Origin of the sequence: Candidatus Weimeria sp. HCP3S3_B5, from assembly GCF_052064335.1 — a bacterium.
Classification (GTDB): domain Bacteria; phylum Bacillota; class Clostridia; order Lachnospirales; family Lachnospiraceae; genus Weimeria.
In genome coordinates this window covers 1-57,671 of record NZ_JBQHVU010000009.1, presented here as the reverse complement: position 1 = coordinate 57,671, position 57,671 = coordinate 1, and the positions used below count along the sequence as shown (strand labels likewise).

The 57,671-nt window shown below is 46.3% G+C and carries 45 protein-coding genes (1 of these 45 running past the window's edge); 40 read left to right on the top strand and 5 right to left on the bottom strand.

Annotation, left to right across the window (positions count from 1 at the left end; all coding sequences use genetic code 11):
* A protein-coding gene (locus tag ACTNCK_RS05975) for a phospho-sugar mutase (protein ID WP_441081612.1) crosses the window boundary here: on the top strand, positions 1-971 show its 3' portion. It extends 715 nt beyond the left edge of the window; only the last 971 of its 1,686 coding nucleotides appear in the window; its start codon lies off the left edge, out of view; the stop codon is at positions 969-971.
* Here ACTNCK_RS05975 and ACTNCK_RS05970 read toward each other — a convergent pair.
* Together ACTNCK_RS05970 and ACTNCK_RS05965 are read right to left on the bottom strand one after the other, a co-directional pair.
* Positions 961-2,103, bottom strand: coding sequence for an alanyl-tRNA editing protein (locus ACTNCK_RS05970; protein WP_441081611.1), 1,143 nt, complete (start codon positions 2,101-2,103; stop codon positions 961-963). The two genes, ACTNCK_RS05975 and ACTNCK_RS05970, sit on opposite strands and share 11 nt — an antisense overlap.
* Entirely contained in the window at positions 2,096-3,298 is a 1,203-nt protein-coding gene (locus ACTNCK_RS05965; RefSeq protein WP_441081610.1) for a DUF3880 domain-containing protein, read from the bottom strand. Before ACTNCK_RS05965 ends, ACTNCK_RS05970 begins: the two co-directional genes overlap by 8 nt.
* Before the next feature lie 119 nt (positions 3,299-3,417).
* On the opposite strand from ACTNCK_RS05965, the gene ACTNCK_RS05960 reads away from it, so the two are divergent.
* The 26 genes from ACTNCK_RS05960 to ACTNCK_RS05835 all read left to right on the top strand — a co-directional run bounded on the left by ACTNCK_RS05960 (position 3,418) and on the right by ACTNCK_RS05835 (position 35,466).
* Positions 3,418-4,545, top strand: a complete 1,128-nt coding sequence (locus tag ACTNCK_RS05960; protein WP_441081609.1) for an SPFH domain-containing protein — start codon at positions 3,418-3,420, stop codon at positions 4,543-4,545.
* A gap of 21 nt (positions 4,546-4,566) precedes the next feature.
* Positions 4,567-6,117, top strand: coding sequence for a hypothetical protein (locus ACTNCK_RS05955; protein ID WP_441081608.1), 1,551 nt, complete (start codon positions 4,567-4,569; stop codon positions 6,115-6,117).
* Positions 6,104-6,895 carry a TPM domain-containing protein gene (locus tag ACTNCK_RS05950; RefSeq protein ID WP_441081607.1) on the top strand — a complete coding sequence of 264 codons (792 nt, stop codon included), beginning with the start codon at positions 6,104-6,106 and terminating at the stop codon, positions 6,893-6,895. The genes ACTNCK_RS05955 and ACTNCK_RS05950 overlap by 14 nt, the downstream gene beginning before the upstream one ends.
* Positions 6,896-6,911: 16 nt before the next feature.
* A complete protein-coding gene (locus tag ACTNCK_RS05945; protein WP_441081606.1) occupies positions 6,912-9,350 on the top strand; it encodes an adenosine deaminase in 2,439 nt (812 codons plus the stop codon).
* Positions 9,351-9,415: 65 nt separating this feature from the next.
* Positions 9,416-10,246, top strand: coding sequence for an ECF transporter S component (locus ACTNCK_RS05940; protein WP_441081605.1), 831 nt, complete (start codon positions 9,416-9,418; stop codon positions 10,244-10,246).
* A gap of 30 nt (positions 10,247-10,276) precedes the next feature.
* Complete coding sequence (locus tag ACTNCK_RS05935; protein ID WP_441081603.1) at positions 10,277-11,182, top strand: HD domain-containing protein; 906 nt, start codon at positions 10,277-10,279, stop codon at positions 11,180-11,182.
* A gap of 82 nt (positions 11,183-11,264) precedes the next feature.
* Entirely contained in the window at positions 11,265-11,600 is a 336-nt protein-coding gene (locus tag ACTNCK_RS05930; RefSeq protein WP_441081602.1) for a hypothetical protein, read from the top strand.
* 78 nt (positions 11,601-11,678) lie between these two features.
* Complete coding sequence (locus tag ACTNCK_RS05925; protein ID WP_441081600.1) at positions 11,679-12,833, top strand: THUMP domain-containing class I SAM-dependent RNA methyltransferase; 1,155 nt, start codon at positions 11,679-11,681, stop codon at positions 12,831-12,833.
* Positions 12,817-13,914: an N-acetylmuramoyl-L-alanine amidase family protein gene (locus ACTNCK_RS05920; RefSeq protein WP_441081598.1), complete on the top strand. Its 1,098-nt coding sequence runs from the start codon at positions 12,817-12,819 to the stop codon at positions 13,912-13,914. Before ACTNCK_RS05925 ends, ACTNCK_RS05920 begins: the two co-directional genes overlap by 17 nt.
* Positions 13,915-14,232: 318 nt before the next feature.
* The gene (locus ACTNCK_RS05915; RefSeq protein ID WP_441081596.1) at positions 14,233-14,847 is read left to right on the top strand and encodes an XTP/dITP diphosphatase; all 615 of its coding nucleotides are present in this window, start codon (positions 14,233-14,235) and stop codon (positions 14,845-14,847) included.
* The gene (locus ACTNCK_RS05910) at positions 14,844-15,335 is read left to right on the top strand and encodes a YfcE family phosphodiesterase (protein WP_441081595.1); all 492 of its coding nucleotides are present in this window, start codon (positions 14,844-14,846) and stop codon (positions 15,333-15,335) included. Before ACTNCK_RS05915 ends, ACTNCK_RS05910 begins: the two co-directional genes overlap by 4 nt.
* 91 nt (positions 15,336-15,426) lie before the next feature.
* Positions 15,427-18,597 carry an isoleucine--tRNA ligase gene (gene ileS, locus ACTNCK_RS05905; RefSeq protein WP_441081594.1) on the top strand — a complete coding sequence of 1,057 codons (3,171 nt, stop codon included), beginning with the start codon at positions 15,427-15,429 and terminating at the stop codon, positions 18,595-18,597.
* A gap of 40 nt (positions 18,598-18,637) precedes the next feature.
* A complete protein-coding gene (locus ACTNCK_RS05900; protein ID WP_441081593.1) occupies positions 18,638-21,130 on the top strand; it encodes a glycogen/starch/alpha-glucan phosphorylase in 2,493 nt (830 codons plus the stop codon).
* A complete protein-coding gene (gene clpX / locus ACTNCK_RS05895) occupies positions 21,127-22,665 on the top strand; it encodes an ATP-dependent Clp protease ATP-binding subunit ClpX (protein WP_441081592.1) in 1,539 nt (512 codons plus the stop codon). The genes ACTNCK_RS05900 and clpX overlap by 4 nt, the downstream gene beginning before the upstream one ends.
* 14 nt (positions 22,666-22,679) lie before the next feature.
* On the top strand, positions 22,680-23,174 hold the full coding sequence (locus ACTNCK_RS05890; protein ID WP_441081591.1) for a DUF5721 family protein: 495 nt from the start codon (positions 22,680-22,682) through the stop codon (positions 23,172-23,174).
* Positions 23,175-23,278: 104 nt separating this feature from the next.
* Positions 23,279-23,479 carry a cold-shock protein gene (locus ACTNCK_RS05885; protein ID WP_441081590.1) on the top strand — a complete coding sequence of 67 codons (201 nt, stop codon included), beginning with the start codon at positions 23,279-23,281 and terminating at the stop codon, positions 23,477-23,479.
* Between the two features lie 132 nt (positions 23,480-23,611).
* A complete protein-coding gene (locus tag ACTNCK_RS05880; protein WP_441081589.1) occupies positions 23,612-24,469 on the top strand; it encodes a DegV family protein in 858 nt (285 codons plus the stop codon).
* Positions 24,466-25,734 (top strand): bifunctional folylpolyglutamate synthase/dihydrofolate synthase, encoded by a 1,269-nt coding sequence (locus tag ACTNCK_RS05875; protein WP_441081588.1) that lies wholly within the window; start codon positions 24,466-24,468, stop codon positions 25,732-25,734. The genes ACTNCK_RS05880 and ACTNCK_RS05875 overlap by 4 nt, the downstream gene beginning before the upstream one ends.
* Before the next feature lie 5 nt (positions 25,735-25,739).
* Positions 25,740-26,630 (top strand): mechanosensitive ion channel family protein, encoded by an 891-nt coding sequence (locus tag ACTNCK_RS05870; protein ID WP_441081587.1) that lies wholly within the window; start codon positions 25,740-25,742, stop codon positions 26,628-26,630.
* Entirely contained in the window at positions 26,605-29,550 is a 2,946-nt protein-coding gene (locus ACTNCK_RS05865; RefSeq protein WP_441081584.1) for an insulinase family protein, read from the top strand. Before ACTNCK_RS05870 ends, ACTNCK_RS05865 begins: the two co-directional genes overlap by 26 nt.
* On the top strand, positions 29,543-30,448 hold the full coding sequence (gene era, locus ACTNCK_RS05860) for a GTPase Era (protein ID WP_441081583.1): 906 nt from the start codon (positions 29,543-29,545) through the stop codon (positions 30,446-30,448). Before ACTNCK_RS05865 ends, era begins: the two co-directional genes overlap by 8 nt.
* A gap of 3 nt (positions 30,449-30,451) precedes the next feature.
* Positions 30,452-31,207 carry a DNA repair protein RecO gene (gene recO, locus ACTNCK_RS05855; RefSeq protein WP_441081582.1) on the top strand — a complete coding sequence of 252 codons (756 nt, stop codon included), beginning with the start codon at positions 30,452-30,454 and terminating at the stop codon, positions 31,205-31,207.
* 52 nt (positions 31,208-31,259) lie between these two features.
* A complete protein-coding gene (locus tag ACTNCK_RS05850; RefSeq protein WP_441081580.1) occupies positions 31,260-31,958 on the top strand; it encodes a hypothetical protein in 699 nt (232 codons plus the stop codon).
* A gap of 18 nt (positions 31,959-31,976) precedes the next feature.
* The gene (locus ACTNCK_RS05845; RefSeq protein ID WP_441081579.1) at positions 31,977-33,374 is read left to right on the top strand and encodes a glycine--tRNA ligase; all 1,398 of its coding nucleotides are present in this window, start codon (positions 31,977-31,979) and stop codon (positions 33,372-33,374) included.
* Positions 33,375-33,406: 32 nt separating this feature from the next.
* Positions 33,407-34,432 carry a YdcF family protein gene (locus tag ACTNCK_RS05840; protein WP_441081578.1) on the top strand — a complete coding sequence of 342 codons (1,026 nt, stop codon included), beginning with the start codon at positions 33,407-33,409 and terminating at the stop codon, positions 34,430-34,432.
* A 245-nt stretch (positions 34,433-34,677) separates the two neighbouring features.
* Positions 34,678-35,466 (top strand): bacteriohemerythrin, encoded by a 789-nt coding sequence (locus ACTNCK_RS05835; RefSeq protein ID WP_441081577.1) that lies wholly within the window; start codon positions 34,678-34,680, stop codon positions 35,464-35,466.
* Between the two features lie 3 nt (positions 35,467-35,469).
* On the opposite strand, the gene ACTNCK_RS05830 is transcribed toward ACTNCK_RS05835, so the two are convergent.
* The 3 genes from ACTNCK_RS05830 to ACTNCK_RS05820 are packed head-to-tail and all read right to left on the bottom strand — an operon-like array spanning position 35,470 to position 38,620.
* Positions 35,470-36,516, bottom strand: coding sequence for a glycosyltransferase family 2 protein (locus ACTNCK_RS05830; protein ID WP_441081576.1), 1,047 nt, complete (start codon positions 36,514-36,516; stop codon positions 35,470-35,472).
* 14 nt (positions 36,517-36,530) lie between these two features.
* A complete protein-coding gene (locus ACTNCK_RS05825; RefSeq protein ID WP_441081575.1) occupies positions 36,531-37,412 on the bottom strand; it encodes an undecaprenyl-diphosphate phosphatase in 882 nt (293 codons plus the stop codon).
* On the bottom strand, positions 37,412-38,620 hold the full coding sequence (locus tag ACTNCK_RS05820) for a vWA domain-containing protein (protein ID WP_441081574.1): 1,209 nt from the start codon (positions 38,618-38,620) through the stop codon (positions 37,412-37,414). The genes ACTNCK_RS05825 and ACTNCK_RS05820 overlap by 1 nt, the downstream gene beginning before the upstream one ends.
* Positions 38,621-38,926: 306 nt before the next feature.
* Between ACTNCK_RS05820 and ACTNCK_RS05815 the strand changes: the two genes are divergently transcribed.
* The 13 genes from ACTNCK_RS05815 to ACTNCK_RS05755 all read left to right on the top strand — a co-directional run bounded on the left by ACTNCK_RS05815 (position 38,927) and on the right by ACTNCK_RS05755 (position 57,225).
* The gene (locus ACTNCK_RS05815) at positions 38,927-39,778 is read left to right on the top strand and encodes a PD-(D/E)XK nuclease family transposase (RefSeq protein WP_441081572.1); all 852 of its coding nucleotides are present in this window, start codon (positions 38,927-38,929) and stop codon (positions 39,776-39,778) included.
* Positions 39,779-40,067: 289 nt separating this feature from the next.
* Positions 40,068-41,003 (top strand): restriction endonuclease subunit M, encoded by a 936-nt coding sequence (locus tag ACTNCK_RS05810; protein WP_441081571.1) that lies wholly within the window; start codon positions 40,068-40,070, stop codon positions 41,001-41,003.
* 143 nt (positions 41,004-41,146) lie between these two features.
* A complete protein-coding gene (locus ACTNCK_RS05805; protein WP_441081570.1) occupies positions 41,147-42,178 on the top strand; it encodes a PDDEXK nuclease domain-containing protein in 1,032 nt (343 codons plus the stop codon).
* Between the two features lie 2 nt (positions 42,179-42,180).
* Positions 42,181-42,405: a helix-turn-helix domain-containing protein gene (locus ACTNCK_RS05800; protein WP_441081569.1), complete on the top strand. Its 225-nt coding sequence runs from the start codon at positions 42,181-42,183 to the stop codon at positions 42,403-42,405.
* 35 nt (positions 42,406-42,440) lie between these two features.
* Entirely contained in the window at positions 42,441-45,671 is a 3,231-nt protein-coding gene (locus ACTNCK_RS05795) for a helicase-related protein (protein WP_441081568.1), read from the top strand.
* Positions 45,672-46,304, top strand: coding sequence for a DUF4391 domain-containing protein (locus tag ACTNCK_RS05790; protein WP_441081567.1), 633 nt, complete (start codon positions 45,672-45,674; stop codon positions 46,302-46,304).
* Positions 46,291-48,279 (top strand): site-specific DNA-methyltransferase, encoded by a 1,989-nt coding sequence (locus ACTNCK_RS05785; RefSeq protein WP_441081566.1) that lies wholly within the window; start codon positions 46,291-46,293, stop codon positions 48,277-48,279. The genes ACTNCK_RS05790 and ACTNCK_RS05785 overlap by 14 nt, the downstream gene beginning before the upstream one ends.
* Before the next feature lie 16 nt (positions 48,280-48,295).
* Positions 48,296-49,354, top strand: a complete 1,059-nt coding sequence (locus ACTNCK_RS05780; protein WP_441081565.1) for a PDDEXK nuclease domain-containing protein — start codon at positions 48,296-48,298, stop codon at positions 49,352-49,354.
* Positions 49,355-49,478: 124 nt separating this feature from the next.
* A complete protein-coding gene (locus ACTNCK_RS05775) occupies positions 49,479-52,556 on the top strand; it encodes a type III restriction-modification system endonuclease (protein ID WP_441081564.1) in 3,078 nt (1,025 codons plus the stop codon).
* Positions 52,557-52,624: 68 nt separating this feature from the next.
* Positions 52,625-53,341 (top strand): hypothetical protein, encoded by a 717-nt coding sequence (locus ACTNCK_RS05770; protein ID WP_441081563.1) that lies wholly within the window; start codon positions 52,625-52,627, stop codon positions 53,339-53,341.
* Positions 53,338-54,882, top strand: a complete 1,545-nt coding sequence (locus ACTNCK_RS05765; RefSeq protein WP_441081562.1) for a hypothetical protein — start codon at positions 53,338-53,340, stop codon at positions 54,880-54,882. The genes ACTNCK_RS05770 and ACTNCK_RS05765 overlap by 4 nt, the downstream gene beginning before the upstream one ends.
* A gap of 826 nt (positions 54,883-55,708) precedes the next feature.
* Positions 55,709-56,227 carry a pyridoxamine 5'-phosphate oxidase family protein gene (locus ACTNCK_RS05760; protein ID WP_441081561.1) on the top strand — a complete coding sequence of 173 codons (519 nt, stop codon included), beginning with the start codon at positions 55,709-55,711 and terminating at the stop codon, positions 56,225-56,227.
* Entirely contained in the window at positions 56,224-57,225 is a 1,002-nt protein-coding gene (locus ACTNCK_RS05755) for a Fic family protein (protein WP_441081560.1), read from the top strand. The genes ACTNCK_RS05760 and ACTNCK_RS05755 overlap by 4 nt, the downstream gene beginning before the upstream one ends.
* Positions 57,226-57,671 lie beyond the last annotated feature (446 nt).

Below are 57,671 nucleotides of genomic sequence, written 5' to 3'. Positions count from 1 at the left end.
TTCCCTTCTGCAGGATGCTTATGGAACGTGGCTTCAGTAACTGGCAGGTGGTAGAGGAGCAAAGGAATCCGGACCCGGATTTTACTACAGTCGGATATCCTAATCCTGAAGAAAGCAGGGCCTTCGCATTGAGCGAGAGATATGGAAAGGAAATGGGAGCAGATCTTCTGATGGCAACGGATCCCGATTCTGACCGTTTTGCAGCTGAGATAAGAAAGGCTGATGGAGAATATCTGCCACTAAACGGAAACCAGACTGGATATCTGCTTGTAAACTATATACTTGAGGGCAGGAAGACAGCAGGCTTGCTGCCAGAGAAGGGGGCTATAGTAAAGTCCATAGTGACCTCGACTCTTTCTGAGCGGATAGCAGAAGCATATGGTGTCAGGACCTTTGAGACGCTTACGGGTTTCAAGAATATATGCGGAAAGATCCCATATCTTAAGGAGCATGGATATACATATCTGTTCGGCTATGAGGAATCAGTCGGCTATGCAGCCTGTGAGGATATAAGGGACAAGGACGGTATTTCTGCTGGTATGCTTCTAGCTGAGGCAGCTGCCTATTACAGGAAAAGAGGAAAAAGTCTCTGGGATGTACTGATGGAAATCTATTCAAGATATGGATATTTCGCAGAGGACCAGGTCAGTATAATAGAAAAGGGCCTGGAGGGAAAAGAAAAGATAGACCGTATGATGAGATATACAAGAGAGCATCTGCCAGAGCAGCTGGCAGGTCTTAGGGTAAGTAAGATTATCGACTATATGGACGGCTATCAGGATATCCCTCCGCAGAACTGTCTTCGGATCTTTCTTTCTAATGGCTCCTGGCTTGCCATAAGGCCAAGCGGCACGGAGCCTAAGATAAAGTTTTATTTCTATGCCTGCGGAGGATCGATGGAGGAGGCAGAGGAGCTTGATAAGAGGATGAAGGATCAGATAATAGCTGATATATCAGCTTCTAGCGACTGACTGCGGCCCTGATCGCCTCAGCGTCTTTGCATACGGATCCCTGGATCATAAGAGCCTTTCCACCTCCTCTTGCGCCTATAGCCTTAAGAGGAGGAAGGAGTGTCCTTGCGTCTATGTCAGTCCCGCCGGCAAGGAATGAATATTCATTGTCTGACTTTCTGGAGAAGATATAGCAGGCTCCGCTGCGTGACTCCTTCAGCAGATTGAATGCGTCGGTCAGTATGTTTCTGTCGGTGACAGAGGTAAATATCACATTATCAGAGGAGGAGCTTATCTGTCTTTTTAGTTCGGCCGAAAGAGCCTCGTTAAGCTGGCTGCTAAGCTGCCTGTTCTTAGAACAGAGTCTTTCTACAGCACCGGCCGCCTCACTTCGACCGGTCGAAAACATGTGGCCGATCCTTGTCAGAGAATCAAATGATCTGGTATAGTCCAGGTAGGCTCTTTTGCCGCAGGCTATATAGAGGCGGCTTCCGCCCTTATAGTTCATATGTGATATCACTTTGAGGATCCCGACCTCTGAGGTGAAGCCTACATGAGGGGCGCAGCAGGCGCAGACGTCAACGCCAGGGATCGTTACTATACGGATAGGACCGGAAAGCTCCTTTTTGCTCCTGTAGTCCATATCCTTAAGCTCACAAGCAGAAGGATAGCGGCATTCGACAGGAAGGTTCTGCCAGATAATCTGGTTGGCATAAAGCTCAGCCTCACTTATCTCCTGATCTGTAAGAGGGCCGTTGTAGTCCATCTGACAGGTGGTCTCGGTAAGAGAGAAGCCTACGTTGTCATAGCCCTTTCTGGAATGGATGATACCGGAGAAGATATGCTCCCCGGTATGGTTCTGCATATTGTCAAACCTGTGAGCCCAGTCAATGTGCCCCTTTATCATATCTCCTGTCGAGAATATACGAGAGGCCCCCTTTATATGGTGAAGGATATCATCACCCGAAACAGAGACGGAATCAAGGGCTATATCACGGCCGTCAAAGGAAATGGTTCCCCTGTCACAGGTCTGACCGCCCTCCTCAGGGAAGAAAAGAGTCCTGTCAAGTATTATATAGTCATCCGCTACCTCTGTGACCCTTGCAATAAAATCGGTATTATATGGATCTGTGTCAAATAGTTTCTCAGTCATCAAGCTTTTCCTCGATCTGCTTTAGTCTGTGTTCCATTGAAAATTCACTCTTTGCCTTCCTGTAGGCTCTCTCTTTCATAGGAATGGTATCTGCCTGCTTTCTCAGATAGAACTTCATCAGGTCAAAAGCCTCCTCATAGGAAGAATAGATAATGCTGTCGGCTCCGTTTTCGAAATACTCATATGCCTCCTCTGTGGCTGGAAGCATGACAAGGCCATGGGAGGCCATTATGTCAAGAGCCCTGAGCGGGATCCCTGTGCTTATGCAGCGAAGGGATGGACATAGGGATATCACGCTGTCACGGAAGATGACAGGCATCTGGGTGTAATAGTCCACTCTTCCATGGATCTCGGCATGAGGGATGAGCTTCTTCAGGGAGTCTGTGTCGTCGGTGCAGACGAGTGTAGGAGTCACCCTTGAGGCGGATGCGACAAGAGTCAGCCGGTCTATGCAGGTGATCCTTGTCGCGATCGTATATATCAGATTCTGCCTGCTTATCCTGCCGGCGAACTCGGCTCCGGTTTCGGAGCAGTCTATAGGGAAATCATCTGGATGCTCCTTTATATATATGAGCCTTTCATTTACCTTATCGGCTATCTCATCTGTTATAAGCTCAGGAAGAATGTAGTATCCGATAAGATTCTTCTGGGCATCGCATATCCCCTGAAGAAGCCCCTTAAGATAATCATCCATGGCAGAAAGGATGGGCATATAGGGGGAGGCATAAAACTGGCCTATAAAGCTGACTCCGTATGTGGCCTTTCTTTTCTGCCGGAGAGCCTTCTCAAATACAGGCGGATCCACTCCAAGCGGCAGATGAAAGACTCTTGTGATCCCCTGCATTCTGTAATCTCTTACCTGGCCTCTGTCGAAAAGAAAGATGAGATTATTGTCATTTTCCATCTCGTCGGTACCGGTAAGTCTAAGCGGCGCATCATAGCTCCAGGATACATATCTAAGCCCCAGATCCTTAAATACCGGGGAGAGGAGAGGCCAGAAATTCACCGTGAAGACGAAGTCTGCCTCAGAGCCCTCCAGTCTGTCATGGACAAGCTGCTGCAGCGCAGAGTCGTGGACAAAGTCCTTTGGGGTATAGAAGGTCTCCTCTGTGACCTCCCAGCCGAGTCGCCTCATGGCAGAGGGCACTGAAACATCGAAATATGATTCAAACAGCTTTACGAATATGACTTTCATAGTTTCTACTATAGCAAAAAGTGACTTCCATCGCAAGGATGGCATGATCCATTTGACAGGAGACTTTTTACAGGATAAAATCAGATTCAGTTGTTGTTTTTGAAAAAAGGAGGAAATGAATGGGATTTTTAAGAGCATTTGCAGGAGCAGTAGGAGGAGAGCTGGCTAACCAGTGGAAGGAGTTCTACACCTGTGACTCCCTTCCGTCACAGGTTCTCATCAGAAGAGCATCACATATGGTATCAGGCAGATCGTCAAACAGAAGGGCTGATGTCGATGATATCTCAAAGGGCTCTGCGATCATAGTAAATGAGGGATTATGCGCTATCCTGGTAAGTCAGGGGAAGATAGTCGATCTTGCGGCAGAGCCGGGAGCATATACCTGGGATGATGATACCTCACCGTCTATGTTTTCAGGACCAATCTCTGATGTGATAAGCAGGGGCTGGGAAAGATTTACATTCGGAGGATTAAACCCTGTCCAGCAGAGGATATACTATGTGAATATGAAGGAGCTTACCGGATGCAGGTTCGGGACGCCTCAGCCTGTTCCGTTCAGGATAGTGGATCCTAACATAGGCCTCGATCTGGATACGGCGATAAGGTGCAACGGTACATATACTATGAGGGTGGCAGATCCTGTGGTCTTATACAGCACGATTGCCGGAAATATCTCAGATGAGTTTACTATCGACCAGATAAATGACCAGCTGAGAGCAGAGTTTATCCAGGCGCTTCAGCCGGCCTTTGCCCAGCTAAGCGGTATGGGGATAAGGCCGTCGGCGCTTCCGGGACAGACAAGGGCTATAAGCGATGCGATGAAGGCAGAGCTGGATCAGTCATGGGAGTCCCATTACGGACTTACCATCACCTCGGTCCAGATAATCTCTGCGACTATCCCTGAGGAGGATCAGAAGATGCTCTCTGATATCCAGAGACAGGCAGTATATAAAAACCGCGGAATGGCCGGAGCAGCACTTGTACAGGCACAGGCCGAGGCGATGCGTACCGCAGCAGGCAATTCACAGGGAGCAATGATGGGATTTGCCGGACTTAATATGGCAAATGCCGCCGGTGGAATCAATGCAAATCAGTTTTTTGATAAGGATGCTTCGTCTGATTCGGCAGCAGAGGATGGCCAGGACCAGACGGCAGGAGGAGAGGATATGTGGTTCTGTCCAAAGTGCGGCACCAGGTCAAATGGCAACTTCTGCCCTAAGTGTGGCACAAAGAAGCCAGTATTCTGATCTATAAGGAAAGGAGAGAAAATGGCAGAGCTTTTTCCATGTCCGTCATGTGGCGGGCAGCTGGTATATGATCCGACCAGAGGGCAGATGAAATGCAGATCATGCGGATCCTTTTTTGATGTAGAAGGCTATAAGCCAAAGAGCTTTGATTATACCCGTCAGATACTGACCTGCCCCAGCTGCGGGGGAGAGGTAGCAGCTCCATCACTTGAGGGTATGGAATTCTGTCCCTACTGCGGAACAGAGATCGCTAATGCACAAGCTTTTTCAGAAAAGGGATACCCGGAGCTCATAATCCCCTTTTCCCTGTCCAAGGAGGACTGTATAGACAGATACAGGAGGATGGTGAAGGGAGTTCCATTTCTTCCTGATGAGCTTTCCGGCACGGATGGCCTTTCATCTTTTGTAGGACTTTATACACCTTACTGGATCTATCATTACAAGGCAAGCGGGACTGTCGTGGCTTCGGTAGAGAAATATACATCGGATGCTGTCTATGATTATCATTATCTGGCAGATATGAAGACAGATCTGGATTGCAGCATCAGCATGGGAGTGGATGCCTCTGCGACTCTTGATGATACAGTAAGCGAGAAGCTGGACCCTTTTTTCATTGATAAGCTCGAAGAATTCAATCCTGACTATATGGCAGGCTTCTATGCTGAAAATTCCACTGTCGACCCATCAGTCTACGTTGATTCGGCAAGGGCTAAATGCAGTGAGACAATAGTAAAAAAGATGGATCAGATGGCTGAAGAGAATAACGATTATTCTATCGGGGATTTTAAAGGGACCTGTCAGAGGGTAGCAGATCATCTGACAGTGGAGAAGGAGTGCACAGGAGCCTATCTGCCTCTATGGTTTCTCACCACAAGGAAGAATAACAGGGTGGCCTATACCGTGGTGAATGGTCAGACAGGAGTGACCTATGCAGACCTTCCTGTCGATATCGGCAAATATGTAAGGGCCTCGCTTATCACCTCTTTTGTCTGTGCTATCCTCCTGCTCCTACTCTTTGCAGTATTCGGGACCATAGATATGCGTATAGTTCCCTACGTGACGCTAATCTTTTCATCGGTCCTTATGATAATATCAGCCATCCAGTCAGAGCGGATATATAGAAAGGAAAACCATACTGATGATGCCGGATATACAGGAGTAAAGAAGCGGGCTGAGTATAAAGGCTCCTTTAAGGTCTTTTCCGGTAAGGACGCAGCCGGACTTGTGGTAGGGGGATTATGCCTGATCGGATTCTTTGGGAATCTTTTCTCGGGAAACTTTTTCAAGCTGATCGGCATAGCAAGCATAGTAGTCGCTCTTGTGGTGATAGCCACAAGGACATCAGGAAGCTTTTCTAAAACGACCCTCTTTGCCGGTGCAGGAGCTGCTATATCACTTGCGGATATTTTTCTTGCACCTCATCAGGATATATTCCTCTATGGCCTTATAATAGCAAACCTGCTGGTGCTTATAATAGTAGCATACAGACTTACAGCTGATTATAACAGGCTTGCGACCAGTCCGCTGCCGCAGTTTCAGAAGACAGGAGGAGGACTAAATGAGAGGTATTAAGAGATATTCCCTTATCATCATGGCTGCCCTGGTCGTTTTATCAGGGATTTCTTTTCTTTCCCTAATAACTGAGACAGCTATGGCAGCAGGTTCAAATGTCACTATAAATGACAGGGCAGATCTTCTAAGTGATGAAGAGGAGCAGAAGCTCTACAGGCAGCTGGGTGCATATTCGTCCAGTCGCAATTATTTGATAGTGACTGAGGACAGCTATCTCTATTCGAGCGGCCGCATGCATGATGAGATGGATTTATGCTATCACGATGTATATGGGGACAGCGACGGAGTTGCCTTTCTGATAAATATGTCTGACAGACAGCTCTATACAGGAGGCTTTGGAAAATGCCGGAGGGAGTTTACGAGCGGAGACGCAAGGGATGTCACAGACAATGTATACAGATATGCATCAGCCGGTGATTATTACAGATGCCTTTCGATGGCCTTCACACAGACAGATAAGGTCATTGAAAATGGTTTTATCCTGCGCCCGATGCGTTATGCAGTCGCAGTCCTTTTAGGACTTTTTCTTGGCTTTTTTATAATGTTTGTAGTATGCCTGCTTTCAAGAAAAAACCGCAGGGTCTCTCCTGTCATTCCTGCTGATATAGGAAGAAGCGAATTCGGTCCGGTTTCATATAATGGAATGATAAATCCGGTGTTTCTTAATGCCATAGTTCATAAAAGCAGAAGGAGAAGCTCATCATCCGGTGGCGGAGGCTTCTCAGGAGGCGGTTCGTCAGGAGGCGGCGGTTCATCGGGAGGGGGACATGGCTTTTAACAGTAAGGGAGCATAAATGACCTTTTTTACTAAATTTTATCTGGATAATAAAAAGGATATAGTGGTAGATCTCTACTGGGATCTCGGAGAGCTCTATTACTGTCTGTCCACTCCGAATCATCATACCGGCAATCTTATCAGAAATCTGTCGAGACTTACAGGAACGCCCCTGTCTGAGGATAAGGACTCGCTTCTCGTGATAAGGGGACGGATTCCCTGCTATATAGACGGAAACAACAGGGAGGTCTGGGTCTTTCGGCTGGGAGGGATAAAGGCTGCAAATATCTACTCTGACGGAAGGGTAGAGATAAAGGCCGGAATACCCGCGATCTCAAAGACTCTTATGAGCCAGACCAAGGATTATACTACGGATCTTGATAAAACTATATTCAAGGACTATATCCCAAGGGATATAAAGTTCCGTTCAGATCTGCATACCCATATGAACGCGAATCTGTCAGGAGATGTGCTGATAGCCTTAGGCATAGTACATCAGCTCAGATATCCGCTCTATTATGTGAGAAAGCTCGGACTTACTCTTACGCCGCATCAGGAGGAGATCCTTGCGGCAAGGAGAGCAAGAGTAGAAAAGCAGTTTGTGGACAGCGGTCTTTCGGGCAAATATCTTGATCGGAAGATAAATGACAATACCTTCATCAATTTTGCCGACCTGATCCTTAATAATCAGGAACATGCAGAGGATAATATAGCAAGGATCCGGGCCTCTCTTTCTATACTAAAGGATGGACAGGCGGTCTTTACCAATCTTGAGAAGGTATATCTCTACAGATATGTATTCTGTAAAGGCAGGGAGGCAGAGGATAAAATCCCGGTCGACAGGGCCTTAAGTGTATGCGACAGGGATATAAGCAGATATTTAGCTCAGATGCTTAAGGACCGGGAAGATAAGAGGTATCATGACAACAGCCTTTTTAAGGATCTCCTGCTCTGGATAGCCAGGACATACGCTTCTCAGGGAATAGCCTATGCTGAGATCTCCGATACGACCCTGGTAAAGAAATACGAATCAGTAAAGATGCTTGAGGAGGTCCATGAGGTAATGCCTGATATCTACAGGGAGACGGGAGTAAGGATCCGTTTCCTTGCGGCAATCAGGAGGATACCCCTTACTATAGTAAAGGACCGTCGGACTCCGGATGATTATCTGTCACAGAATATAGCGGCGCTTAAGGGAACCATACTAGACCCTTATGTGGCCGGTGTTGATTTCGTCGGAGAGGAGATAAACGATATCATCTCCCTGAAGCCAGTATTCTATGAGATCGACAAGCTGCTTACCCTTGATCCAGATATGGTGATAAGGGTACATGCCGGAGAAAATGACAGTCAGAAGGACAATATTGCCCATTCGATAGAATGTGTGAGGGACTGTCTGCCAGACGGGGTAAGCATGCCTCATATGCGTATAGGACATGGACTCTACACCTATTCCTTTACCTCACAGAAGGGCAGGCGGCTGATGAAGATGATCCGTGATCTGGGGGTAGTCCTCGAATTCCAGATCACATCAAATGTACGTCTCAATAATCTGAACTCGCTTGCCAACCACCCGCTGAGGCAGTATCTGAAGGAGGGTATAAGCTGTGTCCAGGGAACGGATGGAGCGGCTATATATGGCACATCGCCAAGAGATGAGGAGCTTTCTCTTATCTGTCTTTTAGGCCTTGATCATGATCAGGCAGCAATGATGAGGAAGACAGAGGAAAGGATCATAAAGGAGAGCGAGGAAAGCTTCAGAAGAAAGAGCAGGAATTTTGAACGGCTAAAAGGGAACCATACTATAGAGGAGGTTATCCTTTCCCATATGGGAAGGAATCGTCTTGAGGGACTCTATATCAACAGGAGCAGACATTATGATGCGGCAAGCGAGCTAAGGAGCAGTATAGACGAGCTTCCATGGGACCGCACACCTGTCATATTAGTCGGTGGAAGCTTCAATACAGAAAAGAGAACCACAAGGGTTACGGAGGATGGAAGGATCCAGCTTGAGGAAATGATAAGGGACCTTGATCCGTCAGAGTATTTCTTTGTGATAGGCCATACACTTAAGGGCTATGAGAGATTGCTTGTGGATCTGAACAGACAGGAGAGGGATCCCTTTGAGATATATGCCTTTGTACCTTCTCTTCTTTCCGTAGGGGAAAGAGATGCCCTTAAGGAATCAGGAGTAAAGATCAGGGTCTCTCCGGAATTTGAGGGACAGGGTATCTATAAGAGCGTCAATTTCGAGATATTCGAGCGCCGCCCTTCGATACTTATAGCAATGGATGGCAATTCTGCCGGAGAGAATATGATCCAGGAGGCGAAAAACGGAAAGGGCCAGGCAAGGATCTATGTTTACCGCGGCGCCAGGCATCTGCTTACTAAGGCATCCTCTCTGGAGGGATATGTGAAATTCTTCGGAAAAGGAGAAAACATCTCAACAATGCTTTAAATATTTATCTTGCAAACATATTCTAAAAAATGTAGAATAATTCTGAAAGGAAGGCTTTTATTTTCATGAACACGAAAAAAGAGACCTTAAGCCTTGTGCTTACAGCGCTTTTTACAGCGATCATAGTTATAATGACGATCACACCTCTGGGATTCATCCCGCTTGGAGTGATAAATGCGACGATAGTACATATACCAGTCATACTCGGAGCGATCTTTCTTGGACCTAAGAAGGGGTCCTTCCTTGGATTCGTCTTCGGACTTATGAGCTTTCTTAAAAGCACGCTGACTCCGGATACGGTCAGCGCATTTGTTTTTTCACCGGTAATTGCCGCATCGCAGTTCGGACCGTCAGGAGTCTTTAAGAGCATCTTTATCTGCTTTGTCCCAAGGATACTTGTAGGAGTATTACCTTACTATGTATTCATTCTGATAAAGAGGCTTACAGTAAAATCCAGCTCAAGGGCCGGGATAGGAGTGATGGACGCCCTTATAAGCCTTGTGGCCTTCGCAGGACTTTATCAGCTCTTTTCAAGACGCCTTGAGAATGTCCCTGCTTCAGTCTTCCTGTCGCTTGTCATTGCAGCTGTGATCTTTGCCGCGCTTATGGCACTTTCTCTTAAAAAAGACAGGGGAACGCTTGGATATGCCTATGCAGGACTTACCGGAGCGCTTACCAATACGCTTCTGGTAATGCCCTCTATCTATATACTATATCATGATGCCTATGCAAGGGCGACTGATGTACCACAGTCTGCCCTTCTTGGAGTGATACTTGGTATAATAGGATTCAATGGCGTGATCGAGGCAGTACTTGCTGCAGTCATAGTTGCGGCTGTATCAGAAGCCCTTGTACATGTGGTCCTGCCCTATTCAGGCAGCAGGACCAGAAACTAAAGAGCCTTGTATCAAGACCGGAGGAGACAGATGCAGCAGATACTTGAAAAGAACCAGATCTTAGTCTACAGGATGTATGACCACCGCCCTATCACAGATCATGACGGGAACTATTACTGCAGGGGAGCTAATGCTGTATTCAGTCAGGATTTCTCGATCTGCAAGGACTGTCCGCTCTGCAGCGGCGTTTTCCCGAGAAATTATTGCAGATACTTTGATCTCGATGATCCGAAGGACCATTATGAGGAGCTTTATAATACTCCTGAAATGGAAAAGACCAGGATAGATGATTTCATAGAGACCGGAATTACCGGGGATTTTCCTGAGTATGTAGAGGAGGATGGCTCATCGGGACAGCTCCTTATTGAAAAGGCAGTGAGGTTTGCAGCAGGCTATCACAGGGGTGCATTCCGTAAGGGCAACAATGTCCCATATATAGTCCATCCGATCGAGACCATGATGCTTGTTTCAAAAATGACTGACGATCCGTCTGTCATAGCGGCCGCGGCTCTTCATGATGTGATAGAGGATACTGCCTGCACCGTAGAGGAGCTTAAACGGGAGTTCGGCGACAGGATAGCAGGACTTGTCATTAGCGAATCAGAGAATAAGCGAGAGGGCTCTCCGAAGGAGGAGACCTGGAAGATCAGGAAGGAAGAAAATCTCCTCCATGTAAAGGAAGCGCCTGTGGAATCCCAGATGATAATGCTTGCAGACAAGGTAAGCAATCTGAGGGCCACAGTGAGGGATTTCAGACAAAGCGGATCATCGATCTGGGGCAAGTTCAATATGAAGGATGAGTCACAGCAGGCCTGGTACTATAAAAGCGTGGCTCATGTACTCAGTAATCTTTCATATCTTCCGGCATATCAGGAATATATCTATATGCTCGAGGAGGTCTTTGCCGGAGTAGACACGCCTCCGCTGATCCAGTAAAAAGTGCTTGAAATCAGATGGGCTTTATTATAAAATGATTACTGTTGGCGGAGTTCGCAGGATTATTTATGAGGATTATTGAATGAGCCTTTCAGTTGGAAGAATAAGCGGTATATCGGCTTCGGCAGTTTCGGCTGCAGGCACCAGGAATTATGCCTACAGGCTTTCTGACAGAAGCGAGGTCAGTGACGTTTATACAGAGCGGATCTCAGGTATCGATCCTTCAGAGGCTGTTGACCCGGCTGGTCCTGTAAGATATGCAGATGCAGCCAGAAGCAGCAGACAGCTGCAGGATAAAAGGGATATCAGCGCAGGATATAATGATCTGGCAGCAGGCTTTGAGACGGGTGGATATGATAGTTCCGGCAGCTCTTATGCCTATTCTGTTGCCGGTAAGAATTATGACGAGTTCGCGTGATGCGCGCCCTGATACAATGGATTCAAGGAGCTGTGGCCATACGCCACGGCTCCTTTTATGATGAAGGGATATGCTTTTATGTATGAATTGATGGCGCCGTGCCATTTCGGACTTGAGGCGGTGCTTAAAAGAGAGATTTATGATCTGGGATACGAAATAACCATGGTCGAGGACGGCCACGTATGCTACGAGGCGGATGATCAGGGGATAGTCCTTTCAAATCTATGCCTGCGTACAGCGGAGAGGGTCCTTGTCGTGGTAGGCAGATTTACGGCAACAGACTATGAAAGTTTCTTTCAGGGGATGAAAGCACTGCCATGGGAGAGATATATTCCGTCTGACGGGCGCTTCTGGATCACAAAGGCCACGACAGTTAAGAGCGCTCTTTTCTCGCCGAGTGACCTGCAGAGGGTAGGGAAGAAGGCAATGGTAAAGAGAATGTCTGATGTTTACGGAATAGAGCGTTTTCCTGAGACTGGTCCTTCATATCCGGTAAGACTTTTTCTGTATAAGAATGTTGTGACTGTCACGCTTGACAGCTCAGGCGAGGCTCTCCATAAGAGAGGATACAGGAAAAAGACAGGACCTGCTCCCATATCAGAGACGCTTGCCTCAGCCCTTCTTATGCTGACGCCATGGAGAGAGGGCAAGATACTTGCTGATCCATTCTGCGGCAGCGGGACCTTTCTTATCGAGGCGGCCCAGATGGCAGCCAATATGGCACCGGGACTTGGAAGGGATTTTGTCTCTATGGAGTGGGAGAATCTTATAAGTAAAGATATCTGGAAGGAGGAAAGGAAATGGCTTAAGGCTGCTGTTGATATGCCGGAGCGGGCATATCTCTACGGCAGCGATATAGACAGGACCATGATACCGGTAGCAAGAGAGAATGCCAGAAGGGCCGGAGTAGAGAAGCTGATACGGTTTAAGACGGCAGATGTTTCAGAATTCTCATCAGACCGGCCATTTGGCTTTATCGTTACTAATCCTCCATATGGTGAGAGACTTTCAGAGACAGAGGAGCTTCCTGATATATATAGCAGGCTCTCGACTGTATACAGGGGCCTTGACAGATGGTCAATGTATGTGATAAGCGCCTGGGAGGATGCGCCTAAGTATCTTGGAAAGCCAGCTAAGAACAGGAAGATATACAATGGGATGATGAAGACATATTTTTATCAGTATCCGGGCATGAAGCCGCCAAAGGGGTATTTCAATGACAGGGATCTATAGCAGGATAATAAGGCTTGTCACTGTCCTTGCAGCAGCTATTGCTATAGGAGGTGCTCTTCTCATCTATATGTTCCAGGGGAGCCCTGAGCTTTCCCGCAGGAGGGTCATCGAAAACAGCGGCTCTCTTATATCCTATATAAGGAAGGAGCAGAAGAAGCTGTCCGCCTATGACAGACTCCACGAGCTTGAGCTCCATATTCCAAGGGGGCACAGGGCATCAGAATTTACGATAGAGGAGAGCGGGACCTTTACTGTCTATACCATACATATACCGGACATAAATGCTTCCTACTTTGCTGATTTCCCCGTCACCGGAAACGGCAGGAATATTTCTGACATGACCTATAATATCTCAGCTAGCGGGGGAACCGTGAGTATAGTGACTAGTCAGCCTCTTTTTCTTAAAAAGACATCTGATGGTCAGAGAGTTTTTTTCGACTTCATATCCCCAAGGCAGTACTTCGACAAGATAGTCGTCATAGATCCCGGACATGGAGGAAGGGATCAGGGAGCCTCAGCAGGGGGAGACGCTGAGAAGGATATTACTCTTTCTGTAGTGAAGAAGATGAAGCAGATCACAGGAATCAGTGCATGCAGGGAGCTTAAGGATTATTCGGATCAGATCTCTGCTGTGAATGTGAGCGGAGTCGGACGGGTCGGATTCTTTTATACAAGGCTTAGCGACAGGAAGGTCTTCCTTAAGGAAAGAGGTGCCTTCGCAAGAGCGCTAAAGCCTGACCTCTTCCTGTCGGTGCATGTCAATTCCACAGCCTCAGGAAGGATTTCCTATATCAATGGAGCGAGCGTACTTTACAGGGCCGGTGATAAGACCGGAGAGTCAAAGAGGTTTGCCGGGATCGTAGAGAAGGGACTGCTTAAGGATCTGGGTGCGAAAAGCAAGGGGACTATAGCAGGAGATGAGCTTTACCTCATAAGGACCGCTCAATGGCCGGTAGCTCTTGCAGAGCTCGGCTTCATCACGAATCCATCAGAACACAGGAAGCTGGTCTCGCAGAGCTACCAGAAGAAGGCAGCAGAGTCGATGATTAGGGCAGTGGAGGAGTATTTAGGTGAGAGGTGAGAGGTGAGAGGTGAGAGGTGAGAGGTCAGAGGTCAGAGGTGAGAGGTGAGAGGTGAGAGGTGAGAGGTGAGAGGTTAGAGGTGAGAGGTGAGAGGTGAGAGGTGAGAGGTGAGAGGTTAGAGGTTAGAGGTTCTTAAAGGAGAAGATTATGGTGATCATAAGGTGGATGTGGAAGAATTTCAAAGTTTCTTAACCGCATCTGGTGATCAGAAGGCTGTGAGAAAAGAAGAAAGCCCTGATTCCTCGGACCTCGTACCTCACACCTCGCCCCTCGCACCTCGCACCTCGCCCCCTCACACCCCAAAGGAAAGGACACCAATGAACAAGATCATTTTTGCAACTGGAAATAAGAACAAGGTCAGAGAATGCCATGAGATTCTTGCTGATCTCGGTGCCGAGATCATATCGATGAAGGAGGCCGGCATCTTTCTGGATATAGTAGAGGATGGAAAGACATTTGAAGAAAATGCGCTGATAAAGGCAAGGGCTGTTCATGCTGCTGCTCCTGATTCCATAGTTATAGCCGATGACTCGGGGCTTTGTATCGATGCCCTTAATGGAGAGCCTGGTATTTATTCCGCAAGATACTTAGGAGAGGATACCTCTTATCAGATAAAGAACCAGAAGATATTAGAGAGGCTTTGTGGAGTGCCGGAGGAAAAGCGTAGCGCGAGATTTGTATGCGCCATGGCTGTGGTCATGCCGGATGGAGAGGACTTTACGACAAGAGGCGTGATGGAGGGATATATAGGAGATCACGCAGAGGGAGAGAACGGCTTCGGATATGATCCGATATTTTTTGTAAAGCCATATGACTGCTCGAGCGCGGTGCTTTCACCGGATGAGAAAAATGCCATCTCCCACAGGGGGAAAGCCATGAGGGCTATGAGAGAGCGACTTAAGGAAATGATCGAAAACGGAGGCAAAAGGTGAAAGATACTTTAGTTCTTCTGGTAAGCGATTCTCATGGAATCCAGAGCAATCTTTACAGGACAGTGATGAGGACACAGCCTGATATCATCTATCATCTGGGAGATGCAGTCGGATTTGAGGATGAGATACGCTCGGAGTGCGGAGTCCCCTTCTACTATGTCAGGGGAAACTGCGATTTCGGAAGCGATGCTCCGATCTATCAGGTCACCAGTCTTGGAAGGCATAAGATATTCCTTACCCATGGACATATGTACAATGTGAAATATTCAGACCATGATCTGATCTGTGCAGCGATGAAGGAGGGATGTGATACTGTTATTTTCGGCCATACCCACATACCGGAGCTTATAAGGACTGACGGGATGACAATAATAAATCCGGGTTCCATATCACTTCCCAGACAGCCAGGAAGGATCCCGACCTATGCTACAATAGATGTGGATAGTGAGGGAGAGCTGCATTTTACGATAAACGAGCTCAAGGACTGAAAAGCCTTATACTTGACAAAGGGCCGATAAGCACATAGAATTATTATCAATTGGGACCGTGAAAATCTGGCCCATGAGAAAGGATTATGGCATGAAGACACTATATGACAATGTGAATACAGATATGGATTTCGTCGGAAGGGAGCATCAGGTTGAGAAGTTCTGGCGTGATCAGAGTATCTTCGAGAAGTCAGAGGAGGAGAACAGGGGCAAGGGAGAGACCTATACCTTTTATGACGGACCACCGACGGCTAATGGAAAGCCTCATATCGGTCATGTGCTTACAAGGGTCATAAAGGATATGATCCCAAGATACCAGACCATGAAGGGTAAGTATGTACCGAGAAAAGCCGGCTGGGATACACACGGACTTCCTGTCGAGCTCGAGGTAGAGAAAAAGCTCGGACTAGATGGAAAGGATCAGATAGAGAAGTATGGTATCGAGCCTTTCGTAAAGCAGTGTAAGGAGAGTGTCTGGAAATACAAGGGTATGTGGGAGAAGTTCTCTGACCAGGTAGGCTTCTGGGCAGATATGAAGCATCCATATATCACCTATGATAATAATTTCATCGAATCCGAATGGTGGGCCTTAAAGGAGATCTGGAACAAGGGGCTTCTCTATAAGGGCTTCAAGGTAGTGCCTTACTGCCCTCGATGCGGTACTCCTCTTTCTGCTCAGGAGGTTGCCCAGGGCTACAAGACAGTAAAGGAACGTTCAGCCATAGTACGTTTCAAGGCAGTCGGAGAGGATGCTTACTTCCTTGCCTGGACCACGACACCATGGACGCTTCCGTCAAATACCGCTCTCTGTGTGAATCCTGACGAGACCTATGTGAAGGTTAAGTGTGCAGACGGCTACACCTACTATATGGCAGAGGCACTGCTTGACAAGGTACTGGGAAGGTTTGCAACAGACGAAAAGAGCGCCTATCAGATTCTTGAGAGCTACAAGGGCAGCGACCTTGAGAACAGGGAATATGAGCCGCTCTATCAGTGTGCCGCAGATCGTGCGAAAAAGCAGCACAAGAGAGCTCATTTCGTTACAGTAGACAGCTACGTCACAATGACAGACGGTACAGGAATAGTCCATATTGCTCCCGCCTTTGGTGAGGACGATAGCAGGATAGGACGCAATTATGATCTGCCTTTCATCCAGTTCGTCGATGATAAGGGCGATATGACAGACGATACACCGTTTGGCGGTCTTTTTGTAAAGAAAGCAGATCCGAAGGTCCTTAAGGATCTTGAGGACAGAGGGCTTCTGTTTGATGCGCCTAAGTTCACCCATGACTATCCTCATTGCTGGAGATGTGATACTCCGCTTATATATTACGCAAGAGAGTCATGGTTTATCAAGATGACAGAGGTCAAGGACGAGCTTGTCGCAAATAATAAGACAGTAAACTGGATCCCGCCTTCAATCGGAGAGGGAAGATTTGGCAACTGGCTCGAGAACGTGCAGGACTGGGGCGTTTCCAGAAACAGGTACTGGGGAACTCCTATGAATATCTGGGAGTGCGAGAAGTGCGGACATCAGGATGCTATCGGCAGCAGGAAGGAGCTTGCTGAGAGGAGCGGCAATCCAGAGGATGCCAGAACAGAGCTTCACAGACCTTATATAGACAGGGTTACCATGAAGTGCCCTGAGTGCGGAGGAACCATGCACAGGATTCCTGAGGTCCTTGACTGCTGGTTCGATTCAGGAGCCATGCCTTTCGCCCAGCATCATTATCCATTTGAGAATCAGGATACATTCAAGGAGCAGTTCCCGGCTGAGTTTATCTCAGAAGCGGTGGATCAGACCAGAGGCTGGTTCTATTCACTGATGGCTGAGTCGACCCTCCTTTTCCATCGCGCTCCATACAAGAACGTAATAGTCTTAGGACATGTCCAGGACAAGAACGGCCAGAAGATGTCGAAGAGCAAGGGAAATGCTGTAGATCCATTCGAGGCATTAGACCAGTTCGGCGCGGATGCCATCCGCTGGTATTTCTATATCAATTCGGCGCCGTGGCTTCCGAACAAGTTCCATGAGGATGCAGTAAAGGACGGACAGAAGAAGTTCCTTTCGACACTCTGGAATACATATGCCTTCTATGTCCTCTATGCCAATATAGACAGCTTCGATCCTACTAAGTACAGCTTCGATAAGAAGACCCTTACAGTAATGGACAGATGGATCCTTTCGAGGCTCAATACCACAGTAGGAGAGGTTGATAAGGATCTTGGCAGTTACAAGATCCCTGAGGCAGCAAGAGCACTTGATGCCTTTGTAGACGAGCTTTCCAACTGGTATGTAAGGAGAAGCCGTGAGAGATTCTGGGCAAAGGGAATGGAACAGGATAAGGTAAACGCCTACGAAACCCTTTATACATGTCTTGTCACAATAGCAAAGGCAGCAGCTCCTATGATTCCGTTCATGACAGAGGAGATTTACCAGAATATAGTAAGAAAGGTCGATATGAATGCTCCTGAGTCGATCCACCTCTGCTCCTTCCCTTGCGTGGACCAGTCGCTTATCGATTCAGATCTCGAGGATAAGATGGGAGAGCTTCTAAAGATCGTAGTAGCAGGACGTGCCTGCCGTAATGCCGGAAACATAAAGAACAGACAGCCTCTTGCAGGAATGCTCATTAAGGCCGATGAGAAGCTGGATAAGTTCTATACCGATATAATCGCAGACGAGCTGAATATCAAGAAGGCGGAGTTTACCAGCGACCTGTCAGCTCTTACGACCTATACCTTCAAGCCTCAGCTAAAGACCGTAGGCCCTAAGTACGGCAGATTCCTGGGACAGATAAAGGAAGCCCTTGCAGGCCTTGATGGCAATAAGGCAATGGCAGAGCTTGACGAGACCGGTGTTCTGAAATTCCCTCAGATCGACAGTTCGATCGAGCTTGCTAAGGAGGATCTTCTTATCTCCCAGCAGGCAGAGGAAGGATATCTGACTAATACCAATGGTAAGGTTACCGTGGTTTTAGACACAAATCTCACACCGGAGCTCATAGAGGAAGGATTTGTAAGAGAGCTTATCTCCAAGATCCAGACTATGAGAAAGGAAGCCGGCTTCGAGGTCATGGATCGTATAACTGTGGGATATTCAGGAAATGACAGGATAAAGGGCATCTTTAATAAGTACAGCGAAACGATAGGAAAAGAGACGCTGGCGACTGTTATTACGGAAGGAGAATTACCTGAAGGCTATCAGAAGGAATGGAATATCAACGGAGAAAAGGTTTCACTTTCGGTTAAGAAAAACTAGGTCTATAAGACGCAGGCGTCATGTACGCAGGGAGGACAAAATGAGCCATTTAGAGAAGCTGGACAAGGACACAATAAAGGACGAGATCAGGAAGAATGTAAGGCACCTTTACCGTAAAGAATTTAAAGAGGCTACAGAGAAGGAGATTTTCCAGGCAGTTTCTCTGGTCGTAAAGGATGAGATCATTGACGACTGGCTTGCAACCCAGAAGGCCATGGAGAAGGAAGATCCGAAGACTGTCTACTATATGTCGATGGAGTTCCTTATGGGCCGGGCACTGGGGAACAACATGTTAAACCTGTGTGTTTACGACGAGTTCAAGAAGGCTCTCGATGAGCTGGGCGTAGACATAGTCTCGGTCGAGGATCAGGAGCCGGATCCAGCTCTTGGAAACGGAGGTCTGGGAAGACTTGCGGCCTGCTTCCTTGATTCCCTTTCTACTCTGGGCTACCCTGCCTATGGATGCGGGATCAGATACAGATATGGTATGTTCCGTCAGAAGATCGAGAATGGCTATCAGAAGGAGGTACCTGATGACTGGCTTCGTGACGGATATCCCTTCGAACTCAAGAGAGAGGAATATACTTTTGAGGTAAAGTTCGGAGGCTATGTCCGCTCTGAGACTACTCCAGACGGCAATATCCGTTTCATACAGGAGAACTACAATTCAGTACTTGCAGTGCCATATGACATGCCTATAGTCGGATACAATAATCATGTCGTAAACTCCCTTATGATATGGGATGCCGTCCCAAAGCAGGTATTCTCTCTTGAGTCATTTGACAAGGGAGATTATCAGAAGGCAGTCGAGGATGAGAATCTGGCCAGGTCACTTGTGGAAGTTCTCTATCCTAACGACAACCATATCTCAGGAAAGGAGCTGAGACTGAAGCAGCAGTACTTCTTTGTATCTGCATCACTTCAGAGAGCTATCCAGAGATTCAAGAAGTATCATGATGATATCCATGATCTGCCTAAGAAGGTAGTCTTCCAGATGAATGATACTCATCCTACACTTACAGTTGCTGAACTTATGAGGCTTCTTATGGATGTCGAGGGACTTGGCTGGGATGAGGCCTGGGATATAACGACACACTGCGTTGCCTATACCAACCATACCATAATGAATGAGGCCCTTGAGAAATGGCCAATAGAGATCTTTGCAAGGCTTCTTCCTCGTATCTACAATATAGTTGAAGAGATAAACCGTCGTTTCTGCCTGCAGGTTCAGGAAAAGTATCCGGGAGACCAGGGCAAGGTCGACCGTATGGCCATAATCTATAACGGACAGGTCAGGATGGCATATCTGGCTATTGCTGCAGCCTTCTCTGTAAACGGTGTCGCAAAGCTTCATACTGAGATCCTGAAGAAGGAGACACTTAAGGATTTCTATGAGATGTATCCGTGGAAGTTCAACAACAAGACAAACGGTATCACTCAGAGGAGATTCCTGCTCCATGGCAATCCGCTTCTTGCAGAATGGGTAACTGACAAGATCGGCGATGGCTGGATAAGGGACTTATCCCAGTTGAAGAGGCTTTCTGTCTTTGTCAATGACGAAAGGGCCTGCCAGGAGTTTCGTACCATTAAGTACAAGAACAAGGTCCGTCTGGCTAAGTATATAAAGGAGCACAACGGAATAGACGTAAATCCGGATTCTATATTTGACGTCCAGGTCAAGAGACTGCACGAGTACAAGAGACAGCTTCTGAACATACTCCATGTGATGTATGAATACAATCAGCTGAAGGAGCATCCGGAGATTCCTTATTATCCTAAGACATATATCTTCGGAGCCAAGGCTGCCGCCGGCTACAGGATAGCAAAGCTTACCATCAAGCTTATAAATAATGTGGCAGCTGTCATAAATAATGACAGGAGCATAGGAGGCAAGATAAAGGTCGTATTCATAGAGGATTACAAGGTTTCAAATGCCGAACTGATCTTTGCTGCCGCAGATGTATCCGAGCAGATCTCAACAGCCTCCAAGGAGGCCAGCGGAACCTCCAATATGAAATTCATGCTTAACGGAGCTGTGACCGTCGGTACCATGGATGGAGCAACGGTGGAGATGGTCGAGGAGATGGGCAGGGAGAATGCCTTTATCTTCGGGATGAGCGCCGATGAGGTAATAGAGCATGAGCAGAAGAGAGACTACAATCCTATGGATATCTTCAACTCTGATCAGGATATAAGGAAGGTTCTGATGCAGCTGGTAAGCGGCTTTTACAGCCCTGATGATACAGAGCTTTTCAGACCGATCTATAATTCTCTTCTGAATACCAACGATACCCAGTACGCCGATACGTACTTCAACCTGAAGGATTTCAGATCATATACCGAGGCTATGAATGCTATTTCACAAGCCTATCAGGACGAGCAGAAATGGACGCGGATGGCAATGACAAATACAGCCTGCTGCGGAAAGTTCTCCTCAGACAGGACTATACAGCAGTATGTGGATGATATCTGGCACCTTGATCATGTAGTTGTCACACCTGACAACGAGACCGATGAAGAAGTTGATATATGAATGATAAAGACCAGTTCAAAGAAGTAGTTGATACCAATAACAGCACAGATACAGATAAGTCCGGCACAAGCTCAGATGACTATGAGGATATCTGCTATATATGCCGGCGTCCGGAGAGTGTCGCCGGCAAGATGATCCATATCACCGGAGGAATCAGCATCTGCGTGGATTGTATGCAGAAGACCTTCGATACAATGGGAAACTATGGTCCCGGCAATATGTTCCCGGCAGGCTTTCCCCAGCTCGATCCGGATGATTCCCATACTACGAACAATGCCGGGAACGGAGGCTTTCCTGTATTCAATCTGAACGATATAGCCAGCTTCCTGTCCACCTCTCCTCAGGTCCCTGCCAATCAGAGGATAAAGAAGAGAAAAGAACAGAAGGAAGGTAAAAAAGGCCAAGAGTCCGAGGGAGCTGTTATCGATATAAAGAATATACCGCCTCCGCATAAGATAAAGGCAGAGCTTGACGAATATATAGTAGGTCAGGAAAAAGCCAAGAAGATCATGGCGGTGGCTGTATATAACCACTACAAGAGGATAATCGAGAGTGAAAATCTTCTCGAAAATGACGAGAATGATGACGTAGTCTTAGAAAAGAGCAATATCCTTATGCTTGGCCCGACTGGATGCGGAAAAACCTATATGGTAAAGACTCTGGCCAGGCTTCTTGATGTACCTCTTGCCATAACCGATGCCACCTCACTTACAGAGGCAGGCTATATAGGTGATGATATAGAGTCTGTTGTGAGCAAACTGCTTGCGGCTGCTGACAATGATGTCGAAAGGGCTGAGAAGGGAATTATCTTTATCGATGAGATAGATAAGCTTGCCAAGAAGAATTCTGCCACCAACAGGGACATAAACGGTGAGTCGGTACAGCAGGGAATGTTAAAGCTGCTCGAGGGGGCAGAGGTAGAGGTACCTGTAGGAGCCTCAAGCAAGAATGCTATGGTTCCTATGACAATGGTCGATACCAGCAACATCCTTTTCATCTGCGGCGGAGCTTTCCCGAGGCTTACCGATGTGATAAAGGAGAGACTTAAGAGATCAAGCTCGATCGGATTCGTTTCTGATCTTGGAGATGAATATGATAATGATGAGAAGATCCTCGACAAGGTCACGGCTGAAGACTTAAGGAAGTTTGGATTCATTCCTGAGTTTATCGGAAGACTTCCTGTCATATGCACACTCGATCCTCTGGATACCGATATGCTGGTAAGGATACTGACCGAGCCTAAGAATGCCATAATAAAGCAGTACCAGAAGCTTCTCGCTCTTGATGAGGTAAAGCTGTCATTCGATGAAAAGGCGCTTTCTTATATTGCCGAGGAGGCAAAGAAAAGGAAGCTTGGTGCCAGGGCCTTACGGTCAATCATCGAAGGCTTCATGAATGATATAATGTATGAGATACCTAAAGATCCTGATATAGGCGAGGTGACTATCACCAGAGAATATATAGAGGGAAAGGGCTCACCTCTTATCACTATGAGGACCGACGAGAAGAAGGAAATAACTGCTTCAGATAAGTGATCCGGGAGTTAGGTATGAAATTATTCAGAATAAGCGGGATAAGGGAGTTCATGTCAGGGCTTCTTACCCGCGATGTCTTTGACAGCTTCACTGTAAGTGAGGCTGTAGTAAAGACCTTTGTCACATATACAATAGACGGCAGCTTCATTTCAGACTATTATTCAGATGAGGAAAGGGCAAGTGAGGATTTTCCGGATGAGCCCTTTGTCAGATATAGGCTTATCAGGGGATTCCTGTTTGAGATAATAAAGGGCAAGAGGACTCCGCTCGCGATGAAGCTTGTTTTTCACGCTCCGGCCTCACTGGTGGCTGATCTGATAGAAAAGTCTTCCTCATCGCTGTCACCTTCAGATATAATTTCATTAAATATCACGGTTTCCTATAAAAACGGGGAAGTAACGGCTGTTACAGGAACGAATTACAGCGTTTTTTCGCCGGACCGGTCCTTAGATCAGGAATGGGACAGATATTTTGAAGGATTTCTTGCCAGAAATTCGATAGATTTTTGAAAATGTCCTTTACATCCAGAGTCAGGAAGTATAAAATATAGATGTTATAAGTTTATGATGTTTTTAGATTTAATGACATCTGTTTCCGACTGGAGGATTTAGAAATGAGAGGCACAGTTAAGTGGTTTAATAATCAGAAGGGTTATGGCTTCATCTCTGATGGAGATGGAAAGGATGTTTTCGTTCACTATTCAGGAATTCTTGGTGACGGATTCAAGACCCTTTCAGAGGGCGCCACGGTCGAGTTTGACCTTACAGAGGGAGCAAAGGGACCTCAGGCTGTTAATGTAAAAGTAGCAGACTAAACGGATCATTGGATCAGAAAGGACGGGATCTTTTTCTTAGGAAAAGGCCCCGTCCTTTTTTGTCTTTATTTTCGGTGGCAAATCATTTATAATAGTCTCAATTAATGTAACTGAGCTAAGGCAGGAAAACAGATGTATAAGATTATCGTGGACAGCTGTGGTGAGTTCACCCGGCATATGGATGAAGACAAGGCACATTTCTCACATATTCCCCTTACCCTTCAGGTGGGTAGCTACGAACAGAAGGATGACAGCACCTTTGACCAGAAGGCCTTTCTGAAGAAGATGAAGGACTCCAAGGAGCCGCCTCATTCTGCCTGCCCGTCTCCGGCAAGCTACCTTGCCGCTATAGAAGAGGCAGAAGCGGATAATATATATATAGTTACTCTTTCAGCCAAGCTTTCAGGCTCATACAATGCAGCAGTGCTGGCAAGGAGCCTCTATCAGGAGGAGCATGAGGATGATGAGGGACCTCTGAAGCGGATCCATGTCTTCGATTCCAGGTCTGCCTCGATCGGCCAGACACTAATAGCAGAGCATATAGAGCAGGAGGAGAAAAAGGGCCTTACCTTTGACGAAGTCATAAGGGCAGTCGATAGCTTTATCAGGGAGGAACATACATTTTTCGTTCTTGAGTCCCTTGATACACTTAGGAAAGCAGGCCGCCTGGGGTCTCTTAAGGCCATGCTTGCGACTACACTTTCTATAAAGCCTGTGATGGGATCCACTCCTGAGGGGAGCATACAGCAGTTAGGTCAGGCCAGAGGGATGATCCGTTCCCTTGACAAGATGGTGGATTGTATGGTCCAGGTCACTTCGCATCCGGATCAGAAGGTAGTGGCCATATCGCATTGCAATGCACCGGATACGGCCTCATCGCTAAAGGAGAAGGTAAAGAGGACAGGACTTTTCAAGGATGTCTTTGTGCTGGAGACTGCGGGAGTATCATCTATGTATGCCGGAGACGGCGGAGTGATAATGGCAGTATGAGTGAATATTCCGATATTGTTAAACAGATTGAATCATTAAAGCGCTTCGGACGCAGATCGGGACGAGAGGTCACAGAGCATCTGCTTCCCAAGCTTTCAGATCCTGACAGGGGTTTGAAGATTTTTCATATAGCCGGGACCAATGGCAAGGGCTCAGTCGCAGTCTATATAGCTGCGGCCTTAGAGGCAAATGGCTTTAAGACCGGACTTTTCATCTCTCCTCATCTGATCACTATAAGGGAGAGGATCCAGGTGAATCGCAGATATATAAGCGAGGCTGATTTTGCAAGACTGGCAGAAAGGGTTCTGTCTGTAAGAACGGACGAGGGGTATGAGCCGACCTTCTTTGACCTGTGTCTGGCGACGGCTCTGCTTTATTTCAAGGAGCAGGGCTGCGATTATGTGGTATTGGAGACCGGACTTGGAGGCAGGCTCGATTCTACAAGAGGCATAAGCCAGACTCCGGTAGCAGGTGTTATAACCGCCATAGGTCTTGATCATACTGAAATTCTTGGAGATACGCTTGAAAAAATAGCAGATGAAAAGGCCGGTATAATCCGTGACGGAATGCCGGTCATCATTGCTCATAATCTGCCATCGGTCAGGAGAGAGATAAAGAAATTCACAAGAGGCTACTTCGAATGTGATGAGGCCTATGATCAGACAGTGAGGAATTCAGTCAGCGCCCCGCTTATAGTGGCCTCTATGAAGGCCCAGCTTCGTGATCCTTCGATGACTCCGCCTCTTGCCGGGGATTTCCAGTTTGATAATGAGGCGGCAGCTCTTGCGGCACTTGAGTTTTCCGACTCAATGGCTGACGTCTCAAAGGCACTTTCGGGAATCAGGTCAGTTACCTGGCCGGCCCGTATACAGAAGATATCAGATGATCCTCTCTTTATAATAGACGGCTCCCATAATCCTCAGGGGGTCAAGGCGCTTTCTGGGACACTGAAGGAGACCTATCCGGATAAAAGGTTTGTTTTTCTTATCTCAGCAATGAAGGATAAGGACGTGCGCCATATGGTAAGCAGGACAAAAAGCATTGCGGCCTCCTATATCTGCGTCGCTAATCCGAGCACAAGGAGCCTCGATGCCGATAGTCTATGTGAGATAGTAAGGGATCAGGGAGCAGACGCGGTGGCAGCAGCTGATATAGATCAGGCACTTGCGATGGCAAGGAAGCTTGTCTCGGGTGAGAGTTCACTTGGAATAGTGGCCTTTGGCTCCTTGTATTTTGCAGGAGAATTATTAAAGAATTTGAGGTAAGACCAATGCAGACAGGCTATTTATTTCTAACAGTAAACAGCGGGGTTCTTACAGAATGGCTCAGGAAATTCCTTTCAGGCTCGCTCGATTTCTTCTGGAGCGTGGTCATAGCCCTTGTCGTCTGGTTCCTAGGCGCAAAGGTGATCAGATTCATAAGGAAGGTCATAGCATCCTCGCTTGAGCGCAGAGAAGTGGATACAGGAGTCAGGCAGTTTACGGACGGCGTACTTAAGATCCTGTGCTATGTAGTGCTCATCCTTATCATCTTAAATCTTTTTGGAATCCAGACATCCTCGGTGGCAGCAGCGGTCGCCTCTTTAGGACTTACTGCAGGACTTGCCCTGCAGGGGTCTCTTTCCAACTTCGCCGGAGGGGTTCTTATACTTTTACTCAAGCCCTTTAAGGTAGGCGATTATATAATAGAGGATACACATAAGAACGAGGGAACAGTCACGGAGATCTCCATATTCTACACAAGGTTAAGGACTATAGACAACAAGATAGTCGTGATCCCTAACGGTACGCTTGCGAATTCATCGCTTACCAATGTCACGACTTCAGACAAGAGACAGACAGATCTGACATTTGCCATAAGCTATGATGACGATCTGAGGAAGGCAGAGCAGCTCCTTACCCATATAGCAGAGACGACAGAGGGCAGGGTTGCAGGCACAGATATAAAGGTTTTTGTCAGAGAGCTTGCAGACTCCTCTGTGAATCTGGGCTTTAGGATCTGGCTTCCAATGGATGATTACTGGGATGGAGTCTGGAAAATAAATGAGCGTGTAAAGCTTACCTTTGACAGGGAAGGGATAACGATCCCTTATAACCAGCTCGATGTTAATCTTATAGATAAAGAAAAGGAGAAAAATGGACAGGATACCGGAACAGTATGAGCTCCTTAAGGAGCAGGAATTAAACGATATTCATTCAAAAGGCACGCTTCTTCGTCATAAGAAGAGCGGGGCCATGGTTACTCTGATAGAAAATGATGATGTAAATAAGGTATTCTATATAGGATTTCGGACCACGCCGGAGAATTCAAAGGGCACTGCCCATATCATAGAGCATACTGTGCTCTGCGGATCAGAGAAGTATCCTGTAAAGGATCCATTCGTAGAGCTGGTGAAGGGCTCTATGAACACCTTCCTTAATGCGATGACCTACCCGGACAAGACAGTATATCCGGTCGCATCGACAAATGACAAGGATTTCTCCAATCTGATAGATGTCTATATGGATGCGGTCTTTCACCCGAATATCTATAAGTATCAGGAGATCTTCCGCCAGGAGGGCTGGCATTATGAGATGGAGGACCTGGATTCTCCACTTACTATAAACGGAGTCGTTTACAATGAGATGAAGGGAGCCTTCTCATCACCTGAGGATGTGCTCGAAAGAGAGATAACCCATTCTCTCTATCCGGATACTACCTATGGAGTCGAAAGCGGAGGAGATCCGGCGGATATCCCTTCATTAAGCTATGAGGAATATAAGGCCTTCCACCAGAGATACTATCATCCTTCCAATTCATATATCTATCTGTATGGAAACTGCGATATGGCAGAAAAGCTCGACTATCTCGACAGGGAATATCTGTCTGCCTATGACGCTTACGATCCAGAGACAGAGATAGCCATGCAGGTCCCGTTTCAAAACAGGCATGAGGAGGAGAAGGATTATCCGGTCTCTGCGGATGAGAGCGAGAAGGGTAAGACTTTTCATTCGCTAAACTATGTTATCGGAAATGCACTTGATACAAAGCTCGTGATGGCCTTTGATATACTTGACTACGCTCTTCTCGAGGCACCGGGAGCTCCGGTTCGTCAGGCTATACTTGACGCCGGGATAGGAACAGAGGTCTATGGAGGGATACAGACTATTGCTCAACCTTATTTTACTATTACAGTAAAGGGTAGTGATCCTGAAAGGAAGCAGGACTTCATCGATGTAGTTGAAAGGACACTTACAGAGCTATCTTCCAAGGGACTTGACCACAGATCCCTTCTTGCTGGTATCAATTCAGATGAGTTCAAGTACAGAGAGGCTGATTTCGGCGGTTACCCTAAGGGACTTATCTGGGGACTTGGGATCCTCGATTCCTGGCTCTATGACAGGATGGCAGCCTTTGACAGGGTGTCTATCCTTCCTATATACAAGGAACTTCGTCAGGAGATAGACAAGGGATATTTCGAGGAGCTTATAAGCAGATATCTGCTTAGGAATCCTCACAGCTCACTGGTGACCTGTGCTCCTAAGGCCGGACTGCAGAAGAAGGAGGACGAGGCCTTCCGTAAGCAGATGGAAGAGAAAAAGGCTTCTCTTACAAAGGAGCAGATAAGGCAGATAGTCGCAGATACAAAGCATCTGAAGGAATATCAGCAGACACCGTCTCCACAGGAGGATCTGGAAAAGATACCGCTTCTGTCGAGAGAGGACCTGGATAAGAAAGCCAGAAGGATAAATAAGCAGGTAATGCTTAAAAACGGAGTTCCTGTGATCTTTACAGATCAGGAGACCAATGGCATAGATTATCTTAACATCCTGTTTGACATAGGAAATACAGGACTTGACAAGGCACCGGCCTTTGCCTTCGGAAGCCGCCTGCTTGGACTTCTTGATACAGAGAAATACTCCTATAAGGACTTTTCGACCGAGGTAAATCTCCATCTGGGAAGCCTGTCTTCCGATGTCAGGGTGATGAATACAGGCACGGGCGATATAGATCCCCTTCCGGGAGGAAGGACAGACGAATACAGGTTCTTTCTCGATATAAAGACCAAGTTCGTCTATGAGGAAGCAGAAAACGCGATGGAGCTTATCTATCAGATGCTTCTTAAGACCGATTTCTCTGACAGAAAGAGGATAAAGGAGGTACTTCTCGAGGAAAAGAACGGTATAGAGATGCATTTCATGACCGCAGGTCACTCGGCAGCCGCCCTTAGAGGACAGTCTCATATAAGTAAAAGCGCAGCTCTTTTGGATGCAGTCGGCGGAGTAGGATATCTTCGCTTCGTGCAGGACTTCGCAGCCAACTTTGACCAGAGGATAGACGGCTTTATATCATGGTTTAAGGGAGCTCTAAGAGAAGTCCTTTCACTAAAGACCATGGTGGTAAGTACGACAGGCAGGAGAGAGGTTATAGATATAATAGACAGCTATGCTGATAAGGCCGGCGAGCTAATAGGATCAGAGGAGCCGCCTGCTTGCGCTGCCATCGAGCTCGATGAGACCTGCAGGAATGAAGCCTTTTCATCCGCATCAAAGGTAAACTTCGTAAGTATAGCCGGCAATTTCAGACAGAAGGGATATGACTATAATGGAGCCCTTCAGATATTAAAGGTTGCCTTAAGCTACGACTATCTCTGGATCAATATCAGGGTAAAGGGCGGAGCATACGGATGCATGGCTGCCTTCCGCAGGACCGGAAGCACTACCCTAATGACCTACCGTGATCCGCACCTTAAGGAGTCAGAGGAAATCCTTCTCGCGACTCCTGACTATATCAGAAGCTTTGATCCTTCAGACAGGGATATGACAAAGTATGTGATCGGAGCCATAGGAGCCCTTGATACTCCGCTCACACCATCCATGGAGGGCCAGCTGGCGCTTAGGTCAGTGATAGAGGGTATTTCAGATCAGGCCATACAGAAGAGCAGGGACCAGGTCCTTGGGGCAAGCCAGCAGGATATAAGGGACTTAGCCGATATGATAAAGGCAGCTCTTGATGATGGAGCGCTTACGGTCGTAGGGTCAGAGGAGGCGATAGAGGAGAACAGGGGCCTCTTTGACAGAACGGAGAATCTATTTGAATAATACAAAAAGCGGGTTTGTTACTCTTATAGGCCGTCCGAATGTAGGGAAGTCGACGCTTATGAACAGGATCATAGGCCAGAAGATAGCCATAACAAGCAACAAGCCCCAGACAACGAGAAACAGGATAGAAACAGTATATACAGACGAAAGAGGACAGATAGTCTTTCTTGATACACCTGGCATCCACAAGCCCAAGAACAAGCTCGGCCAATATATGCAGAGGGTCACGGCAGCAGCCATGAACGGCGTCGACCTGATCCTCTGGCTTATAGAGCCTGATGAGTTCGTCGGAGGAGGAGATAGCTATATAGCATCAAGGCTTGCCTCAGGTAAGACTCCGGTCATTCTGGTAATAAACAAGATCGATTCCATCCCTCATGAAAATATCCTGATGACCATAGAGGCCTACAGGAATCTGCTGCCCTTTGTCGAGATAGTGCCGGTATCGGCCCTTAGAAACAAGGGGATCGATGATCTGGTCTCTACTATCTATAAGTATCTTCCCGAGGGCCCTTATCTGTTCGACCCGGATATCATAACGGATCAGCCGGAGAGAGCGATAGTATCCGAGATGATAAGGGAAAAGGCCCTTCAGGTGCTTTCCTGCGAGGTACCTCACGGAATAGCCGTGATCATAGACTCCATGAAGGACAGGGAGGAAAAGCATATCTGTGATATAGACGCGACCATCATATGCGAGAGGGAATCTCATAAGGGGATCATAATAGGAAAGCGTGGAGCCATGCTAAAAAGGATAGGTACAAACGCAAGGTTCGAGATAGAGCGCCTTCTGGGCTGCAAGGTCAATCTGAAGCTCTTTGTCAAAGTCAAGGAGAACTGGCGCGACAGCGAGGTCCTTATGGCCAACTATGGTTTCCGTAAGGAAGATGAGGAATAGGACGTGGCTTTTGGCAGTGAGCTTGTAAGTGCAAATGGCTTCGTGATCTCATCAATGCCTATAGGAGAAAGCGACAGGAGGATAGAGGTCCTTACAAGGGAGCTTGGAAAGGTTTCTGCCTTCGTAAGAGGAGGCGCTAAGCCGAGAAGCCCGCTGCTTGCGGCCACGAATCCGTTTTTTTTCGGTGAGTTCGAATTTTTTGCGGGAAGCAGCAGCTATACTCTCCGGTCAGCAAGACAGAAGGCACGCTTTGACGACCTGCTGAAGGATCTCGATGATACATATATGGGCATGTATATCCTTGAGGTGGCAGGTTATTTCGGCAGGGAGGGCATAGATGAAAAGGACAGGCTGAACCTCGTCTATGCGGCACTAAAGGCTCTTATAAGGCATGAGGTCAAGCGGGAAAGCATAAGGATAATATATGACCTGCGTACAATGATGGTAAACGGAGTCTATCCAGATGCCTTCTCCTGCAGGGCCTGTGGTAAAAGGCTTGATGTAAATGCCATAAATCTCTTCTGTCCGGCAGACTGCTTTTTCTATGATTGTGATTGCCGTGACAGGATAAAGGGCACAGCAAGAGAGCTGTCTCCGGCGCTTTTATATACTATACAGCTTATCTTCTCGCTGCCTGCCGGAAAGCTCTTTTCGTTTGATGTAAACGGACAGGTCCTTTTGGATCTGGAGTTCATAGCAAAGAGGCTTAGGGCAGTTTTCTTTGAGGAGCACAGATTCAGAACGGAAAGCTTTATCTGATAGTGACAGGCCTTCTTGCAAAAAATGTCAAAGGGCGTATAATAAAAAGGCTATGGAAAGACAGTTGACAGAAGAAGAATACAGACTAAGGAGACTTCGCCACCGCAGGGCAGTCCTCAGGAAAAAGAGAAGGGAAAGAAGGATCCTTCTTATAGTTACGGGCGCGGCACTTGCAGGAGCAATCTTTTTAATCGCCCTTGCAAACGGGGCATTTGAAAAAAGATCCGGGGAAAACCTCCTTACTATAAAGGAAGACGGGACAATAGTCTACGAGGAGATAGAAAAGACAGATTCCGATCCGGCCGATGTGAAGAAATTCGTCAGGTCGGAGATAGAGGCTTACAATGCAAAGAATGGAAAGAACAGCATAAGGCTTCTGAGGTTTGACGCAGGAAAGGGAAGTATATATCTGCGGACGCTATATCGGGATGCTTCTGTATATTCTGATTTCACAGGCTATGATCTCTTTGTAGGAAAGGCAAATGGGGCAAGGTCTGCCGGATACCCTGCCGACGGCTCATATATATGTGTCAGGGGAGGAAAAAAGCAGGAAGCCAGCGCCGACGCATTCGATAGTGAAAGGGTCGTAGCCATAAGGGAATGGGGACTGACTGTGTCGGTTCCGGGACAGATCAGCGCCTATTCAGAGGACTCGGATGTGACATACCAATCCTCCGAAAAGGACAGGATAAAGATAAATAAGCGCTCCGACGGGACGCCGGCAGGGCTTACATATATTTTTTATAAATGATTAAGGAGAACTATCATCATGGAAAAAAGTCTTGACACAATTGTTGCACTCGCAAAGAACAGGGGATTCGTCTATCCTGGATCAGAGATCTACGGAGGACTCGCAAATACCTGGGACTACGGCAATTTGGGAGTTGAGCTCAAGAATAATGTAAAGAAGGCCTGGTGGCAGAAGTTCATCCAGGAAAGCCCTTACAATGTGGGTGTGGACTGTGCCATCCTTATGAATCCACAGACCTGGGTTGCTTCAGGACATCTGGGAGGCTTTTCAGATCCACTGATGGACTGTAAGGAGTGCCATGAGAGATTTCGGGCAGACAAGCTGATCGAGGATTTCGCAGAGGAGAATGGAATTGAGCTTGAGAGCTCAGTGGATGGCTGGACCAATGAGCAGATGGAGTCCTGGATCGAGGACCATCAGGTGACCTGCCCTTCATGCGGCAAGCATAACTTTACTCCTATAAGACAGTTCAACCTTATGTTCAAGACTTTCCAGGGAGTGACAGAGGATGCCAAGAACACAGTATACCTCCGCCCTGAGACGGCCCAGGGTATCTTCGTAAACTTTAAGAATGTCGCAAGGACCTCAAGAAAGAAGATCCCGTTCGGTATAGGACAGATTGGAAAATCCTTCAGAAACGAGATCACTCCGGGTAACTTCACATTCCGTACCAGAGAGTTCGAGCAGATGGAGCTTGAGTTCTTCTGTGAGCCAGGAACTGACCTCGAATGGTTCCATTACTGGAGAAAGTTCTGCCATGACTGGCTTCTCTCACTTGGCATCAAGGATGAGCATCTGCGCTTAAGAGATCATGATCCTGAGGAGCTGGCCTTCTATTCAAAAGGAACAACAGATATAGAGTATACCTTCCCGTTCGGCTGGGGTGAGCTCTGGGGAATTGCGGATCGTACGGACTATGACCTTGGACGTCATCAGGAGGTTTCTGGTCAGGATCTGACCTACTTCGACGATACAAAGAACGAGAAGTATCTTCCTTATGTTATCGAGCCTTCACTCGGAGCAGACCGTGTGGTTCTTGCCTTCCTCTGCGAGGCCTATGATGAGGAAAATATAGGGACAGAGGAGAAACCTGACATGCGTACAGTGCTTCATTTCCATCCTGCACTTGCTCCGGTAAAGATCGGAGTGCTGCCTCTTTCAAAAAAGCTTGCCGAGCCTTCGCAGAAGGTATGGGAGATGCTCTCAAGGAAATATAACTGTGAGTATGATGACAGAGGAAATATCGGAAAGAGATACCGTCGTCAGGATGAGATCGGAACACCTTTCTGCGTGACCTATGATTTCGACTCTGAGGATGACCACAAGGTCACAGTCCGTGACAGGGATACGATGGAGCAGGAGAGGATTGCTATCGATGAGCTTTCTGACTACTTTGACGAGAAGCTTGCATTCTGACATGGCAGTAGAAGGACTAAGGAGAGAAAAGGATGAAGCACAGGATTTGCGGAATCATCGGGATAGTAATCACTCTTATCTTACTTATACTCTATCTTCCGCCTCTTTTGATCTATCAGATCATTGATATAGGAAATATCATAGGATATATAGTTGCGGCTCTTGTACTTGTCTTTTCCATACAGGAGCTTGTAAGGGCCGGGGCTGACTCCGGCAAGAGAAACTATGACAGATCCCAGGCCGGAGGGACCAGAGGAAAGCTTCACAGGCAGTTCAACCATGATATGGGAAGGGATACTGTACTGATCGAGCGGGGAGGCTTAGGCAGCTTTACGGCAGACAGATCGATAGGCTATGATGGAGATCGGACAAGCCATGCTCCGGCTATTATCTGGACCATTATCTTTGCGCTTATAATAGCCTTCTATGCCCAGGGGCTTATACGTATAGCATCTGCTTCTACAGTCACTGCCACGGAGAGTGGCTCTGAGACGAGCCTGGTGATACTAGGATGTGGTGTCAGGGGAAGGCGTCCGACCAGGATGCTCAGGCAGAGGATAGAGGCTGCAAGGCTCTATCTGCTCACCAATCAGGATATTGTTGCGGTAGCAAGCGGTGGAATCGGGGCAGGTGAATCAATATCGGAGGCCTCATGCATCAGGGATTATCTGACATCCTCCTCGCTTGCAGATCAGGACAGGACCTTCTTTGCAGAGGCATGCAGGCTTCATGGCATTGATGCAGAGCAGATCATTTCAGATAATGGCGGCTCTGTTCCTGTCATAGATGCTCACAGGGTCCTTGTGGATCAGGAATCCTCGAATACAGAAGAAAACATAGGAAATGCTATAAAGCTTCTCTCAGACGGAGAATATCCATCCTCCTCGCTTGTCCTTGTGACTCAGGGCTATCATCTCTACCGCAGTGAAAGGATAGCGGCTTATAAAGGGGCAGAGGCAGCAGGCTTTACGGCTCCGGTCGAGTGGTGGGCAGAGCCAACCTATGCGACAAGAGAGTGTGCGTCTCTTTTATATCATTTAATAGATATTTCACATTGAGGACACATATTTTTCACAAATGCTTAGTATACTTATAACTGTCGAAAGGACCAAAGCCTTTCGATGGAAATTGTTTTCGTTTTTCATACTCCCCCTCTTTTTGGAGCCTCGCTCGAGGCTCCTTTTTTTATGCCTTTGATCCATGCTGTTTTTAAGGCAATCTTTAGGATATCTTCATTGAAAAGAGAACTTTAATGCGATAAAATAATTGTGTAAAAATTAACTGGAATGATTGAGGTGATCTTATGATAAAGTTTACAGATGATTTCCTGACAGGGATAGATCTGATCGATAATGAACACAGACAGCTTATCAGCATGCTTAATGAGATAAATGACAGAATGCTCGATGGGGCTGATGTCCGTACAGAGGGAATGAAGCTTCTGAATGGTCTTCGGGATTATGCAGCCAGGCATTTTGCCGATGAGGAGAGTTATATGGAGAGCATATCTGATCCGGAGCTTGCCGGTCAGAAAAAGGCTCACAGGGCCTTCGTGGACAGGATAGAGCATACGAATTTCATAGGAATGAATGACGAGACCATGACTACGGCTGTCCTTGATCTTTTAGACTATATGTCCAGATGGCTTATGCACCATATCTTGGGCTCTGATACACTTATAGGGAAGACTGTTTCACCATTTGCCTTTACAGACAAGTATAAGACAGGAATCGAGCTTATCGATTCCGAGCATCAGAAGCTTTTTGATATAATGGCAAGGGTTGACGCCCTTATTCATAATGATGAGCTTTATGACCGCTTTGACCAGATAGTTGGACTTATTAATGAGCTCAATGATTATACTCATTTCCATTTCAACGATGAAGAGAAGCTTATGGAGGAGTATCATTATTCGGGACTTGAGGCACAGAAAAAAGCCCATCGTATATTCTACGATGAGCTTGACAGGATCGATCTCGATCAGGTCGATGATGACCAGGAGGCTTATCTTGAGGACCTGCTCAAGTATCTGATGAACTGGCTGTCAGGACATATACTCGGAATGGATAAGAAGATCCATGACGAGAGATAGGAGTCATTCCTCGGGTATCTGGAACTGATCAGCCCGGCGCTCGTATTCCTCTGCGGCTTCCCTGTATCTGTCACTTTCTTCTCCGTCTGCCTGCTCAGACAGATGGGCATAGCATATGCCTAAGGCCCTGCATGGCAGATCAGTAGATGAATGTATGTCGAGTGCGCTCTGCTGTATTGTAGCATTATAAAACCATAGAGAAGCTTCCTTGTAGTCTCCCTGATCGAAGAAATAGCGTCCCAGCTCCAGACAGACCTCGGAGCAGGGATCGTCGCAGGCGAGGAGACGGGAGGCGTATTTCAGGAGGGCAGATATATTGCCCTCCTTTCTTGCGTTTACTGCAAGGATAATAAGAAGCTTTATAAGAAGCTCCTGATCGGGATTCTCCCTGTCAATGACCTCTGAAAAGATAAGCGCGCCATGCCTCAGCTCCTCGGCTCCTCCGTTACGATAGAGCTCGATCGCATACATGGAGTAAAGCCTCTTTGACAGACGGCCCTCCCTTGAGTAAGCCCTTTCAAAGATAGAGAAGTCCCTTGAGCTGTGCAGGCTCTCTGGAGCATGGGTTATCACTATATCTGAGTCAAATACCAGCGGCTCTGTCTGGACGCTCTCATGGACAGGGTCGACCCAGCGGAAGGTACGGATCCTCTTAAAGAGCTTGGGACGAAGCTCAGAGCGGGTGTTTAAAAGGCCTGAAAGCTTTGGCTCATAGTAGTGCATCTGCACGATCTCTACCGCAGGATCTAAGACCATGATCAGATCCCGGAAACGGGTCCTGTTGGTCTCATCAAGATATTCATCAGCATCAGCAGAATATATATAGTCACAGCTGCATTTGGAAAAGGCAAAATTCCTTGCCGCAGAAAAATCATCCTGCCAGCTGAAATCATAGATATTATCAGTGTATTCTCCTGCTATCTGTCTTGTGCGGTCTGTAGATCCTGTGTCAACTATTACGAGTTCATCATAGAGACCTTTCAGCGAATCGAGGCATCTGGCAAGCAGCTTTTCCTCGTTTTTTACAATCATGCATACAGAAACAGTCATAAGCCACCTCTGATCTATACCAGTACATGTGTAAGAGAAAGCACCATTACAAAGGCACCGAGACCTATCCTGTACCAGCCGAAGACGCGAAAGTCGTGCTTTCTTATGTATCCCATGAAGAAACGGATGACTACGATAGAAACGATAAAGGCGACAAGAGCGCCTGTGATCAGATCGACTGTCTCTATACCTGTCATCCGAAGCCCCTGATGGATATATTTTATTGCCTTAAGAAGTGAGGCTCCGAGCATGACAGGTACTGCCAGCAGGAAGGTGAATTCCGCTGCAGCCTCACGGCATACGCCTACTATCAGAGCACCTATTATAGTGGCTCCAGATCTGGATGTACCTGGAAAGACAGCTGCTATACACTGGGCAATTCCTATCCATAGTACCATGCCAAGAGTCATCTCTCCTATAGAGGAGGCCTTTGGTGAATGTCCCGACATGAAGCGCTCTACGAGAATGAAGATGACTCCGACTATGATAAGGGCAAGAGCTACAGGAAGAGGGTGGTAGAAAAGGGCATCTATCTGATCATCAAAGAGGACGCCGACTATAGCGGCCGGGATACAGCAGATTATTATCTTCTTCCAGAGATCGATCGAGCCCTTCTTCCAGGCCGGCACTGACCTCGAGGCCATCCGTCCTGGGATCTTTTCTTTTCTTAGATACCATGGGAAAAGCTGTTCCCAGAAGGTGACTACAACTGCCATTATAGCACCCAGCTGTATCACGACCTCGAACATAGAGTAAAAGGAGTCGGATACCGAAAGCTTCAGTGGTGTGGAGTTGAGCAGTATCAGATGCCCTGTGCTGGACACAGGAAGCCACTCGGTGATACCCTCGACTATGCCAAAGATCGCGGCTTTTATTATCTCTATTATAATCTGCATTATCTTCTATTCCTTCTCTTTCTCTTTATCTCCCGGTTAAGCTTCTCTACTGCTTCCTCATCGAGACCGTTCTTCTCATAATAGGATTTCAGGATGTTTTTTATCCTTATATTAAGGAGGATGGCAAGGACAATGGCTGTCGCTATTACTACGGCGCCTATAGCTATGATAATTGTGGTCCTCTGTCTCTTAAGCTCCTCATTAAGTCTCTTGTCGTTGGCTTCGGCAGCCTCTGCTATAGCCTTATCAGAGCTTTCCTTTTTCTTCTCTGCTTTGACAGCCTCTATTCCCTGACCTGGGTTAGTCCGAAGAGATTCCTCCCAGCTCTTCTTGTCAAGCGCCCAGGTAAGCGGGGCATAGCCCTTTACGATCAGTGTCAGCTTGTCGCCGTTCTTTACCTTCATCCCCTTTTTCCCGAGCAGATGGATGACAGATGTCTCATCTATATCGCCTACCAGTGAGCCTATGACTTTTGCCGCGTCCTTCTCGCTGAAGCGGTAGACCTTTCCTCCGGATATCTTTATGAATTTCTTCAGATGCTTTGTCTGGGCTTTTGTGACCTTGCCGACCTGGAGGGCGTAGACTGCTATACCGCTGTTCTTGAGTATGCTTGTGAGCTGGCTCTCTGTCATACCGGCGTCAGTATCATCGACTCCGTCGGATACCACGACTGCTACGGTACGCATTCCCTTTGCATTTCTCGATACAGCAATAAGCTTGTCCATTGCAGAATAGAACTTGGTGGTCTGGTCCTTTGCCTTTAGCCCCTTAAGCTGCCTTAAGGTCTCGGATGGCTTTTTTGATCCGTCAGAGATCACATTTACCTTATCTCCGAATGTAAGGACTGCAAGCTTGTCATTGGAATCCATTCCCTTTGCTACCTTTGATATGGACCTTATAGCAGCATTAAGCGATGACTGGGGGATAGAGCCTGAAATATCCAGAAGAAAGGCATAAAAGATACCTGTCGAATCCTTATCCTGCTTGCTGACTGAATCCACCTCAAGCTTGTCATCTCCTATGGATGCGCTTACATCCTCCTTTGCTATTTCCTTTGTGCTTTCTGAATTCACAAAGACATCCATATCCGGCGGAGACAGCTGTACCTGCTCTATGGAAAGCTTCTGTGCGCTATAGGCCGGAAGGGCCGGAGCTCCTGTGATCAGTAGGCATGCTAAAACTGACAGAATAGTTATTGATCTTTTCATTCTATGAACCTCTTTTTCATTTCTGCTATCATGGCCTGTGGACATAATATAGCTTATTTTACTATATTGGATGGGAAAAATAAAGCCGGAAGAATATGATAAAATATACTGAAATCAGATCTCGCACCTCATACCTCAGACCTCTCACCTCGCACTGATCTGCAAAAAATATAGAACTATAAATAAGAATATGATAAAATATTACCAGTAACAATTTACAGGAGACAGAGGAGAGTATGAGAAACAGAAGCGAAGACGCCACAGGTATACTCCTTTTGTCGCCATATGTGCAAGGAAAGGAGAATTATGAACGAGAAAGAAACTTTGCCTGTAGCAGAAAGGGACAGGGAGCGCCTGGAACGCGAGCATCAGAAGGATCTGGAGCGGATCAGGGGATTTCGCCTGATAGATGACGATTTCATGAATGTCTGCTTCGATGACAACATACCAGTGACGGAGCTGCTGCTTCGCATCATCCTTGGCAGACAGGTTTTTGTAAAGCAGGTGCGTACACAGCGGAATTTCAAGAACCTTGTTGGCCGGGACCTTTATCTGGATGTGCTTGCGGTTGAGGATGACGGCACACAGATGAATGTAGAGATCCAGCGCTCGGACAGTGGAGCCGATCCCAAGAGAGCCCGCTATCATTCCAGTATCCTTGATTCTCACAGCCTGAAGCCAAGCGAGGATTTTACCAGGCTCCCGGAGACCTATGTCATCTTTATCACTGAAAATGATGTGCTCGGTTATTGCCAGTCTTTATATAGAATAGAAAGAACCATCAAGGGACTTGAGATGGATTTTGGAGATGGGGAGCATATAGTATATGTGAACTGCGAAATAAGGGATGACGGAACAGAGCTCGGGAAACTGATCCATGATTTCTTCTGTGAGGATCCCGGTGATATGAACTATTCCGTACTGGCAGACCGAGTGAGATATTTTAAGGAAGACACGAAGGGAGTGAGAACTATGTGTAAGGTAATCGAAGAGATGCGTAAGGAAGTATGGAATGAAGCTTCTAGTGAGGCAGAGCGAAAGACAAAAGAAGCTAGTGTAAGAAGAATGTACCTGAAGGGGTTTCCGGCGGATCAGATAGCATATATTATAGATCTGCCTGTAGATGAAGTGAAGGATATTATCAGTTCAGAGAGTTAAAAGCATAGGTATGAGGGCCAAGGGTACAGGGAGCAGGTTTTAGGGCTTAGTTTGGATTTAGATATCCCTAGACCCTGATCCCTAACCCTTAATCCCTCGCACCTCTGACCTCACACCTCGCACCTAGAAGCTGACAGACAACTTGTCTTCATGTTATGGTAAGGCAAGAGAGGAAGCATGAATGTTTGACAAATACAAGGAGGAATATGATAAAATCTATGCATGACATTGCTGGCAGGATCAGTCACTGAAATGAAGCTTAAATGGAAAAAGGAGGCCTGTTACTTCGGTGGAAAAGCTAATAGATATCGGAAGTGGGCCTGTAGCGTCTTTCCTTTCCATACTCATCAAGGATAAATCCACAAGGAATAATATCATATGGGCGACTGACACCTATCAGGAGCTTGGCCTTGGGTTTTCGGATACGGAGCAGATGAATAAGAAGCTGCTTTTTTTGCATTCTGAAATAATAAAGCCAAGGATACAGAAATCACAGGAGGCTCAGGCAGAACGTACAAGGAAAAAGGCTGAGGTTTTTACTCCGGCATGGCTTTGTAATCTGATGAATGACCATTGCGATGAGGAATGGTTCGGAAGATCTGATGTCTTCAATACGGCAAACGATGATCACAGCTGGACTGTGAATGAGGACCGGATAGAGTTTCCGGAGGGGAAGACCTGGCAGCAGTATGTGGATTCGAGGCGACTTGAGATCACATGCGGAGAGGCTCCTTATCTGGTTTCCAGATACGATGTATCCACAGGAGAGCCTATCTGTCCCCTCAGGCGTCGTATAGGGCAGCTTGACAGGAAGCTCCGTATAGTAGATGAGAATGCAACGGATTATGATGAGTGGGTCAAATGGGTGATTCGGGCCTTTGAGGCATCATACGGTTATGAATATCAGGGTGACAACCTGCTGATAGCAAGGGCCAATCTACTGCTTACCTTTATGGATTACTACAGGGACAGATGGGAGATGGATCCGGACCAGGGGCTGCTAAAGCAGATCGCAAACAGGATCGTCTGGAATATCTGGCAGATGGATGGCCTTAAGGACACTGTCCCACTCGGAAAGCCCCGCGAGGAATATCATCAGATGTCTCTGTTTGAGACCGTGCCGGAAATGACAGAGACAGAAGAGGAGCCTGGAGCGATACCATGCAGGATCTATAACTGGAGAAGTAATGAATCCATACTGTTTCGGGATCTGAAGGAAGACTGATGATCAAAGGGTATCCTTTTTTTCTGAATCGGGACAGAGAGGCCCCATGATTTCGAAAGCACTGGGCTTAGGTCTTATGATCATGGCGGATGTCATCATGCACGTCAGTAGCAAGTTATAGGTTTATAAAGAGGCAATGATATATGGAAGAAACTGGTCTACTTGCAGATGCAGGATACAAAGACCTGCTTAAAAACATCGGAACAGCGTTAAACAACGGCAGACAGAAAGCTGTTAATCAGGTCAACCAGGCCATTGTCGAAACAAACTGGAATATTGGCAGATATATCGTTTTGTATGAACAGGCAGGATATGAGAAAGCAGAATATGGTTCGGAAACCTTAAAGCGACTGTCTCATGATCTGAGCGAAAGATATGGAAAAGGCTTTGGCATGAGCAATGTGAATAAGATGCGCAAGCTATATCTTACATTTCCAATTTTGCAGACACTGTCTGCAAAATTAAGCTGGAGCCATTATGTAGAGCTGCTCAAAATTGATGATCCACAGGAAAGATCATTTTATCTGCAAGAGTGTGAGCAGGAAAACTGGGGTGTGAGGGAGCTGAAGCGGCAGATGAAAAGCATGCTGTTTCAACGATTGGTACTGAGTAAAAACAAAGATGAAGTCATTCGTCTGGCGCAGCAGGGACAAATCATTGAAAAGCCGGAAGATATTGTAAAAGATCCATATGTATTTGAATTTGTTGGGCTTCCGGAATTACCTGTCTATAAGGAAGGCGATCTGGAGACAGCTCTGATAAACAACCTGAGTCAGTTCCTTCTTGAACTTGGCAAAGGTTTTACGTATGTAGGCAGACAACAGCGCATAAATATCGGCGGTAGAATTTTTAAAATTGATCTCGTGTTCTATCACCGTATTCTAAAATGCTTTGTTCTGATTGATCTGAAACGTGGAGAAGTCCAGCATGAAGACATCGGGCAAATGAATTTATATCTCAATTATTATAGAGAAGAAATGAATACGCCCGGGGATACAGAACCAATTGGTATTGTTATGGGTGCCTATGAGGATAAACTGATGGTGAAATATGCCACACAGAATATTTCTAATCAGCTTTTTGTCAGCCGCTATCAGCTCTATCTTCCTGACAAAGACCAGTTAGAAAATGAAATCCGCAGATTTATGGATGCTGATGCTGCAAAGGAGAAGTGATTATGGGCAAGAAAGACCTCCGGGAGCAGAGTGGTATCAGCACAACTTCTCTTGCAAAGTTAGGAAAGGGCGAGAATATTACCACAGACGTATTGCTGAAGATTTGTGAAGCGTTGAACTGTAATATTAATGAAATCATGAGAGTGAGTCGGAACCCGGAGACGAGAAAAAAGTACTCGACACAGACCCTGTGGACGTCAAGCAGAAGTCTGATACAGAAAGTGTGAAGCAGTAATCCGGCAGCAGGGATGGAGTCGTTTTAATGGATACATTCAATAATACAACCAAGGTCGTAAAGGATGACCTTACGAAAAAAATACAGTCAGGCAGCAAGGTGTCCATTGCGGCGGCATGCTTCTCCATTTATGCATATCAGGCATTAAAAGACGAGTTGGAAAGCTGCGATGAGTTCCGGTTTATATTTACGTCTCCGACATTTGTCGCTGAGAAGACACCGAAGGAGCGTAGGGAATTCTATATTCCGAGGCTGAACCGAGAGAAGAGTCTGTACGGTACAGAGTTTGAAGTGCGTCTTCGGAATGAACTGAAACAGAAGGCCGTGGCCAGGGAATGCGCTGACTGGATGCATCGCAAAGTTTTCTTCCGAACCAACACTACCAGAGAAGGAATGAATAATTTCCTTGTCGTTGAAAATCCGGAGGACTCCTATACCTATATGCCGATGAACTCGTTCACGGCAGTTGATCTTGGATGCGAGCGTGGGAACAACATCAGTAACATGGTGACCCGGTTTGAGAATCCGGCCAGCAAAGAATTTCTGAATCTTTTTGAAACTGTCTGGAATGATAAAGAAAAACTCACGGATGTAACGAATGAAGTCATCGACATGATCTCTTCGGTCTATCAGGAGAATTCTCCGGAACTGATCTATTTTATGACACTCTATAATATCTTCAGTGAGTTCCTCGATGACATTTCGGAGGATGTTCTTCCAAATGAGGCGACCGGGTTCAAGGACAGCGTGATCTGGAACAAACTCTACAATTTTCAGAAGGATGCTGCTCTTGGCATTATCAATAAGCTTGAACAGTACAATGGCTGCATTCTTGCAGACAGTGTAGGACTCGGTAAGACGTTCACGGCACTTGCCGTCATTAAGTATTACGAAGGTAGAAACAAGAACGTACTTGTTCTGTGCCCAAAGAAGCTTTCGGAGAACTGGATGACCTATCGCGGGAATCTGGTAAACAACCCGCTGGCTGCTGACCGATTTCGCTATGATGTCCTCTACCATACGGATCTTTCCAGAAATAGCGGCATGACACCAATCGGACTGCCAATCGACCGGATCAAGTGGGGAAACTATGACCTTGTTGTGATCGATGAGAGTCATAACTTTCGTAATGGAAATGGTACCAATACCCACGGCGGAGAAAAAGAAAACCGGTATATGCGGTTAATGAACCGAGTGATAAAGCCTGGGGTACGAACCAAGGTGCTGATGCTTTCTGCTACGCCGGTGAATAACCGGTTCTATGATCTCCGCAATCAGTTGGCACTGGCCTATGAGGGGAATCCGGAAGAGATTAATGAAAAGCTGGATATAAAATCGGACATTGACACGATCTTCCGGCAGGCCCAGAAAGTCTATAACGCATGGTGCAAACTCCCGGAAAAGGAACGGACAACTCAGAATCTTCTGTCGCAGCTTGATTTTGATTTCTTTGAAGTTCTGGATGCGGTTACCATTGCCAGATCGCGGCACCATATTCAGACCTATTATGATACGAAGGATATTGGAACATTCCCGACCCGCAATAAGCCAATTTCTCTTTATCCGAAACTGACGGATAAGAAAGGTGCCATCAATTACAAGGAAGTATATGAGTGCTTATCGGATCTGAAACTTACGATCTATACGCCAACTCAGTTCATTTTGCCAAGCAAGCTTTCAAAGTATCTGTCTGAAGAGGAGACAGAAAACTTCCGAAAGGGACGTGAGACCGGTATCCAGCGCCTGATGAGTATCAACCTACTGAAGCGGATGGAAAGCTCCGTTCATTCCTTCCTTCTGACTGTGAAGCGGGTGTACCAGTATCTATATGATACGGATCAGATCATCAGCGATTTTATGCAGAATGGAACAGGTAATCTGGATGAGATGTCAGATCTGTCTGGAGCCGCAGCAGACTTTGATGACGATGATCAGAACACGGACTTCTTTTCCGTAGGAAAGAAAGTGCAGATCGACCTTCGGGACATGGATTACATTTCGTGGAAACGAGATATGGATGCGGACCTTGATACGTTATCCGTCCTTGTCAGCATGGTTGAAGATATCACGCCAGAATACGATTATAAGCTGAACCAGCTCTTGAAAGTCATTCGGGAGAAGGAAGAAAAACCGATCAATCCGGGCAACAGGAAAGTTCTGATCTTTACGGCGTTTGCGGATACGGCAGAATACCTGTATGAGAATATTGCCCCGAGTGCAAAAAAACTAGGGTTGAATACAGCGCTTGTAACCGGAAGCGTGGAAGGAAGGACGACGATCCCGAATTTTAAGGCAGAAATGAACCATGTGCTTTCCTGTTTTTCTCCGATGTCGAAAGACAGGGATGTCCTTTATCCGAAGGACACAAATAATAACATCGATATTCTGATCGGGACGGACTGTATTTCTGAAGGACAAAACCTGCAGGACTGCGACTACTGCATCAATTACGACATTCATTGGAATCCCGTCCGGATCATTCAGCGGTTTGGCAGAATTGACCGTATCGGCAGTAAAAATAAAGTGATCCAGCTGGTGAACTTCTGGCCAGATCTGACGCTGGACGAGTACATCAACCTGAAAGCCAGGGTCGAAACCAGAATGCGCATCTCCGTCATGACTTCGACCGGCGATGATGACCTGATCAACCAGGATGAAAAGGGTGATCTGGAATATCGGAAAGCGCAGCTAAAGAAACTGCAGGAGAAAGTTGTCGATCTGGAAGAAATGAATTCCGGCATTTCCATTACGGATATGGGGCTCAATGATTTCCGAATGGATCTTCTTGCCTACATGAAAGAGCATAAGGACATTGACCATATGCCGTTTGGAATCCACGCGGTCGCACATGGAGAAAAGCCCGGCGTGATCTTTGTCCTGAAGAATGTGAATACGAAGATCAATATCAAGAATCAGAACCGACTGCATCCGTTTTATATGGTTTATGTAGGAAAAGACGGGGAGATCATTACCAACCATCTGCAGCCGAAGGACACGCTTGATGAGATGCGGCATATAGCCAGAGGCAAGGCTGAACCGGATAAGGAACTGTGCAGGGTATTCAATAAGGAAACTAAGGATGGCCGGAACATGAGCAAGGTCTCCCAGCTTCTCGAAGATGCTATCGGTTCGATTATCGATGCAAAAGACGAGGAGGACATTTCCAGCTTCTTCTCTGCTGGTGAGACAACGTTTCAGTCCGGCGGATTTTCAGGACTTGAGGATTTTGAACTGATCTGTTTTATGGTGGTGATGTAAATGATCGATTTCCCAGCAAGTACCATAGTGCGACAACGATTGCCTAAGGAAGCCTTTTATAAACGTCTTTCTCTGACCGCCGTGCTTAAGCAAAAGTTTGTATCAGATGTCGACCGTATTATAGTGGAAAACAGCCTGACAAAAGGAAACCTGAATCTCGCGAAGGACTCAGAGATAAATGAAATCCTGCTTCTGTCGATAATTCTTAAGAGACAGGATTTCGATGGGAAGATTGTCGAGGCTATCGCCCGGCAGAATCCGCATAAGCTCATCTTCATGCTTGTGTATGATGACGAGCGGCAGCTGGCGGTTTATCACAGCAAGCTGTATCGGACAGACTGGATGAAGGAAAACAAGCTGTCTCTGACACTTGCCGGGAACACGCTCGATGAGATATGGGATGACCTCGTAAGGCAGATTGCTATTTCATCAGAAGCTGTGTTACAAAGGCAGGATCGGACGATAGATGAACAGCTGAAAGACCAGGACGAGATCGACAGGCTGAACAAGCTGATAAAGAAAACAGAAGCCGCTGCATGGAAGGAACAGCAGCCTAAGAAGCGGTTTGAACTATATTCGAAGTTAAAGGATTACCAAAAACAACTGGAGGGAATCACAAATGGAAAAGCTTAAGATGCACACACCGGATCTGGCGGAGGAGAACTACAAGAAACTGGCTGCTCTCTTCCCGGATGCTGTAACCGAAACCATCGATGATGATGGCAATGTAGTCCGTGCCATTGATAAAGATGTACTTATGCAGGAAATCAACACAAAGGTTGTTGACGGCAATGAGGAACGCTATCAGTTCACTTGGCCTGATAAGAAGAAGTCCGTTCTTCTTGCCAACGCCCCGATCAATAAGACGCTGCGCCCTGTTCGCGAAGATGAAACAGTTCCCACTGGGGCAGATAGTGAGGGAAAACCTTATTTCAGCAGCGGTAGTGTAAACTTTGACACCACCGAAAACCTCTATATCGAGGGTGATAATCTTGAGGTGCTGAAGCTGTTGCAGGAAACCTATCTCGGCAAAATCAAGATGATCTACATTGATCCTCCGTACAATACCGGAAGTGACTTTGTGTATGAAGATGACTTTGCCCAGAGCACAGATGAGTACCTTGCTAACAGCGGGCAATACGATGAAGATGGCAACCGTCTGTTTGCGAATACGGAAAACAATGGTCGTTTTCACACAGATTGGCTTAATATGCTGTATCCAAGGCTTCGACTTTCAAAGGATTTGTTGACAGTTGATGGTGTTATCCTTGTATCAATCGACAACAATGAAGTTGTCAATCTCCGCAAAATGCTTGATGAAGTTTTTGGCTCGGATAACTGCATGGGTATTATTGCGAATATAAACAATCCAAAAGGTAGGTCTGACGATAAGTACATTGCGACGACGCATGAATATTTGTTGGTATATGCAAAAGATGTGTCTAAAGTCGAATGGTACGGCTTTGAACCGACCGAAGAAATTACTAAACGCTATAACAAAGTCGATTTGGATGGCAAATGGTATCGTGAAATTGACCTGAGAAAAACTGGAGAAAACGACTTGAGAGAGGACAGACCCAATCTGTTCTATTTCTTCTACTACTCTGAGGATACTGGCGACTTTTATCCAGACCGAGCTGATTATATTAAGAATGGGTACATTCAAATCAAACCTCAAAGAGAGGACGGAAAAGAAGGCAACTGGCGTTGGGGTATTGATACTGCAAAAAAACAGATTACAAATTTGGCTCCTAAATTTATGCCTTCAAGAAAAGTCTGGGGTGTAATGCAAAAGGATTACCTTGAAGGGCGTGCATTAGTTAAACCTACAAGTTCCTGGACGTTCAAAGATGTTAATAGTGAAAGAGGAACGGAGGAGTTTATCGAGCTAGGCTTTGACAAAAGAATTTTTCCAAAACCGAAGCCTTTAGGCACCATTAAAAGGTGTCTAAAACTAGCAACAAGCGGAGAGGGGATAATTCTTGACTTCTTCTCCGGCTCAGCTACAACCGCCCACGCTGTTATGCAGATGAATGCTGAAGATGGCGGACACCGCAAGTTCATTATGGTTCAGCTTCCGGAAAAGACCGGCGAAAAGAGCGAAGCCTACAAAGCCGGATACAAGAACATCTGCGAAATCGGAAAGGAGCGCATCCGTCGTGCCGGTAAGAAGATCAAAGAGGAAACCGGCGCTGATATCGACTACGGCTTCCGCTGTTTTAAAGTAGATTTTTCCAACATGAAGGACGTTTATTATCGCCCGGCAGATATTGGTCAGATGGATCTGGATCAGTTTACTGACAACATCAAGGAGGATCGCACACCGGAAGATCTTTTGATTCAGGTGATGCTCGATCTTGGCGTTCTTCTCTCGTCAAAGATAGAGCAGACGGAGATTGCCGGGAAGAAGGTTTTCTCTGTGGCTGATGGTTATCTAATCGCTTGCTTCGATAAGAATGTGACGGAAGATGTGGTAACGGCCATTGCAAAGCAGAAGCCTTTCTATGCCGTGTTCCGGGACAGTTCTTTTGGCTCTGACAGTGTGGCTGCAAACTTTGAGCAGATATTTGCGACATACAGCCCGCAGACAGTAAGGAAGGTGCTGTGATATGGCGGAGACAAGGATGATTGAGTATCACAGAACCGGTGATGTGGTAAAAGATACGGAAGAAATTGTCGATGCTGCCCAAAAGCGTGCTTATCAATCTGTAAATGTACTTCTGGTGCAGCGAAATTGGCTGATTGGAAGACGTATCGCAGAAGAGGAACTTTCCCAGAGCGGTCGGGCTGAATATGGTCTGGAAGTGATTAAATCTCTCGCAAAAAGCCTTACGAAGAGATATGGGCGTGGCTTCACAAAAAGTAATCTCTACAGCTTCTATTCCTTTTATCGGGAATTCCCAGAGATTTTCCAGACAGTGAGTGGAAAATCTCAGCAGTTCCTCTCATGGACACACTATCGCGTCCTTTTGCAGGTAAAAGACCGCAAGGCACGAGACTGGTATGAACGTGAAGCTTTTCAGGAAGGCTGGAGTGTACGGACTCTACAGAGGAATGTATCTTCTCAGTATTATTATCGGATGCTGAAGACGCAGAGGCCGGAAGCAGTCAAACAGGAAATGCAGATGCTGACGTCTTCATATCAGGACAAACTGGAATTCATCAAGAATCCGGTTATTGCAGAATTTCTTGGAATGCATGAAGATACTTCGTATCTGGAATCTGATTTGGAGCAGAGCATTATTGACAACCTGCAGAAATTTCTGATGGAAATGGGGAAGGGATATGCCTTTGTCGCCAGGCAGCAGCATATTCACACAGAAAAGGAAGATTATTATATTGATCTTGTTTTCTACAACTACATCTTGAAATGTTTTGTGCTGATTGACCTGAAGACGAAAAAGATTACATATCAGGACGTTGGCCAGATGGATATGTATATCCAGATGTATGACGAACTGAAAAAAAGGCCGGATGATAATCCAACGCTAGGAATTGTTCTCTGCACCGACACGGATGAAGACATTGCAAAATATTCCGTGATGCACGGTAATGAGCAGCTCTTTGCATCAAAATACAAGCTTTATCTTCCTACAGATGAGGAACTGCGTGCGGAGATTGAGAGCCAGAAAGCGTTTTTTAAACTGGCACATAATGATTCGGAAAACGACAAGGATAAATGATGCAATATGAACATTGTGCATTTCAGGAATGCGCAATCTATTTTTAAGCCTTCACAGCAAGTGTTTGAAAGTTGGATTTGGTACGCTGCGTGCCAAATCTGATTGAGAGAAGAAGGATGAATATATGGCAGAAATGAAATTTAAATTTACCATACAGAGCTATCAGACGGATGCGGTTAATAGTGTAGTCAGGGTATTCGCCGGTCAGCCGTATCAGGATAAGATAAGCTATCGCCGGGATACCGGAACGCAGGAAATAGAACGTGATCTTTTTAATTACAATCTGTCTGACGAAGAACTGTACATGGGATTTGCCAATGCACCGGTCGCTTTGGATCAGTACCAGATTCTAAAAAACATTCAGGACGTTCAGAACGATAACAACATCAAAGAATCCTCATCTTTGGCAAAGCATATGGGAGCCTGCTCTCTTGATGTGGAAATGGAAACCGGAACCGGGAAAACTTATGTCTACATCAAAACCATGTTCGAGCTGAACAAGCAATATGGCTGGAGCAAGTTCATCGTGGTTGTACCATCTATCGCTATTCGCGAAGGTGTACAGAAGAGTTTCGAGATGATGCAGGACCATTTCATGGAGCAGTACGGCAAGAAGGCCCGTTTCTTTGTCTATAACTCTAAGAATCTGACGGATATCGATAACTTCAGTTCAAGTGCCGATCTGTCTGTCATGATCATCAATGTGCAGGCGTTCAATGCCCGCGGTAAGGATGCCCGCAGAATCCGTATGGAATTGGATGAGTTTGGCAGCCGCAAGCCTATTGATGTCATTCAGGCTAACCGTCCGATTGTGATTCTGGATGAACCGCAGAAAATGGGTGGTCAGAAGACACAGGAATCTCTGAAGGAATTTAATCCGCTCTTCACTCTGAACTATTCCGCAACACATAAAGAACATCATGACCTGGTTTATGTTCTGGATGCGCTGGATGCATACCGGATGAAGCTGGTTAAGAAAATTGAAGTCAAGGGCTTCGATATCAAGAACCTTCGTGGGACAGATGGATATCTGTTCCTTGAAGATATCGTTATTTCACCAAAGAAGCCACCAATGGCTCGCCTGAAATTTGAAATCGGTTATGACAAATCCATTAACCGGGAGACTCGTATCGTAGGTGTCGATGATGACCTCTACGCTCTTTCTAAAGGTATGGAGCAATATAATGGCTACCACATTAACGAAATCGATCCGATACGCGGTATTGTGACATTCACAAATAATGTGGAGATTCATACTGGTGAAGTGTTGGGCGATGTCAGCGAGAAGGATATCCGCCGGGTGCAGATTAGGGAGACAATCCGCTCTCACTTTGAGAAGGAAAAAGAACTCTACAATCGCGGTATTAAAACACTTTCACTGTTCTTTATCGACAAGGTTGAGAATTACCGGAAGTACGATGCGGACGGCAATGAGGTCAATTCAGAATATGGGCAGATGTTTGAGGAGGAATATACAGCGATTCTGAATGAATATCTGAGCCTTTTCAATACTCCTTATGAACAGTATCTGCGCAGCATTGATGTCCATGACACTCATGCCGGGTATTTCAGCATTGACAAGAAAGGGCACAAAGCAGATCCTAGACTCAAGCGCGGCACGAATATCAGCGATGACGAGTCCGCTTATGAACTGATTCTTAAAGACAAAGAGAAACTGCTGTCTTTGGATAACCCCGTGCGGTTTATATTCTCCCACTCTGCTCTGCGAGAAGGATGGGATAATCCGAATGTCTTCCAGATCTGCACCCTGAAACATGGCGGGGACTCCACCACCAACAAGCGGCAGGAAGTAGGACGAGGTCTTCGTATCTGTGTGAATCAATCCGGCGACCGGATGGACGAGCATGTACTCGGCTCAGAGGTGCAGCAGGTGAATAAGCTGACGGTTATCGCCAGCGACGGCTACAAGGACTTTGTCTCTTCTCTTCAGAAGGAAATCAAGGATGACCTGTACGAGCGCCCGACAAAGGCAACTCCGGAGTATTTCCAGGGCAAGTGGCTTAAGATCGGTGATGATGTAATTACCGTCACCAGTGATCAGGCGCATACGATTTACTTCTATCTCGCGAAGAATGATTACATTGACGAAGATGGTCATGTGACGGACAAGTATCGTGCCGACACTGAGAACAAGACGCTGGCTCCGCTGCCGGAAAAGGTGAAAGACATTGCTGATGGTGTTCATGCACTCGTGCAGGGTATCTTCGATGAGCATGCGCTTGACGGCATGATCGATGACGGCAATGCGACCAAGATTCAGGAGAACGCGCTGAATGATAATTTCTACAAGAAGGAGTTCCAGACACTCTGGAATTACATCAACCACAAGTGGAGTTACACAGTGCATTTTGACAGTGAGGAGCTGATTCAGAAGTCAATTCAGCATATTGATGAGAAGCTCTTTGTCGCGAAGCTCCAGTACACAGTTACCACAGGGACACAGGGCGAGGACTGGTCTGCTGATACGGTAAAATCCGGCAGCGGTTTTGTCGCTGAGAAGAGCCATACCTACAATTTGGATCGAGGCGAGACCAGCCAGGTAAAGTATGACCTGATAGGGAAGATTGGTGCCGGGACACACCTTACCAGAAGAACTGTCACGGCAATCCTGAAAGGAATCTCACCGCTTAAGTTTGCTATGTATGTTAACAATCCTGAGGAGTTCATTTCCAAGGTGTCGCGGTTAATCAACGAAGAAAAGGCTACTATGATTGTTGACGATATTACCTATAACAAGACAGACGGAACTTACGACTCAGAGATTTTTACCGCGGAGAAGAACAAGGACTTCTCCAGGGCATATCTGGCTAAGAAAAATGTGCAAGATTATGTCTTTGCCGATGGGACAGCAGAGAAGTCTATCGAGCGTAAATTTGCCGAGGACATGGATCTGGACGACAAGGTCGTAGTCTATGCGAAACTCCCGCGCGGTTTTCAGATTCCGACTCCGGTAGGTAATTACGCTCCCGACTGGGCGATTGCCTTTCAGAAGGGAACTGTGAAACACATTTACTTTGTGGCAGAGACAAAGGGCTCGATGGACAGCATGGATCTGCGTCCTATCGAACAGGCAAAAATAAAATGTGCCAAGAAGCTGTTTAACGAGATTTCAACAGACGATGTGGTTTACGGACAAGTGGATTCCTACCAGAATCTGCTCAGCATGATGAATGCAAATTAATTGATGAAATGGTAATTGAGTATGGCTTATGGAAAAACAATAGATCGGAGTAAAGGAGGAAGATACGAATGAAAAAGTTGATAATTGTATGTGAGGAGCGCCTCAAGACCTATGGCACCTTTCTTTCGCAGCTTATCAGTTTAAAGGACGATAAGGGCGATTCTGTCATTGGAATCAAAGATGGATCAACAGCGGCTCAGGTTTGGACTGAGAAGGAATACGCTTCTAATGCTGCCCAGATTTCGTCAGAACAATATATTTTGTTTATAGGAAATAGCAGCCTTATTAAGGAAAAGAGAAACTTCATGCAAGAGAAGTTTTCAAGATATGGAATGAAATACGGATGGCTGGGGGAACAAGGCGTTATGTTTGTTGAGAGTGTTGTCCCGGCTGATGAATATGATGACTTTATCGCATTTGCAACAGAATATCAGCCAGAAATAAAGGCACTTGAAGAGAAGAATAATGTCCTTAAACTTCCATACATTATAGGCGATGTCATCGAAACTGCTTCTATAGAGATTGATGAAGCTATTGAAAAAGCAGATGTCAAGAAAAAGCCTTTTGCACCGCCAAGGTTCCTGAGGGATGCGGCTCGCGAGATTCAGAAAAAAAGTGTTAAAGTTCTTAATACTGCTGCAAAGAACATCAATAAAGCCTCTATGGATCTGAATACAGCTGTTAACAGCAAGAAGATTGAAGATCAGGAATACTCATGCCTCACCTTGTTGTTCTATATGCAAGGGCTCAGTGACTTCCTCGGGTTTAGTGAGGAAACGTTATGATGGCAGGAACCGGTTTTAAGGAAGGGTATGACTTCTTTGAGAAGAGTGCCGGAGCCATAGCAGGAGCCTTTGAAGGTGAAGATTTTGCGATTTCCCGTGCAAACTATCTCGCCGATGTCGAAAAAGAAATAAATACACTTGAGCAGAGCATAAATGATTTTGCTGGCGTGAAGACAGCCAAGGAGATGTTGAAAGGTGATATTGCTGAGTTTTGGCATGCAGGTACCTTTAACGTGAATGCGGCCACAAACGAATCAGTTCATAGAGCGATTGTAGATAGAAGTCATGATTTTGGCTCTGTAGATATTTCGACTAATTTCGGAAATAACTATGGATTGAAATATTATGCTAACGGACAGGAAAGCGCCAAAGCTCAGGCAATCAGTGTGTTTCAGCGTTTCAAAGAATATCAGTCTCATGGCGGAAAAGATGACTTAGCAAAATTCCTATCTGACAGGCAGTACGACAGCGATGCAGTCATCAATGATCCGATTTATTCAGGACAAATCAGGGTTATCCCTCGTGACCAGATGACGGAAGCGACTAAATGGCTGGAAGAGATGATCGCAAAGGAAGGAGCAAGGCGTCCGGAACAAGTCAAGAGATACCAAGAAACACTTGATATGCTTAGAGACAGAATTGCTGATACCGATGGAAATGAGTCTATTCCGTTGAGTAAGGATGATGCAGAAAAACTGGCTCAGCTGGCAAAAGAGGGAAAGTTCAAAGCAGAGAATTTCGGTATTGAAGCGCCTGAACTTTTAAACGCAGAACTCATAGTAAAACAGTCATTGAAGGCTGGTATGAGCGCCGCAGTTATTTCTCTGGTCTTAAAAGTCGGTCCTGAGATATATAAATCGATTGACTATCTTATAAAGAATGGTGAGATAGAGGAAGGCCAGTTCAAGAAGATAGGATTTGCCGCCGTCTCGGGAACTTCGGAAGGTTTTATTCGAGGCAGTGTTGCTTCTGCTATTACAGCGTGCTGCAAGAGCGGTATTCTTGGAGAAAGCCTGAAAGATATCAGCCCCGGAATAATATCAGCGGTTACAGTTATTGCGATGAATACCCTGAAAAATGCATATCAGGTAGCGCAGGGTAAAAAGAGCCGTACAGAATTATCGAATGAACTGGTGCGAGATGTATTCCTCACGACTTCGTCAATGGCAGTAGGAGCAGTTGCTCAGACCATCATACCTGTTCCCGTATTGGGATACATGATTGGAAGTATGGTAGGATCGGTAGTAGGAGTAGGATCATTCATTTACAAAATCGGACAGCAAGCTACTATTACATTCTGCGCAGAGACAGGGATTACGTTGTTTGGCCTTGTGGATCAGGATTATAAGCTTCCGGATGATGTAATTAAAGATATCGGAGTAGAAACCTTTGATTATGAGTCATTCGAACCTGAAACCTTTGATCCTGATTCATTTGAAACAGAAACCTTTGATTATGATACAATTCAGCCTGACAGTCTAGGAATTAAGTTTTTAAGAAGAGGTGTTATTGGAGTATCGAAAATAGGATATGTAGAATAATGCAAAACAGACCGCTAGGATAGCTTGAGTGGTCTGTTTTTCTTCTATTGCCAGGATCGTTTCCTGGTAGTCAGGCTGTTTTCTTTATGCCCGGATTTCCTGCCCGTTGCGGAAGGTTACCCGGATGTCGTCCTTTGCGTAGATTGTTACGTGGTCGACCAGTCCGCTCAAGGCATCTAGTGTGAATTCGGTAAGGCTGTCCGAGATATTTTCGAAGGCCTGAAGAAAATCCTCAGAGAGCCTGTGAAAAAAACTCTGTAAATTAGACAATACAAAGGTCTTCTATGATAAAATATTAAATCATAGGAGGCCTTTTATTATGGCAAACAGAAAAAAAGTTTACAAACCTAAACCAATGACCGAAGGAAAGAGAAATCTTATCCAGGAATGACTTCGATATCTGATATGTGATGATAGATTTACGTCGTATAGTCAGAACTTGAAACCGAAAAAACCAAACAACGTGTCATGTCACCAACCGAATACACCATATTGTTTTTCTCACTTATTTTTTGTAAAATAGTAAAGTAAATTTATAAATTGCCCTGCAAAAACTTCAATATGCTGGGCATATAATATGTGAGAACAAAAAATCCAGTCAACCGCAGCAACGGGGGAAAGTGAGAGTTTTTTATGATAACAAAAGCAGGCAGAGTGGGAATAGGACTTAAACGGATTGTAGCGGTATGTATCGCTATGGTATGTGTGATAGGGTGTATGCAGGGAAGTTAAAAATGCGTAGTAGCTATCTTGTAGAACAAAAAAAGGTAGGTTAAACGCGGTTCCTCCCACAGGCTTTTCCTGTGGGTTTCCCCGCTAAATATTTATGACTGAAGAACAATATGTACAGGCTGAGTCCTTCTGGACTCGAAAAGATGAAACCGAAAAGAAACTGGATGCTGATGCTCTGTACAGCTGGATAGACGAGTTCTTATCATCCCATAAGGTTCTTGCCCTGGCAACTGCCACGAAGGATTTTATTCGCTGCACGCCGCTTGAGTACAGTTGGTATGCCGGAGCACTTTGGATCTTCACCGAAGGCGGGCTTAAGTTCAAAGCCTTGAAGGAGAATAAGCATATCGCGGCAGCGGTCTTCGAGACGAGCGCTTCCTTTGGCGGACTTAGGTCACTGCAGATCGAAGGAACAGCGGAGCCTGTCGAGCTGTTCTCCGATGAATATAAGAATGTCGCGGAGTTCAGAAAGATACCGATGGAAGCATTGAAGAAACTTAAAGAGCCTATGTGGCTTTTGAAGATCGTGCCGTCAGAGATTACCTGCCTGAATTCGGATTTCAAGAAAGATGGATTTGGCAGCAGGCAGATATGGAAGAGGTGCCATTCATGAATGAGTATAAACCGCCATTTCACATGACGGATAAGATAACCAATCTTGTGGGAGATATCAGCGAGCAGATCGGCAGGATCAAAGTGCTCTCGCATGGCAATCTGAATCCGCATCTGAGAAAAGAAAACAGAATACGGACAATTCATTCGTCGCTTGCCATTGAGCATAATTCTCTTTCTCTTGAACAAGTTACGGCCATCATTGATGGAAAGCATATCCTTGGAAACCCAAATGAAATCCGGGAAGTGAAGAATGCCTACGATACATACGAGATGATGCTTTCTCTTGATCCCTATTCTGTGAAAGATTTGCTGAAGGCTCATAAGATGATGATGGAAGGCTTGATTCCGGAGAATGGGAAATTTCGCTCCGGAGGGGTAGGCGTGTTTGATGGAGATGTAGTCGTCCATATGGCTCCTCCTGCAAGACTTGTACCTGGAGAAATTCAGGATCTGTTCGACTGGTACAAATCCTCCGAAATCCACCCTTTGATCCGCAGTGCGATCTTCCATTACGAGTTCGAATTTATCCATCCGTTTGCAGACGGAAATGGACGAACGGGCAGGATGTGGCATAGTCTGCTTCTGGGAAAATGGAATGAGATATTTTACTGGCTGCCGATAGAAGAACTGATTCGTTCCCGACAGCAGGAGTACTATGACGCCCTCGGCAAATCAGACCGGGAATCTGATAGCAGCGCATTTGTAGAGTTCATGCTGGAAATCATCCTTGATACTCTGAGAGAAACGACAGTTGTAGGGGATGCTGACGAGGCGGTTAAAAAGACAAATCCTTCAGTACAGAAACTGCTTGATGTTCTCGGTGACGAGGAATTGTCCACTGCTCAAATCATGGAGAGACTTGACCTCTCTCATAGGCCGACGTTTCGCAAGAACTATCTGAATCCGGCATTAGCACAAGGAGTTATTGAAATGACAATTCCCGACAAACCTAACAGCCGAAATCAGAGGTACAGGAGAAAGCAACTTGATCGGTGACCGACCAAGATAAGCGACCAAGATACCGACCAAGTTAACGACAAACTGGGTTGAGACTCGTGATTAGATATTTGGTAGGTTGTGACTCGTGATTGGATGTCAGAAAGGATAAATAAGAGCAGGCAGTTCGGGTGGGCGCCTGCGCTTTCACTCGGCTGACTGGTTGAGCGTCAAAAAGGCTGGAAGTTAAGATTTAGTGCTTTATATTTTGAAAGCCTTCGCTATAATAAAAGTAGGAAATACCCTACTTTTGCGAAGGGAGGCGAACATTATGGAAGCAATATTAGATAAGAGCACTTTTTCCCGGAAGCACACCTGCTATTGAAATAGCGTTCCATCCTAAATTCCCGGTGTCTCCACACTAGGCTTTGCGTATAACGGTGCAACATCCATCGCTGTATACAGATCCTCCTGCTTTTTCAGGACTTCGCCCTGAATTGGTGTTT

What these genes read in the sequence shown, in the direction of transcription:
- ACTNCK_RS05970 (WP_441081611.1), bottom strand. Translation starts at nt 2,103, where the DNA reads ATGACTGAGAAACTATTTGACACAGATCCATATAATACCGATTTTATT.
- ACTNCK_RS05965 (WP_441081610.1), bottom strand. Translation starts at nt 3,298, where the DNA reads ATGAAAGTCATATTCGTAAAGCTGTTTGAATCATATTTCGATGTTTCA.
- ACTNCK_RS05960 (WP_441081609.1), top strand. Translation starts at nt 3,418, where the DNA reads ATGGGATTTTTAAGAGCATTTGCAGGAGCAGTAGGAGGAGAGCTGGCT.
- ACTNCK_RS05955 (WP_441081608.1), top strand. Translation starts at nt 4,567, where the DNA reads ATGGCAGAGCTTTTTCCATGTCCGTCATGTGGCGGGCAGCTGGTATAT.
- ACTNCK_RS05950 (WP_441081607.1), top strand. Translation starts at nt 6,104, where the DNA reads ATGAGAGGTATTAAGAGATATTCCCTTATCATCATGGCTGCCCTGGTC.
- ACTNCK_RS05945 (WP_441081606.1), top strand. Translation starts at nt 6,912, where the DNA reads ATGACCTTTTTTACTAAATTTTATCTGGATAATAAAAAGGATATAGTG.
- ACTNCK_RS05940 (WP_441081605.1), top strand. Translation starts at nt 9,416, where the DNA reads ATGAACACGAAAAAAGAGACCTTAAGCCTTGTGCTTACAGCGCTTTTT.
- ACTNCK_RS05935 (WP_441081603.1), top strand. Translation starts at nt 10,277, where the DNA reads ATGCAGCAGATACTTGAAAAGAACCAGATCTTAGTCTACAGGATGTAT.
- ACTNCK_RS05930 (WP_441081602.1), top strand. Translation starts at nt 11,265, where the DNA reads ATGAGCCTTTCAGTTGGAAGAATAAGCGGTATATCGGCTTCGGCAGTT.
- ACTNCK_RS05925 (WP_441081600.1), top strand. Translation starts at nt 11,679, where the DNA reads ATGTATGAATTGATGGCGCCGTGCCATTTCGGACTTGAGGCGGTGCTT.
- ACTNCK_RS05920 (WP_441081598.1), top strand. Translation starts at nt 12,817, where the DNA reads ATGACAGGGATCTATAGCAGGATAATAAGGCTTGTCACTGTCCTTGCA.
- ACTNCK_RS05915 (WP_441081596.1), top strand. Translation starts at nt 14,233, where the DNA reads ATGAACAAGATCATTTTTGCAACTGGAAATAAGAACAAGGTCAGAGAA.
- ileS (WP_441081594.1), top strand. Translation starts at nt 15,427, where the DNA reads ATGAAGACACTATATGACAATGTGAATACAGATATGGATTTCGTCGGA.
- ACTNCK_RS05900 (WP_441081593.1), top strand. Translation starts at nt 18,638, where the DNA reads ATGAGCCATTTAGAGAAGCTGGACAAGGACACAATAAAGGACGAGATC.
- clpX (WP_441081592.1), top strand. Translation starts at nt 21,127, where the DNA reads ATGAATGATAAAGACCAGTTCAAAGAAGTAGTTGATACCAATAACAGC.
- ACTNCK_RS05890 (WP_441081591.1), top strand. Translation starts at nt 22,680, where the DNA reads ATGAAATTATTCAGAATAAGCGGGATAAGGGAGTTCATGTCAGGGCTT.
- ACTNCK_RS05885 (WP_441081590.1), top strand. Translation starts at nt 23,279, where the DNA reads ATGAGAGGCACAGTTAAGTGGTTTAATAATCAGAAGGGTTATGGCTTC.
- ACTNCK_RS05880 (WP_441081589.1), top strand. Translation starts at nt 23,612, where the DNA reads ATGTATAAGATTATCGTGGACAGCTGTGGTGAGTTCACCCGGCATATG.
- ACTNCK_RS05875 (WP_441081588.1), top strand. Translation starts at nt 24,466, where the DNA reads ATGAGTGAATATTCCGATATTGTTAAACAGATTGAATCATTAAAGCGC.
- ACTNCK_RS05870 (WP_441081587.1), top strand. Translation starts at nt 25,740, where the DNA reads ATGCAGACAGGCTATTTATTTCTAACAGTAAACAGCGGGGTTCTTACA.
- ACTNCK_RS05865 (WP_441081584.1), top strand. Translation starts at nt 26,605, where the DNA reads ATGGACAGGATACCGGAACAGTATGAGCTCCTTAAGGAGCAGGAATTA.
- ACTNCK_RS05850 (WP_441081580.1), top strand. Translation starts at nt 31,260, where the DNA reads ATGGAAAGACAGTTGACAGAAGAAGAATACAGACTAAGGAGACTTCGC.
- ACTNCK_RS05845 (WP_441081579.1), top strand. Translation starts at nt 31,977, where the DNA reads ATGGAAAAAAGTCTTGACACAATTGTTGCACTCGCAAAGAACAGGGGA.
- ACTNCK_RS05840 (WP_441081578.1), top strand. Translation starts at nt 33,407, where the DNA reads ATGAAGCACAGGATTTGCGGAATCATCGGGATAGTAATCACTCTTATC.
- ACTNCK_RS05835 (WP_441081577.1), top strand. Translation starts at nt 34,678, where the DNA reads ATGATAAAGTTTACAGATGATTTCCTGACAGGGATAGATCTGATCGAT.
- ACTNCK_RS05830 (WP_441081576.1), bottom strand. Translation starts at nt 36,516, where the DNA reads ATGACTGTTTCTGTATGCATGATTGTAAAAAACGAGGAAAAGCTGCTT.
- ACTNCK_RS05825 (WP_441081575.1), bottom strand. Translation starts at nt 37,412, where the DNA reads ATGCAGATTATAATAGAGATAATAAAAGCCGCGATCTTTGGCATAGTC.
- ACTNCK_RS05820 (WP_441081574.1), bottom strand. Translation starts at nt 38,620, where the DNA reads ATGAAAAGATCAATAACTATTCTGTCAGTTTTAGCATGCCTACTGATC.
- ACTNCK_RS05815 (WP_441081572.1), top strand. Translation starts at nt 38,927, where the DNA reads ATGAACGAGAAAGAAACTTTGCCTGTAGCAGAAAGGGACAGGGAGCGC.
- ACTNCK_RS05805 (WP_441081570.1), top strand. Translation starts at nt 41,147, where the DNA reads ATGGAAGAAACTGGTCTACTTGCAGATGCAGGATACAAAGACCTGCTT.
- ACTNCK_RS05800 (WP_441081569.1), top strand. Translation starts at nt 42,181, where the DNA reads ATGGGCAAGAAAGACCTCCGGGAGCAGAGTGGTATCAGCACAACTTCT.
- ACTNCK_RS05795 (WP_441081568.1), top strand. Translation starts at nt 42,441, where the DNA reads ATGGATACATTCAATAATACAACCAAGGTCGTAAAGGATGACCTTACG.
- ACTNCK_RS05790 (WP_441081567.1), top strand. Translation starts at nt 45,672, where the DNA reads ATGATCGATTTCCCAGCAAGTACCATAGTGCGACAACGATTGCCTAAG.
- ACTNCK_RS05785 (WP_441081566.1), top strand. Translation starts at nt 46,291, where the DNA reads ATGGAAAAGCTTAAGATGCACACACCGGATCTGGCGGAGGAGAACTAC.
- ACTNCK_RS05780 (WP_441081565.1), top strand. Translation starts at nt 48,296, where the DNA reads ATGATTGAGTATCACAGAACCGGTGATGTGGTAAAAGATACGGAAGAA.
- ACTNCK_RS05775 (WP_441081564.1), top strand. Translation starts at nt 49,479, where the DNA reads ATGGCAGAAATGAAATTTAAATTTACCATACAGAGCTATCAGACGGAT.
- ACTNCK_RS05770 (WP_441081563.1), top strand. Translation starts at nt 52,625, where the DNA reads ATGAAAAAGTTGATAATTGTATGTGAGGAGCGCCTCAAGACCTATGGC.
- ACTNCK_RS05765 (WP_441081562.1), top strand. Translation starts at nt 53,338, where the DNA reads ATGATGGCAGGAACCGGTTTTAAGGAAGGGTATGACTTCTTTGAGAAG.
- ACTNCK_RS05760 (WP_441081561.1), top strand. Translation starts at nt 55,709, where the DNA reads ATGACTGAAGAACAATATGTACAGGCTGAGTCCTTCTGGACTCGAAAA.
- ACTNCK_RS05755 (WP_441081560.1), top strand. Translation starts at nt 56,224, where the DNA reads ATGAATGAGTATAAACCGCCATTTCACATGACGGATAAGATAACCAAT.